Origin of the sequence: Stenotrophomonas sp. B1-1, from assembly GCF_010894375.1 — a bacterium.
Lineage (GTDB): Bacteria > Pseudomonadota > Gammaproteobacteria > Xanthomonadales > Xanthomonadaceae > Stenotrophomonas.
In genome coordinates this window covers 1-55943 of record NZ_JAAIUZ010000013.1, presented here as the reverse complement: position 1 = coordinate 55943, position 55943 = coordinate 1, and the positions used below count along the sequence as shown (strand labels likewise).

Annotated in this window: 54 protein-coding genes (1 of these 54 running past the window's edge); 21 read left to right on the top strand and 33 right to left on the bottom strand. The window is 68.5% G+C overall.

The features are described from left to right. From G4G00_RS11900 to G4G00_RS11880, 5 genes are all read right to left on the bottom strand, one after another. On the bottom strand, nt 1-2340 hold the 5' portion of the coding sequence (locus G4G00_RS11900) for a TonB-dependent receptor (protein WP_108755157.1). 486 nt of this gene lie to the left of the window's left edge; 2340 of the gene's 2826 nt are visible here — the first part of the coding sequence; it begins with the start codon at nt 2338-2340; the stop codon falls past the left edge of the window. Between the two features lie 414 nt (nt 2341-2754). Continuing rightward, on the bottom strand, nt 2755-4071 hold the full coding sequence (locus G4G00_RS11895) for an ABC transporter permease (protein WP_108751890.1): 1317 nt from the start codon (nt 4069-4071) through the stop codon (nt 2755-2757). Between the two features lie 12 nt (nt 4072-4083). After that, on the bottom strand, nt 4084-5241 hold the full coding sequence (locus tag G4G00_RS11890; RefSeq protein WP_108748177.1) for an ABC transporter permease: 1158 nt from the start codon (nt 5239-5241) through the stop codon (nt 4084-4086). 14 nt (nt 5242-5255) lie between these two features. Next, nucleotides 5256-5945: an ABC transporter ATP-binding protein gene (locus tag G4G00_RS11885; protein WP_004153799.1), complete on the bottom strand. Its 690-nt coding sequence runs from the start codon at nt 5943-5945 to the stop codon at nt 5256-5258. Between the two features lie 104 nt (nt 5946-6049). Further along, nucleotides 6050-7297, bottom strand: coding sequence for an efflux RND transporter periplasmic adaptor subunit (locus G4G00_RS11880; RefSeq protein WP_164273731.1), 1248 nt, complete (start codon nt 7295-7297; stop codon nt 6050-6052). A gap of 203 nt (nt 7298-7500) precedes the next feature. Between G4G00_RS11880 and G4G00_RS11875 the strand changes: the two genes are divergently transcribed. Genes G4G00_RS11875 through G4G00_RS11860 form a run of 4 tightly spaced genes read left to right on the top strand, consistent with a single transcriptional unit; the run spans nt 7501 to nt 10990 of the window. Then, nucleotides 7501-8397, top strand: coding sequence for an ABC transporter ATP-binding protein (locus tag G4G00_RS11875; protein WP_164273728.1), 897 nt, complete (start codon nt 7501-7503; stop codon nt 8395-8397). Further along, entirely contained in the window at nt 8394-9170 is a 777-nt protein-coding gene (locus G4G00_RS11870) for an ABC transporter permease (RefSeq protein ID WP_164273725.1), read from the top strand. The genes G4G00_RS11875 and G4G00_RS11870 overlap by 4 nt, the downstream gene beginning before the upstream one ends. Before the next feature lie 6 nt (nt 9171-9176). After that, complete coding sequence (locus tag G4G00_RS11865; RefSeq protein ID WP_108755161.1) at nt 9177-10391, top strand: sensor histidine kinase; 1215 nt, start codon at nt 9177-9179, stop codon at nt 10389-10391. Then, the gene (locus G4G00_RS11860; RefSeq protein WP_164273722.1) at nt 10388-10990 is read left to right on the top strand and encodes a response regulator transcription factor; all 603 of its coding nucleotides are present in this window, start codon (nt 10388-10390) and stop codon (nt 10988-10990) included. Before G4G00_RS11865 ends, G4G00_RS11860 begins: the two co-directional genes overlap by 4 nt. Before the next feature lie 139 nt (nt 10991-11129). Here the strand turns inward: G4G00_RS11860 and G4G00_RS11855 are convergent, their stop codons facing one another. The 9 genes from G4G00_RS11855 to G4G00_RS11815 all read right to left on the bottom strand — a co-directional run bounded on the left by G4G00_RS11855 (nt 11130) and on the right by G4G00_RS11815 (nt 19034). Further along, on the bottom strand, nt 11130-11666 hold the full coding sequence (locus G4G00_RS11855) for a cytochrome b (RefSeq protein WP_164273719.1): 537 nt from the start codon (nt 11664-11666) through the stop codon (nt 11130-11132). Beyond that, a complete protein-coding gene (locus G4G00_RS11850) occupies nt 11663-12766 on the bottom strand; it encodes a catalase family peroxidase (protein ID WP_164273716.1) in 1104 nt (367 codons plus the stop codon). Before G4G00_RS11850 ends, G4G00_RS11855 begins: the two co-directional genes overlap by 4 nt. A 138-nt stretch (nt 12767-12904) precedes the next feature. Beyond that, entirely contained in the window at nt 12905-14272 is a 1368-nt protein-coding gene (locus tag G4G00_RS11845) for a M17 family metallopeptidase (protein ID WP_108751898.1), read from the bottom strand. 3 nt (nt 14273-14275) lie between these two features. Then, a complete protein-coding gene (locus G4G00_RS11840) occupies nt 14276-14995 on the bottom strand; it encodes an HAD family hydrolase (protein ID WP_108751899.1) in 720 nt (239 codons plus the stop codon). Between the two features lie 31 nt (nt 14996-15026). Then, entirely contained in the window at nt 15027-16133 is a 1107-nt protein-coding gene (locus tag G4G00_RS11835; protein WP_164273713.1) for an AI-2E family transporter, read from the bottom strand. A 67-nt stretch (nt 16134-16200) separates the two neighbouring features. Next, nucleotides 16201-16662 (bottom strand): protein sip-5, encoded by a 462-nt coding sequence (locus tag G4G00_RS11830; protein WP_164273710.1) that lies wholly within the window; start codon nt 16660-16662, stop codon nt 16201-16203. Then, the gene (locus G4G00_RS11825) at nt 16659-17129 is read right to left on the bottom strand and encodes a phage holin family protein (protein ID WP_108751902.1); all 471 of its coding nucleotides are present in this window, start codon (nt 17127-17129) and stop codon (nt 16659-16661) included. The genes G4G00_RS11830 and G4G00_RS11825 overlap by 4 nt, the downstream gene beginning before the upstream one ends. An 8-nt stretch (nt 17130-17137) precedes the next feature. Next, nucleotides 17138-17500, bottom strand: coding sequence for a hypothetical protein (locus G4G00_RS11820; RefSeq protein ID WP_108748190.1), 363 nt, complete (start codon nt 17498-17500; stop codon nt 17138-17140). A 100-nt stretch (nt 17501-17600) separates the two neighbouring features. Further along, nucleotides 17601-19034 carry a Do family serine endopeptidase gene (locus G4G00_RS11815; RefSeq protein WP_108748191.1) on the bottom strand — a complete coding sequence of 478 codons (1434 nt, stop codon included), beginning with the start codon at nt 19032-19034 and terminating at the stop codon, nt 17601-17603. Nucleotides 19035-19491: 457 nt separating this feature from the next. Here G4G00_RS11815 and G4G00_RS11810 point away from each other — a divergent pair, with 457 nt between their 5' ends. Further along, complete coding sequence (locus G4G00_RS11810) at nt 19492-20397, top strand: histone (protein WP_108751904.1); 906 nt, start codon at nt 19492-19494, stop codon at nt 20395-20397. A gap of 60 nt (nt 20398-20457) precedes the next feature. Here the strand turns inward: G4G00_RS11810 and G4G00_RS11805 are convergent, their stop codons facing one another. The 5 genes from G4G00_RS11805 to G4G00_RS11785 all read right to left on the bottom strand — a co-directional run bounded on the left by G4G00_RS11805 (nt 20458) and on the right by G4G00_RS11785 (nt 25728). Beyond that, nucleotides 20458-21648: an MFS transporter gene (locus G4G00_RS11805; protein ID WP_108751905.1), complete on the bottom strand. Its 1191-nt coding sequence runs from the start codon at nt 21646-21648 to the stop codon at nt 20458-20460. Nucleotides 21649-21708: 60 nt separating this feature from the next. After that, a complete protein-coding gene (locus tag G4G00_RS11800; protein WP_164273705.1) occupies nt 21709-22545 on the bottom strand; it encodes an alpha/beta hydrolase in 837 nt (278 codons plus the stop codon). A gap of 66 nt (nt 22546-22611) precedes the next feature. Then, on the bottom strand, nt 22612-23019 hold the full coding sequence (locus tag G4G00_RS11795; protein WP_108751907.1) for a response regulator: 408 nt from the start codon (nt 23017-23019) through the stop codon (nt 22612-22614). Nucleotides 23020-23144: 125 nt separating this feature from the next. Next, on the bottom strand, nt 23145-23780 hold the full coding sequence (locus tag G4G00_RS11790; protein ID WP_108748196.1) for a response regulator transcription factor: 636 nt from the start codon (nt 23778-23780) through the stop codon (nt 23145-23147). A gap of 1 nt (nt 23781) precedes the next feature. Next, complete coding sequence (locus G4G00_RS11785) at nt 23782-25728, bottom strand: ATP-binding protein (RefSeq protein WP_199911401.1); 1947 nt, start codon at nt 25726-25728, stop codon at nt 23782-23784. Between the two features lie 225 nt (nt 25729-25953). Here G4G00_RS11785 and G4G00_RS11780 point away from each other — a divergent pair, with 225 nt between their 5' ends. From G4G00_RS11780 to G4G00_RS11765, 4 genes are all read left to right on the top strand, one after another. Beyond that, complete coding sequence (locus tag G4G00_RS11780; protein ID WP_108751908.1) at nt 25954-26457, top strand: DNA starvation/stationary phase protection protein; 504 nt, start codon at nt 25954-25956, stop codon at nt 26455-26457. A 93-nt stretch (nt 26458-26550) separates the two neighbouring features. Beyond that, nucleotides 26551-27210 carry an ATP-binding protein gene (locus G4G00_RS11775; protein WP_164273703.1) on the top strand — a complete coding sequence of 220 codons (660 nt, stop codon included), beginning with the start codon at nt 26551-26553 and terminating at the stop codon, nt 27208-27210. A gap of 17 nt (nt 27211-27227) precedes the next feature. Beyond that, nucleotides 27228-28277: a cupin domain-containing protein gene (locus tag G4G00_RS11770; protein ID WP_164273700.1), complete on the top strand. Its 1050-nt coding sequence runs from the start codon at nt 27228-27230 to the stop codon at nt 28275-28277. Nucleotides 28278-28316: 39 nt separating this feature from the next. After that, the gene (locus G4G00_RS11765; RefSeq protein ID WP_164273698.1) at nt 28317-29009 is read left to right on the top strand and encodes a hypothetical protein; all 693 of its coding nucleotides are present in this window, start codon (nt 28317-28319) and stop codon (nt 29007-29009) included. A 20-nt stretch (nt 29010-29029) separates the two neighbouring features. Here G4G00_RS11765 and G4G00_RS11760 read toward each other — a convergent pair whose 3' ends face one another. Further along, entirely contained in the window at nt 29030-29389 is a 360-nt protein-coding gene (locus tag G4G00_RS11760; RefSeq protein ID WP_108751912.1) for a DUF1428 domain-containing protein, read from the bottom strand. A gap of 276 nt (nt 29390-29665) precedes the next feature. On the opposite strand from G4G00_RS11760, the gene G4G00_RS11755 reads away from it, so the two are divergent. Next, nucleotides 29666-30238 carry an Ax21 family protein gene (locus G4G00_RS11755; protein WP_108748202.1) on the top strand — a complete coding sequence of 191 codons (573 nt, stop codon included), beginning with the start codon at nt 29666-29668 and terminating at the stop codon, nt 30236-30238. Nucleotides 30239-30428: 190 nt separating this feature from the next. Then, nucleotides 30429-31103 (top strand): response regulator transcription factor, encoded by a 675-nt coding sequence (locus G4G00_RS11750; RefSeq protein WP_108751913.1) that lies wholly within the window; start codon nt 30429-30431, stop codon nt 31101-31103. Nucleotides 31104-31110: 7 nt separating this feature from the next. Here the strand turns inward: G4G00_RS11750 and G4G00_RS11745 are convergent, their stop codons facing one another. Both G4G00_RS11745 and G4G00_RS11740 read right to left on the bottom strand, forming a co-directional pair. After that, a complete protein-coding gene (locus G4G00_RS11745) occupies nt 31111-31500 on the bottom strand; it encodes a DUF6165 family protein (protein ID WP_108748204.1) in 390 nt (129 codons plus the stop codon). A gap of 62 nt (nt 31501-31562) precedes the next feature. After that, entirely contained in the window at nt 31563-32702 is a 1140-nt protein-coding gene (locus G4G00_RS11740) for an MFS transporter (RefSeq protein ID WP_343125593.1), read from the bottom strand. A gap of 144 nt (nt 32703-32846) precedes the next feature. On the opposite strand from G4G00_RS11740, the gene G4G00_RS11735 reads away from it, so the two are divergent. Beyond that, on the top strand, nt 32847-33734 hold the full coding sequence (locus G4G00_RS11735) for a LysR family transcriptional regulator (protein WP_108751915.1): 888 nt from the start codon (nt 32847-32849) through the stop codon (nt 33732-33734). On the opposite strand, the gene G4G00_RS11730 is transcribed toward G4G00_RS11735, so the two are convergent. After that, nucleotides 33703-34170, bottom strand: coding sequence for a DUF1456 family protein (locus tag G4G00_RS11730; RefSeq protein WP_108748207.1), 468 nt, complete (start codon nt 34168-34170; stop codon nt 33703-33705). The two genes, G4G00_RS11735 and G4G00_RS11730, sit on opposite strands and share 32 nt — an antisense overlap. An 84-nt stretch (nt 34171-34254) precedes the next feature. On the opposite strand from G4G00_RS11730, the gene G4G00_RS11725 reads away from it, so the two are divergent. Together G4G00_RS11725 and G4G00_RS11720 are read left to right on the top strand one after the other, a co-directional pair. Then, on the top strand, nt 34255-34731 hold the full coding sequence (locus G4G00_RS11725) for a hypothetical protein (RefSeq protein WP_108751916.1): 477 nt from the start codon (nt 34255-34257) through the stop codon (nt 34729-34731). A 149-nt stretch (nt 34732-34880) separates the two neighbouring features. Continuing rightward, nucleotides 34881-35633, top strand: a complete 753-nt coding sequence (locus tag G4G00_RS11720) for an SDR family NAD(P)-dependent oxidoreductase (RefSeq protein ID WP_108751917.1) — start codon at nt 34881-34883, stop codon at nt 35631-35633. Nucleotides 35634-35722: 89 nt separating this feature from the next. Here the strand turns inward: G4G00_RS11720 and G4G00_RS11715 are convergent, their stop codons facing one another. The 4 genes from G4G00_RS11715 to G4G00_RS11700 all read right to left on the bottom strand — a co-directional run bounded on the left by G4G00_RS11715 (nt 35723) and on the right by G4G00_RS11700 (nt 39815). Next, the gene (locus G4G00_RS11715) at nt 35723-36601 is read right to left on the bottom strand and encodes an SPOR domain-containing protein (RefSeq protein WP_164273695.1); all 879 of its coding nucleotides are present in this window, start codon (nt 36599-36601) and stop codon (nt 35723-35725) included. A gap of 21 nt (nt 36602-36622) precedes the next feature. After that, complete coding sequence (gene argS / locus G4G00_RS11710) at nt 36623-38311, bottom strand: arginine--tRNA ligase (RefSeq protein WP_164273692.1); 1689 nt, start codon at nt 38309-38311, stop codon at nt 36623-36625. Nucleotides 38312-38414: 103 nt separating this feature from the next. Next, entirely contained in the window at nt 38415-39119 is a 705-nt protein-coding gene (gene radC / locus G4G00_RS11705; RefSeq protein WP_108751920.1) for a DNA repair protein RadC, read from the bottom strand. Nucleotides 39120-39188: 69 nt separating this feature from the next. After that, the gene (locus G4G00_RS11700) at nt 39189-39815 is read right to left on the bottom strand and encodes a response regulator transcription factor (RefSeq protein WP_164273689.1); all 627 of its coding nucleotides are present in this window, start codon (nt 39813-39815) and stop codon (nt 39189-39191) included. 227 nt (nt 39816-40042) lie between these two features. Between G4G00_RS11700 and coaBC the strand changes: the two genes are divergently transcribed. Genes coaBC through G4G00_RS11685 form a run of 3 tightly spaced genes read left to right on the top strand, consistent with a single transcriptional unit; the run spans nt 40043 to nt 44130 of the window. Continuing rightward, complete coding sequence (gene coaBC / locus G4G00_RS11695) at nt 40043-41305, top strand: bifunctional phosphopantothenoylcysteine decarboxylase/phosphopantothenate--cysteine ligase CoaBC (RefSeq protein WP_164273686.1); 1263 nt, start codon at nt 40043-40045, stop codon at nt 41303-41305. Further along, the gene (gene dut, locus G4G00_RS11690) at nt 41302-41775 is read left to right on the top strand and encodes a dUTP diphosphatase (protein ID WP_164273683.1); all 474 of its coding nucleotides are present in this window, start codon (nt 41302-41304) and stop codon (nt 41773-41775) included. The genes coaBC and dut overlap by 4 nt, the downstream gene beginning before the upstream one ends. Nucleotides 41776-41787: 12 nt before the next feature. Continuing rightward, nucleotides 41788-44130 (top strand): phosphomannomutase/phosphoglucomutase, encoded by a 2343-nt coding sequence (locus tag G4G00_RS11685; protein ID WP_164273680.1) that lies wholly within the window; start codon nt 41788-41790, stop codon nt 44128-44130. A gap of 72 nt (nt 44131-44202) precedes the next feature. On the opposite strand, the gene G4G00_RS11680 is transcribed toward G4G00_RS11685, so the two are convergent. The 4 genes from G4G00_RS11680 to pyrE are packed head-to-tail and all read right to left on the bottom strand — an operon-like array spanning nt 44203 to nt 48931. Further along, entirely contained in the window at nt 44203-44907 is a 705-nt protein-coding gene (locus G4G00_RS11680) for a response regulator transcription factor (RefSeq protein ID WP_205515553.1), read from the bottom strand. Beyond that, the gene (locus tag G4G00_RS11675) at nt 44897-47566 is read right to left on the bottom strand and encodes a sensor histidine kinase KdpD (protein WP_164273674.1); all 2670 of its coding nucleotides are present in this window, start codon (nt 47564-47566) and stop codon (nt 44897-44899) included. Before G4G00_RS11675 ends, G4G00_RS11680 begins: the two co-directional genes overlap by 11 nt. A gap of 41 nt (nt 47567-47607) precedes the next feature. Further along, entirely contained in the window at nt 47608-48255 is a 648-nt protein-coding gene (locus G4G00_RS11670) for a hypothetical protein (protein ID WP_108751924.1), read from the bottom strand. Between the two features lie 16 nt (nt 48256-48271). Next, a complete protein-coding gene (gene pyrE, locus G4G00_RS11665; RefSeq protein ID WP_108748219.1) occupies nt 48272-48931 on the bottom strand; it encodes an orotate phosphoribosyltransferase in 660 nt (219 codons plus the stop codon). Nucleotides 48932-49094: 163 nt separating this feature from the next. Here pyrE and G4G00_RS11660 point away from each other — a divergent pair, with 163 nt between their 5' ends. The 3 genes from G4G00_RS11660 (at nt 49095) to G4G00_RS11650 (ending at nt 51502) form a co-directional block, all read left to right on the top strand. Next, the gene (locus tag G4G00_RS11660; RefSeq protein ID WP_164273671.1) at nt 49095-49895 is read left to right on the top strand and encodes an exodeoxyribonuclease III; all 801 of its coding nucleotides are present in this window, start codon (nt 49095-49097) and stop codon (nt 49893-49895) included. Next, nucleotides 49892-51196 carry an MFS transporter gene (locus G4G00_RS11655; protein ID WP_108748221.1) on the top strand — a complete coding sequence of 435 codons (1305 nt, stop codon included), beginning with the start codon at nt 49892-49894 and terminating at the stop codon, nt 51194-51196. The genes G4G00_RS11660 and G4G00_RS11655 overlap by 4 nt, the downstream gene beginning before the upstream one ends. Before the next feature lie 75 nt (nt 51197-51271). Next, the gene (locus G4G00_RS11650; RefSeq protein WP_164273668.1) at nt 51272-51502 is read left to right on the top strand and encodes a hypothetical protein; all 231 of its coding nucleotides are present in this window, start codon (nt 51272-51274) and stop codon (nt 51500-51502) included. Between the two features lie 55 nt (nt 51503-51557). Here the strand turns inward: G4G00_RS11650 and G4G00_RS11645 are convergent, their stop codons facing one another. After that, complete coding sequence (locus G4G00_RS11645; protein ID WP_164273665.1) at nt 51558-52685, bottom strand: anhydro-N-acetylmuramic acid kinase; 1128 nt, start codon at nt 52683-52685, stop codon at nt 51558-51560. A 65-nt stretch (nt 52686-52750) separates the two neighbouring features. After that, nucleotides 52751-54223 carry a peptidoglycan DD-metalloendopeptidase family protein gene (locus G4G00_RS11640; RefSeq protein ID WP_164273662.1) on the bottom strand — a complete coding sequence of 491 codons (1473 nt, stop codon included), beginning with the start codon at nt 54221-54223 and terminating at the stop codon, nt 52751-52753. Between the two features lie 168 nt (nt 54224-54391). Here G4G00_RS11640 and tyrS point away from each other — a divergent pair, with 168 nt between their 5' ends. Further along, the gene (gene tyrS / locus G4G00_RS11635; RefSeq protein WP_108751927.1) at nt 54392-55603 is read left to right on the top strand and encodes a tyrosine--tRNA ligase; all 1212 of its coding nucleotides are present in this window, start codon (nt 54392-54394) and stop codon (nt 55601-55603) included. Nucleotides 55604-55943: the final 340 nt, after the last annotated feature.

The following is a 55943-nucleotide window of genomic DNA, read 5'->3' as shown; positions in this document are numbered from 1 at the left end:
GCGGTAGCGCGCGCTGATGTCATAGCCGGCGGTTTCGCGGTAGCCGGCGTTGACCAGCGAACGGTCCAGCGCATTGACCTGGCCGTTGCTGCCGCGGGTGAAGCGGCCGCACGCGGCGTCCGAACCCTGCACGTAGCACTGTTCCAGGATGTTGGTGGCCGACTCGCCAACGATGGCGTTGTCGATGCGGATCTTCCACCAGTCCAGGCTCAGGTCCAGGCCCTGCACGAAGTCGGGGCTGTAGACCAGGCCGACGGTCCAGGTCTTGGCGGTTTCCGGCTTCAGGTTCGGGTTGGAACCCGAATTGAAATCGGTGGTGGCCTGCTGGCCCGGCTTGCTGGCCACGCTGCCATCGCTGTTGAGCTGGCGGAAGTTGGCCGGCACGTTCAGGGCCTTGCAGCGGGCCGCCACGGTGGCGCTGGTGGCGGCGGTGCCGAAGGAGGTATCGCACGGATCGGTGAACGAATCGCGGCTGCTGACGGTGCCGCCGTACAGGTCGTCAACGGTGGGCGCACGGAAGCCGGTGCCGTAGGTGGCGCGCACCAGCAGGCTGTCGATCGGCTTCCACTTCAGGCCGAACTTGCTGTTGGTGGTGGAACCGAAGTTGTTGTAGTCCGAATAGCGACCGGCCACGTCCAGCGACAGTTCACGGGCGAAGGCCATGTCGGCCAGCAGCGGCACCTGCAGTTCCAGGTAGACCTCGTTGAGCGAGTAGTCGCCCTGGGTCGGCTGGCCGCTGGTGCCGGCAATCTGGCCGTTCTGCACCATCAGGTCCGGGGTGTAGCGCGCTTCTTCGGTGCGGTGCTCGAAGCCCATGGCGGCCATGATGTCACCGGCCGGCAGCGAGAACAGCGAACCGGAGATGTTGGCGCTGGCCACCTTGGTGGTGGTCTGGCTCTTGTCCACGAAGCGGGCGAACAGGTAGTCCTGCACGTCCTGGTTGCTCAGCGAGCCCGGGCCGGTGTAGCCCATCGGCGCGGCCGGGTTCCACGGCACGCAGCCGGCGATCACCGCATCGCGGGTGCCGCAGTAGGCAACGCCGTTTTCGATGAACGACGGGCCCACGGCCAGGTTCACGTTCGGCTGGTACATGCTGCCGGTGCCGACGCGCTCGCCTTCATTGCGGTTGTAGGTGTAGCTGACGTTCCAGTCCCAGTAACGCGAACCGGTTTCGAAGCTGCCTTCCAGGCCCAGGCTGCCGCGCTTGGTTTCCAGGGTGTTTTCGGTGCCGCGCAGCATCTCTTCGGTGCGGTGCGAGAACAGCACGTCCTGGCCCCACAGGTTGAACGCGCTGTCCTTGGACAGGGCGGCACGGGTGCCATTGCGCGACTGCGCGGCGGTGACCGAGTACGGGTAGCCGGCCAGGTGCTTGGTCGATTCGCGCTTGCTGTACATCGCATCGGCAACCAGGCGCAGGTTGTCGGTGAACGAGAAGCCACCGTTGGCGAACACCGAGGTGCGCTCCAGGCCGGTCAGCAGGCTCATGTTGGTCTTGGTGTTGGCACCATCGGCCGGGTTCGGCGTATGGAAGTTCGCCGCATCGGTCGGGTCACCGCCCGGGCCGACGGTCAGTGCCTTGCCACCCACGGTGACGCTGCCCCACGGCGTGGTGCCGTTCAGGCCGTCATTGGGGTGGCGCGGGCCGTTGACGTAGCGGCTGAACTCGCGCGCGCCGCCCATCACTTCGTCTTCCTTGGTGCGCTCGGCACCCACGCTGAACCAGCCGCGGTCGAAGGTCTTGCCGAAGGTAGCGCTGTAGGAGCGCTTCTGGCCGTCGCCTTCACCGTACTGGCCGACGTAGACGCTGGCTTCGCCACCGTCGAAGTTCTTGCGGGTGATGATGTTGACCACACCGGCGATGGCGTCCGAGCCGTACAGCGCCGAAGCGCCGTCGGTCAGCACTTCCACGCGCTCGACGATGGCCGAAGGAATGGAGGCCAGATCCGAATAACCGCCGGCGCTGACGCCCATGCGGCGGCCGTCGATCAGCACCAGGCTGCGTTCCGGGCCCAGGTTGCGCAGGCTGACATACATGCCGCCGAAGTCGCGCGAGGAGGTCAGCGAGGAGGCGCGGCTCATGCTCGGCGAACCGGCAGCGGTCACGTCCTGCAGGATGTCGGCAACGTTGACGTAGCCCTTCTTCTCGATCTCGGCGCGGTTCAGCGCAACCACCGGCTGGGCGGTTTCGACACTGGCCTGGCGGATGCGCGAGCCGGTGATCTCGATGCGGTCGAGGTTGGTGGTGTTGTCGCCTGCATCCTGTGCGAAGGCGGGGGTGGTGCAGCTGGCGGCCAGCGCGAGGGTGATCGCGTTGCGCAGCGGGGTGGTCTTCAGGAACATCCGTGAAATCTCGTGTTTCAGAAAAAAACATGCGCCCGTTCTGTGGGCGCGGAGGGTGCTGCAAACCAACGTGGGGGGCGCGATTCTAGAGTGTTTTCATTCGTAACTGTTTGTCCCGGCGTGTCACCTGCGCGCGAAAATGAATCGCAACCAACAATCCACAGGCTGGATGTGCGCAGCATCACGCGCGCGCTGTTTTGCATGCGCAGAGGCATCGATAGCGGCAGGTATTGAGTGATCTGTAATGCGCGTGGTGTGCGGTGGTTCATGCACGCATGGCGTGGATCTACTGCATGGCGCCCGCGCAATGACGGCCGGTGGATCCACGCCATGCGTGGATGGCGCGCCAAAAAAAACGGGCGAAGCCTTCGCTTCGCCCGCTCACGTCCATCACTACCTACACCCGTGCGTTGATCAGGTCTCGCGCAACGCCGTAGTGATCGGCAACCGCGCCGCACGCAGCGCCGGGAACAAGCCGCCGACCAGGCCGATGCCCAGCGCCCACTTCAAGCCGGTCCACAGCAGTTCCGGCGACACATGGAACTTGAACACCACCGCGCTGAAGTTGCTGCCGATCGTGGACACGCTGTAGCCATTGAACACCAGCCACGCCACGGCGCAGCCCAGCAGGCCGCCCAGCAGCGCCAGCAGCATGGTTTCCAGCATTACCGCGGTCACCACCGGCAGGCTGCGGAAGCCGATCGCGCGCATGGTGGCGATCTCGCGCGCACGCGTGGCCACTGCCGCATACATGGTGTTGAGCGCGCCGAACACCGCGCCCACCGCCATGATGGTGCCGATCACCTTGCCAAGGATGTCGATCAGCTTGGTCAGGCCACCGCCCTGCTTGCTGTAGTACGCACGGGTGGTTTCCACGTCCAGCTTCAGGCGCGGATCGGCGGCAACGGCGGCCTTGAACTGCTCGAAGCCGGGCTTGCCTTCGGTCCGCACGCTGATCGACTGCCAGGCACTGCGCTGGTAGGTGGTGGCCAGGGTATCGGCGTCGGTCCACAGTTCCGAATCGTGCGCATCGCCGGTGGCGAATACACCCACCACGGTCCAGCTCTGGTTGCCCAGGGTGAGGGTCTTGCCCACTTCCATATCGCGGAACTGGCCCTGCGCACCCTGGCCGACCACGATCTCGCGCAGGCCGGCGCTGAACTTGCGACCCTGCACGATCTTCACCTTGTCATGCACGGCCCAGGCCTGCGGGCCAACGCCGCGGAACTGTGCGTTGACGTCGGTGCCGTCGGCGCGCGAAACCAGGTTCACCACCTGCGACAGTTCCGGCGACAGCAGCGGGCGGCCTTCGCCATCGCGCGCCACGCCGGGCAGGGTGGACAGAGTGGGCACCTGTTCGCGGGTGATGACCGAGTTGGTTTCCGCCTGCGAACCGCCGCGCAGCACGATGGCGGTGGTGTCATCGCCGGTGTTGCTGAGCGTGGCCTGGAAGCCTTCGCCCATGGCCAGCATGGCCACCAGCACGCCGACCACGCCGGCAATGCCGACCACGATCACCGAGGACGCGCCCCAGCGCTGCGGCAGGCTGGCCACGCCGATGCGGGTGGCGGCCAGTGCCAGCCGCCCACCGCGGGTCAGCAGCAGCCACAGCGCCACCAGCAGCGCCACGGCAAGCACGCCAAACCAGGGCAGGCCGATCCACAGCACCAGGCCCACCGCCAGCAGCAATACGGTGAAGGCGTTGCCGAACCACTTCTTGAGCTTGTTCATGGGGTGTCCTCCTCAGCGGCCGGCCAGTGCGTCGACGATCTTCAGGCGCTTAGCGCGCAACGCCGGCAGCAGGCCGACGATGATGCCGATCACCACGATCAGGCCCAGCCCCACCAGCCAGGTGGGCGTGGGGACGTGGGGCGGCAGCATGCCCATGCTCTTCGGGCCGATGGCTGGCAGGATCAGCGCGGCCAGGCCCATGCCGATCAGGCCGCCCAGGCCGATCAGCAGCACCGATTCCACCATTACCAGCGCCAGCACGGTGCTGTCCTTGAAGCCGAGGGTCTTCAGCGTGGCCAGTTCTGGCACGCGTTCGCGCACCGCCTGGGCCATGGTGTTGCCGGTCAGCAGCAGCAGGGTGAAGAACACCGCGCCCATGATCGAGGTCACGATCATGCCGATGTCAGCAAACTGCTTGACGAAGGCTTGCTGGAACGCCGATTCGGTCTGGGTCTTGGTCTCGTGGTCGGAATTGGCCGAGATCGCATCGATGGCCTGGGCCACACGCGAGGCGTGGTCCGGGTTGTCCAGGGTGACCGTGTACCAGCTCACCTGGTTCTTGATGTAGTCGTTGGATTCATCGAAGTACTTCCAGTTCATCATCAACTGGCGTTCTTCGTTGCCGGCCTGTGCGCGGTCCTTGGAACGGTAGATACCCTTCAGTTCCAGCGGCCAGTCGTTGCTGCCGCCGCGCGGGAAGATGGTGGCCTGCAGCGGAATGGTGTCGCCGATCTTCCAGCCGAACTGATTGGCCAGCGTTTCGCCCACGATGGCGCCGGTGCGCGTCTGCTTCCAGTCTTCCAGCTGTGCCGGGTCGATCTGCAGTTCGCGGTACACATCGAAGTAGTTGGGCGACACCGAGAAGTTGGGGAAGAAGTTCTTCGGGTCCTGGTAGATGCCGCCGAACCACATGCCATAGGCCACGTCGCGCACGCCGGCCACCTGCCGCACCTGGGTTTCCAGGCGGATCGGCAGCGACTGGGTGATGGACAGGCGCGAGGCGACGATCAGGCGGTTGGCACCTTCCACGCTGCCACCGGAATTGAAGGCCACGCGCACCGAATCGAGCATGCCGAACAGCAGGAACGCGGCCACCACCGACAGCAGGGTCAGCAGGGTGCGGGTACGGCTGCGGAAAAGCTGCGCCCACACCAGGGAGAAGTATTTCATCGCCGCAGCCTCCGTCAGTGGGCCAGCGGGGCGTCGGCCAGCTCGCCCTTGTCCAGGTGCACCGTGTGGGTGGCGTACTCGGCGGCCTTCGGGTCATGGGTGACCATGATGATGGTCTTGCCGTGTTCGCGGTTGAGCTGCTGCAGCAGGCCCAGGATCTCCTCGGCCGACTGCCGGTCCAGATCGCCGGTGGGTTCGTCGCAGATCAGGAAGGTGGGATCGGAAACGATGGCGCGGGCGATCGCCACGCGCTGCTGCTGGCCACCGGACAGTTCGTTGGGGCGATGGCTGCGGCGGTCGGCCAGGCCGACCAGGGTCAGCGCGATTTCGGCATTGCGCTTGCGCTGGGCCGCGCTGAGGTGGGTCAGCAGCAGCGGCAGTTCCACGTTCTTCTGCGCGGTCAGCATCGGCATCAGGTTGTAGAACTGGAACACGAAGCCGACGTGGTGGCTGCGCCAGGTGGACAGCTGGCCGCCGCTCATCTGGTCGATGCGTTCGCCCTCGATGCTGATCTCGCCGCCGCTGGGGTTGTCCAGCCCGCCGATCAGGTTCAGCAGGGTGGTCTTGCCCGAACCGGACGGGCCCATCAGGGCAACGAAGTCACCGCGGGCGATGTCCAGGTCGATGCCGTGCAGCACCTGCACCTTTTCCGGGCCGCGTTGGTAGGTCTTGGTGATGTTGCGCAGTGAAACCAGGGTCGACATCGGGAATTCTCCACAGAGGCGGGAAACGGGAATGCGCGCCGGCTGCAGGCCGGAGGGCAGGCGTCGAGCGGTGTTGCCGGCGGCGCCACGCGGGCGCCAGGCCGTTACTGCGCTTGTTTCTGCTGCACCTTGCTGCCGTCGTGCAGGGCGTCGGGCGGGCTCAGCACCACCGCTTCACCGGCGCTCACGCCCTTCAGCAGCTGGCGGTCCTTGCCCATGGCCTGGCCGGCCTGCACGCTGCGCTGCTGCACGCGGTTGTCATCGCCCAGCACGAACGCCACCGACGCGCCGTCGCGCTGCACCACGGCGTTGTCCGGCACGCGCACGCCCTGCGCCGTGCTGGCGGCGGCCTGCGGCTGCGCCTGTTCCAGGAAGCTGACCCGCACGCCCATCTCCGGAACGATGCGCGGGTCCTTCACCTTCAGCGCCACCCGCACCTTCACCGTGGCCTTGCCGCGGTCGGCGGTGGGAATGATGGCGATCACCTCGCCCGGAATCTTCCATTCCGGGTAGGCATTGAGTGTGGCTTCCACCGGCATCTTCGGCTGCACGCGGCCAATGAAGGCCTCGCCCACTTCCACTTCGATTTCCAGCGAGTCCATGTCGACGATGGTGCCGATGCCGGTGCGGGTGAAGCCGCCGCCCGCCGACAGCGGCGAGACGATTTCGCCCGGCTGCGCGGCCTTGGCGGTCACCACGCCGGAAAACGGCGCGCGCACGATGTTGTTGTCCACGCCCAGATCGGCAATGGCCAACTGGTCGCTGGCGACCTTGACGTTGCGCTGGGCCGTTTCCAGCTGCGCGCGCAGGCTGTCACGCTGGGCCACGGCCTGGTCGTACTGCGAACGCGAGACCAGCTGCTGGCCCACCAGGGCCTGCAGGCGGCTGGCTTCGGCGGCGGCCTGGCGCTGCTGCGCCTCAAGCCCGGCCACCTGCGCACGTGCCGCCTGCACCTGCGACGCCGACAGGCTGCGCTGTGCATCGGCATCGATCGGGTCCAGGGTGGCCATGATCTGCCCGGCCTCCACCCGCATGCCTTCTTCGATCATGACTTCGCGGACCTTGCCGGTGATCTTGGCCGACACCGTGGCCATGCGACGGGCGACCACGTAGCCGCTGGCATCGAGCACCGAACTGCTGGCATTGCCCTGCTGGATGGCCACGGCCGGGGCAGTGCTGACTTCCACCGCCGGTTCGCGCCCGAACAGCAGGAAGGCCGCGCCCCCGAGCAGCAGCACCAGCAGCGCCAGCACGATCCACAGCCAGCGGCGCGAACCGCCGCTACCGCGCGGGGGCGGCGGCGCGCCGCGGTCGATACGGAGTTCTTTCAACAATTCGGCAGAAGCGTTCATTGCGTTCCATCACAGGCGTTCGGGCGGGTGTGACCGGAAGCGCGGACAGCGGCGGTTCCGGCGGTGGAGCGTGCGGCACAGCATGACGGCAGGCACGGCGGCAGGGGCAGTGACAGCTGTCATTGGAAGTTCCTGACGGCGGCAACTGCCGGATGTGACCACGGCGGCACAGGATGGCAACGTCCCCGCTACCGGCACTGCCCATGGATCCGATTCCCCCGTCGCTGGCCCGCCTGCAGCAGGTGCAGGTGCACTACGGCAACCACACCGCGCTGCACGGTATCGACCTGCAGGTGCGCGCTGGCCAGGTGCTGGCGCTGCTGGGCCGCAACGGTGCCGGCAAGAGTACCGCGATCAGCGTGCTGTTGGGCCTGCGTCGCGCCGACGCCGGCCAGGTGGAGCTGCTGGGCGGTGATCCGCAGCAGCGCGCCAGCCGCCTTGGCCTGGGGCTGATGCTGCAGAGCACCAACCTGCCGCCGATGCTGCGCGTGGACGAACTGGTGCAGCAGGCCCGCGCCTGCTATCCCGACCCATGGCCGTTGCCCGAAGTGCTGCAGCGCGCTGGCCTGCAGGACGTGGCACGGCGCCGCTATGGCCAGTTGTCCGGCGGCCAGCAGCGCCGCGTGCAGTTCGCCATTGCCATCTGCGGCCGGCCGCGCGTGCTGTTCCTGGACGAACCCACCACTGGCCTGGATATCCAGGCCCGGCAGAGCATGTGGCAGGCGGTGCGGCAGTTGGTGGCCGAAGGCTGCGGCGTGCTGCTTACGACACACTATCTGGAAGAGGCCGAGGCGCTGGCGCAGCGCGTGGTGGCGCTGGAAGGCGGCCGGGTACTGGCCGACGCACCCTTGGCCGAGCTGCGCCTGGCCGACCGGCCGCGCCGCATCCGCTGCCGCAGCGCGCTGGCTGTCGAGGACGTGCAGCACTGGGCAGGCGTGCAGCAGGTGCAGCGCGATGGCGCGCATCTGCAGGTGCTGGCCAGCCCGGCTGAGCCGGTGGTGGCACGCCTGCTGGCCGCCGATGCGCAACTGCAGGAACTGGAAGTGCAGGGCGCCGCCCTGGCCGACGCGTTCCTTGACCTGACCCGGGAGGCTGCATGAACACCCTCATCCACCGTGAAACCAGCAGCGCCGGCCGTTGCCGTGCCGCGCTGCGCCCCTATGCCGCCGAACTGCTGGCCGAGCTGCGCCGCGCCTGGCGGACGCCGGCCTTCGTGCTGCCGTCGCTGTTGTTCCCGGTGCTGTTCTACCTGCTGTTTGGCGTGCTGCTGGGGCGCGGCCATGCGCCGCTGTACCTGCTGGCCACCTACTGCGTGTTTGGTGCGATGGCGCCGGCCCTGTTCGGCTTCGGTGTGCAGCTGGCGCTGGACCGCGAAGGCGGCCTGCTGACCCTCAAGCGCGCGCTGCCGCTGCCATCGGCGGCGCCGTTGCTGGCGCGGCTGGTGATGGCGGTGCTGTTTGCCACGCTGATTGCCGCGCTGCTGGTTGCCGTGGCGCATGCCTTCGGTGGCGTGCGCCTGCAGCCGCTGCAGAGCCTGCAGCTGCTGGCCGTGGCGGCGCTGGCCGCGGTGCCGCTGGGGGCCATCGGTCTGCTGATCGGCAGCCACGTGGGCGCCAGCGCGGCGCCGGCGGTGGTGAACCTGGTGTACCTGCCGCTGGCCCTGCTGTCCGGCCTGTGGCTGCCGTTGGCGGCCCTGCCGAAGGTGTTTTCCACGGTGGCGCCGTTGTGGCCGACCTGGCACCTGGCGCAGCTGGCGCTGCCGGTGGTGGGGCAGCCCGCGGCCGGCAGTACGCTGGGCCATCTGCTGGCGCTGCTGCTGGTGGCTGCTGCAGCCTTGCTGCTGGCACGCCGCCGCCTGCGTCGGATCGGCTGAACTGGCATGATCGACAGCGATCATCCCCGCCTGGATTCCCCCGTGCCATCGAACTGGCTTGCGTCGCTGCTGCGCCCTGCGCCGGATTCATCGGTGGCCGATCTGCTGCGGCGTGGCAAGTCGCCGTGGAGCGGCGCCATCCACCTGCTGTGGTCGGTGTGGATCTTCCTAACCCCGGTGCTGGGCAATGGCTTCACCCTGCGCTGGCTGTTCATCACCCTGGCCAGCTATCCGCTGTTCCTGCTGCTGTACGCACGGGTGATGCTGGCGCCGCGCCACCACGCCTGGCGCTACGCGCTGGCCATGATCGCCATGGCACTGGTGCTGCTGCCCTGGTATCCCTCGGGCCTGAGCTACTTCGTGTTCGGCTGCGTGCTGCTGCGCATGAGCGGGCGCGGCGGCTGGTGGGTGTACCTGCTGCAGCTGACCGGCTTGAACCTGTTGTTCGGCGCGGTGGCGCTGTACTTCGGCTACCCGTGGCAGGCGCTGGTGTGGATGCCGGCGGTCTCTTTCATCGTCGGCCTGGTGGTGAACGTGGAATCGCTCAGCCACCAGCGCGACGTGGCGCTGCAGCTTTCCCAGGACGAAGTACGGCGGCTGGCCACCACCGCCGAGCGCGAGCGCATCGGCCGCGACCTGCACGATCTGCTGGGCCACACCCTTTCGCTGATCACGCTGAAGCTGGAACTGGCGCGCAAGCTGTACGACCGCCAGGACGAACGTGCGCGGCAGGAAATCGGCGAGGCCGAGGCGATTGCCCGCGAAGCGCTGGCACAGGTGCGCAGCGCGGTGACCGGTATCCGCGCCAGTGACCTGGCCGGTGAGCTGGCCTCGGCGCGCTTGCTGCTGGAATGCCAGCAGGTGCATCTGCAGTACAGCGTGCCGCCGCCGATGCCGGTGGAGGTGGAACGCGGCCTGGCGCTGGTACTGCGCGAAGCGGCCACCAATATCGTGCGCCATGCGCAGGCCACGCAGGCGCAGGTGGACTTCATGCTGGAAGGACGACAACTGGTGATGCAGATACGCGATGACGGCCGCGGCGGGGTGCAGGCCGAAGGCAATGGCTTGTGCGGCATGCGCGAACGGGTGGCCGCGCTGGCCGGTGCGCTGGCCGTGCAGTCGCCGCGTGGCGAGGGCACCGTGCTGACCGTGCGCGTGCCGCTGGCGGCGGCCACGGTGGCGGTGGCCCCGGCTTCCCTGCCGCAGGAGGGCGCCGCATGATCCGCATCCTGCTGGCCGAAGACCAGGCCATGGTGCGCGGCGCCTTGTCGGCGCTGCTGGGCCTGGAACCGGATATCGAGGTGCTGGGCAGTGCGGCCGATGGTGAAACCGCGTGGCGGATGCTGCAGCAGCTGCAGCCGGACATCCTGGTGACCGACATCGAGATGCCGGGCCTGACCGGCCTGGAACTGGCCCAGCGCATCGCGCGGCAGGAGCTGCCGATCAGGGTGGTGATCGTAACCACCTTCGCCCGTGCCGGATTCCTGCGCCGCGCGCTGGAGGCGGGCGTGCTGGGCTACCTGTTGAAGGACGCGCCGGCGGAGAACCTGGCCGAGGCCCTGCGCAAGGTGCAGCAGGGCGTTCGTGCAATCGACCCGCAACTGGCGCTGGATGCCTGGTCGCAGGCCGACCCGCTGACCGACCGCGAGCGCCGCGTGCTGCGCCTGGCTGGCGAAGGTCGCAGCGCCAGCGAGATTGCCGAACAGCTGGGCCTGTCGCACGGCACGGTGCGCAACTACCTTTCCGAATGCATCGGCAAGCTGGGCGTGGCCAACCGCATCGAAGCGTACCGGCTGGCGCGGCAGAAGGGCTGGCTGTAGGCAGCGGTAGCGCCGGACCATGGCCGGCGGGCGGTTTCTGCGGGGGCGCGCGCGCTTTCTGTAGAGCCGAGCCATGCTCGGCTGCTGGTCGTGTGCAGGCGCGGAAACGATCCGCCGGGCATGGCCCGGCACTATCCCTTCAGTCCTTGCCGCGGGCCATGGCCTGGAACACGCCGTCGCGGCGCACCCACAGGTGGAACAGCGCTGCGCCCACGTGCATCAGCACCGTGGCGAACAGCACGTAGGCCAGCAGGCTGTGCGCATTGCGCAGGGCGGCATACAGCGCCGGGTTGTGCGGCACCAAGGCCGGCAGGTGCACGCCAGCCCACAGGGTGATCGGATAACCACCGGCCGACAGCATCGCCCAGCCGATCAGCGGCATCGCCAGCATCAGCCCGTACAGCAGCCAGTGCGACGCCGTGGCGGCCAGCACCTGCCAGGCCGGCAGATCGGCCGGTAGCGGGGGCGGCCGGTGGCGCAGGCGGTTGTACAGGCGCAGCAGCACCAGCACGAAGATCGCCACGCCCAGCGGCCGGTGCAGGTCGATCAGCATCGGCCGCAGGTGCAACGAAGCGACCATGGTCACACCGATGAACAGCATGGCCACGATCATCACCGCCATGGTCCAGTGCAGCACCCGCGCCAGCAGGTTGAAGTGGCCGTTGCCGGTGGTCATCGTGCGGCCTCCTTCGGTTGTTCGACGTTGCCGGCGGCGCGTTCGCGTTCGCGGCGGTTGAAGGACTGTGAGTACACCGCCGAACGGGCGGCCAGGATCGGATCATCGCTGCCACGCACGCCGCTGGGCAGGATCAGCGGATCGAAGTTGATCTGCCCGCAGGCGCCTTCTTCCTGCGATTGCATGCGGTCCAGGCTGAGCACGCCGGCCACTACCTGTTCGCGGGATTCGGGCCACGGCACCGACGGGTCGTCGATGGCATCGCCGGCGGCGGCGGTGCTGACCACCAGGTTCCAGCGCACCGGGCCGTTGGCCAGGCGCTGGCGCAGTTCCTGGCTGAGGAAATCGACGCTGGCCTGCTTGCGCGCCTCGGCATCCATGACCACTACCGGCGCCTGCGGCTGCCAGCGCCAGCGCACCGCGCGCTTCTGGCCCTGGGCGTTGGTGAACCAGAAGCTGTTCACGCTGTTATAGGTGGTGTCGGCCCAGCTGCTGGTCCACGGCGCGGTCTTGGCCCACTGCTGGAACGCCTGCGCGCTGGGGTATTTCGCCAGCACGGCGGCCATCTTCGCCGGGTCGGGCTTGCCGGTAGCCGGGTCGGGAATGCCGGCGCGGGTCTGTTCGAAGAAGGCCTCGGCGGTGGGTACGGCGAAGAACGGGAAGCTGTTCATCGCCATCCGCCATTCCTGGCCGTCATCGCTCACCATCTGCACGGCCAGGCTGCGCACCCGCGCGGTGTTGTCGGCGCCATAGGGATCGCCACCGCCGATCGACAGGCGGCCCATCACCGGCACGCGCGGCTGCGAGAACACCCGTGCGCTGGACAGGGGGCGGGCCTGTGCGCTGGGTTCGAACCAGCCGCTCACGCAGATGCCCTTGCTGTGCGCACGGCGGAAGCCGGGATGGGCCGGGCCGGTGGCTTCGATGGTGTCGGTGAAGCGCTGCGCGGTAAGGCGGTCGCCGATCCAGCCGGCCAGCCAGGCGAACACGAGCGCAACGCCGCCCAGTATCAGCGCGATCAGGGCGATCCAGGGCAGGGGCGTGTGCGGGCGGGGCGAGCGCGGCCCCTGGCCGGCGCGGGTAAAGCGGAACAAGGGCATGGTCGGGTTCCTGCCTTCACTGGACGTGTGGGTGGTCGACCCGCACATCCTCGCAGAACCCTTCCAGGCCCGGTATTCAATTTTTCGTCAGATTTGCCGACCGGTTCCGGTAGCGCCGGGCCATGCCCGGCGGCATCTTCAGGCGTAACGCGCCTTCAGCATCGCCCAGGCCGAACGCAGCGCCAGCGCTTCGCCACCGGCCGGGCGGCCCGGGCGTTCGCCGTCGTTCCAGGCGTACACATCCAGGTGCGCCCAGCGCTGGCCCTCGGCCAGGAAGCGTTCCAGATACAGCGCGGCGGTGACCGAACCGGCCATGCGCGAACCGGCGTTGGCCAGGTCGGCCACGCCACTGGACAGATAGCGCAGGTACGGGCGCCACAGCGGCATGCGCCACACCGGGTCACGGGTTGCATCGCCGGCCTGCAGCCACTGCTGGGCCACGCTGTCGTCGTTGCTGAACAGCGCCGGCAGATCCGGGCCCAGCGCGATGCGCGCCGCACCGGTCAGGGTGGCGAAATCCAGCACCAGGTCCGGTTGCTGCTCGCTGGCGAAGGTCAGTGCATCGCACAGGATCACCCGGCCTTCGGCATCGGTGTTGTCGATTTCCACGCTCAGGCCCTTGCGGGTGGCGATGACTTCGCCGGGGCGGAACGCATCGGGGCCGATCGCGTTTTCCACCGCCGGCACCAGCAGGGTCAGCCGCACCGGCAGCTGCTGCGCCATCACCAGACCGGCCAGGGCCAGGGCGTGGGCGGCGCCGCCCATGTCCTTCTTCATGTTGCGCATGCCATCGGCGGGCTTGATGTCCAGGCCGCCAGTGTCGAAGCACACGCCCTTGCCGACCACCACCAGCGCCGGGTCGCTTTCCTTGCCCCAGCGCAGCACCACCAGGCGCGGTGCGCGGTGCGAGGCACGGCCGACGGCGTGGATGGCCGGGAAGTTCTGCTGCAGCAGCGCATCGCCGGTGATCGCTTCAACCTGCGCACCGTGGGCGTCGGCCAACGCGCGCGCGGCGTCTTCCAGCTGCTGCGGGCCCATGTCTTCGGTGGGGGTGTTCACCCAGTCGCGCACGCGCAGGCTGGCGGCGATCAGGTCGGCCACTTCACCCTGCGGCGCGGCCACCAGCTGTGCCGGTGCGCGGTTGCGCTTGCGGTAGCGGTCGAAGCGGTAGCTGCCCAGGCCCCAGCCCAGTTCCAGCAGGGCCTGTTCGTCGGCGCTCAGTTCGCTGGCCAGCTGCCACACGCTGCCTTCGGGCAGGGCGTGCGGGGCATGGGCATAGCTGTAGGCATCGGCACGGTCGCCCACGCCGATCACCGCACCGGCCAGGCCATCGCTGCCCGGCAGCAGGGCCACGCTGTGCGCGGCGGCGTTGAAGCCCTGTGCGCTCAGCCAGGCCTGGGTGGCCGCCGGCTGGGTCGCCTTCCACGCCTCGAACTGGCTGCGGTCGAGCACGTACAGCGGCAGGGCGGTGGCGGTGGAAGCGGTGAAACCAGTGATCTCGCTCATGCGTCAGCTACTCCGGGGTGCGGCGGCGTCGAGGTTGGCATCCAGCCAATCGGCCAGGCCGGTAAGGGTGTCGAACTGCAGGTCAGGCTGCAGCTGCGGATGATTCCAGGTGGCCGCTTCGCGGTTGATCCAGCAACCGCGCAGGCCTGCGGCGATCGCGCCGGCCACGTCCATTTCAATGTGGTCGCCCACGTGCAGCACCTGCGCCGGGGCCACGCCCAGGCGTTCGCAGGCGGCATGGAAGATGCTCGGTTCCGGCTTGGCGGCGCCGTGTTCGCGGGCACCCAGCTGGAAGGCGAAGTGATGGGCCAGGCCGATGCGCTCAAGGTCGGCGTTGCCGTTGCTGAGTGCGGCCACCGGTACGCGCGCGGCAATGCGGGCCAGTGCATCCAGCGCGTCCGGATAGCACTCCACCTGGTTGCGCGCGGCGTAGAACGCCTCGTAGGCCGGCTCCAGCAGGTCCAGGCTGGCGCCACTGTTCTGCAGCGCCTCCTGCAGGGTCAGCCGGCGCAGCGCGCTCAGGTCGAAATGCAGCTGTGGGTTGTCGCGGAACGCGCGCTCGCGCAGTTCGCGCATGGCCGCCACCGGATACATCGCGGCGGTGGCGGGGCTGTGTTCACGCATCCAGTCGTACAGGACCTGGTCGATGCGGGCGCCGATGGGAGCAAACGGCCACAGCGTGTCGTCGAGGTCGAGGGTGATGGCAAGGACAGGGAAGTTCACCCCGCCATTCTACGCCCGCGCGGCCGGGCTTTCATTCCAGCAGCCGCGCCCAGCCCTGCATGCCTTCCAGCCGTGCCAGCACCAGCTTGATGCAGACCAGCAGCGGCACCGCCAGCAGCAGGCCGATCATGCCCCAGGCCCAGCCGAACACCATCAGCGCCAGGATCAGCACCAGCGGCGACAGCTTCATGCGCCGGCCCAGCACGATAGGGGTCACCAGCTGGCCTTCCAGCGTATGCAGGGCCAGGTAGGCGGCGGCCGGCAGCAGCGCCTGCAGCGGATCGCGGAATTCCACAAAGCCCATCAGCAGCATCAGCGCCACGCCGATCAGCGGGCCCACGTAGGGCGCGAAATTCAGCAGCGCCGCCACCGTGCCCCACAGCAGCGCTTCCTGCAGGCCGATGCCCAGCAGCATCAGCACGCCGGCAAACAGCAGGCCGACCAGGGTGTTGATGACGGTGATCGTCAGCACGTAGCGCGATACTTCGCGTTCGATCGAACGCAGGATGTCACTGGTGAAGCGTTGCTGCTGGCGGTTGGGGAACAAGGCGATGGCCGCGCGCTGCAGGCTCTGCCCGTAGATCATGAAGAACAGGGTGAGCAGCACCACCGCCAGTACCGAAGCGGCCAGGCGCGGGGCGCGGGTCAGCATGCGGTAGGGATCGTCCAGCTGGGTGCGGATGACCTGCACGCGGCGGCTGCTCTCGCCGCCGGCCACGCGGGCGAAATTTTCCGCGGCCTGGTTGGCCTGCTGCACCGGCTTGGTCAGGTCCTGCACCTGGCGCGCCACTTTGCGCAGCTGCTGCGGTGCTTCCTGCGCCCAGTCCATGGCCGGGCCCACCAGCTGCACCGCCAGCGCGGTGGTCACCCCCAGCCCGGCGCCCAGGATCAACAGCGCGCCCAGTGCGCGCGGAATCCACAGTTTCTGCAGCAGGCGCAGGATCGGGTTGCCCACCAGGGCGAAGAACATGGCCAGCAGGATGGGCAGGAAGATGTCCTGCGCCGCCCACAGCGTGTACGCCACGGCCAGGGTGGCCAGGATCACCAGCGACATCGGCCCGCGCGGGCGCGACGGCGGCGGCAGCGGCGCGTCGGGCGCGGGCGCGGGCGAAGAGGGGGACAACAGGGGCTCGCTCATCGGCGCACCGACCGGGAAGGGAAGCGCATTATCGTCCCGCCGCGATCAACGCGGCGGGTTCACGGTGTCAACGTTCAGAGACGTCGGTAGCGGCCTCGGCCGGCTGCGGTACGCGCAGCTCGTCGGCCGCACGCGGGGCCGCAGGCGCAGATGCCGGTGGCGGCGTGGCCTGCCCGGTGGCCGTATCCGCAGCGGTGTCGGCGGCGGCATCCGCGGTCTCGGCAGCCTCGTCGGCGGTATCGGCGGCATGGGCCGCCATCGCCGCGGCGAACGCCGCCTGGCCACTGGCCATCAGGTTGGACACCGAGCCGATCATCTGCAGCCAGCGCGCGCCATTCACCTTTCCAGGCACTTCCAGCTTGCCGGCCACGAAGCCGCCGGCCAGGCCGACCACCACGATGCGCAGCGGCGACCAGCCGCGGCGCCAGACCTGGCTGAGCACGCCCCAGTTGTCCTGGGTTTCGGCCATGCGCACGGCCACCACCTGTTCGCAGCGCTTCACCCGCCGCTGCAGTGCGCCGAATTTCATGGCTTGCCCTCCGGAATCTGCACATCGGCGTCCGGGTCATCCTCGCTGGGCTCATCGAACAGGCCCAGGCGTGACAACTGACGCCGGGTGGCATGCATCCCGGTGTGGTGGAAGAAGTAGGACACCCGCCAAATCGCGTAGCCGGTAACGGCCAGGCTGAGCAGGGAGGTGATCAGCAGCGCCTGCAGCCAGCTCAGGCCCCAGCTCTGCAGCAGGGCGATGAGGGTGGCCGCCATCAGCAGCCAGGCCGAGGCGCCGAACACGATGCCGACCCCGGCCCACGCCAGCGCACGGCCGAACGCACTGCGGGCCAGGGCGAAGTCGGCCGAGGCCAGGCGCCGCAGCGAACGCAGCGAGTGCTTGGCCGAATCGGCGGCGGCTTTGCCGGCCGCGCCGACCTGGCGGATGCTCTCGTCCAGCGGCGGGGTCGCCGCCGGATCGGGAGCCTGCGTGGTGTCTTCGCTCACGCCGCGGCTTACTTGTTGTTGCTGCTGGCCAGCTTGGCAATCAGCCAGCCGGCGGCGAAGGCAACGCCGAACGAGGCCAGCGGACGTTCACGGATCAGCTCGGCTGCGCTGTCCACCAGATCCTTGCCCTTGTCCATCAGCGCATCGACCTGTTCCTTGGCGGCGGCACCGCCGAACTCGGCAGCGGCCAGGCCGGACAGCGCGCTGTCGGACAGTTCGGCCTTGACGTTGGCCTTGCCGATGCGCAGTTCGTCACCGGCGGCGCCGGTTGCACCCTTGATCGCACCGCCGGCAGCGCTGGCGGCCTGCTTCAGGTGGGAACCGGCTTCACCCAGGTGTTCCTTCAGGTTCTCGGTATTGGTGGGGCTCATCGAATCACTCCTGTTGCGATGGGGGGACGAACGGATGTTCGGCCGATGGGACGGGTAGCAATAGCATCGGCCGGGTATAGGGGGTGTTACGGCGGGGCGATCAGCGCATCACCAACTGGCCCTGCTGCTGGCCATTGTTGCGCAGGATGCGCAGCACCAGGGTGGGCGGGCGCTGCTGGAAATTGGCGCGCCAACTGGCCAGGTCGGCGAATTCACCCACCGTGGCCTCGGCGATGATGTCGCCCTGCTGCAGGCCGTTGCTGGCCGCGCGGCTGCCACGCTTGACCTCGCTGACCAGCACGCCGCCCACGCCGGACTGGCGCAGCGATTCGGGCAGATCGACGAAGGTGGCCCCGCCCAGGCGCGGGTCCAGGCTGTCACCGGTCACCGCACGCGCCTGCTCTTTCAGCGTGGCCTTGATCTGCAGCGGCTTGCCTTCGCGGCGCACATCCAGGGTCAGCACGCTGCCCACCGCGGCCAGGCCTTCCACGTTGTGCAGCGCTTCGGCACTGTCCACCCGCTGGCCATTGGCCGACACCACCACATCGCCCGGCTTCAGGCCCGCGCTGGCGCCGGCCGAACCGGCCAGCACGCGGGTGACCAGCGCGCCGCGCGTTTCGCCCAGACCCAGGCCCTGGGCGATCTGCGCACTCAGGTTCTGGCTTTCGATGCCCAGCGTGCCGCGCACCACCACGCCATGCTTCACCAGCTGGTCCACCACGCTGCGGGCCAGGTTGGATGGAATGGCCAGGCCCAGGCCGATGTTGCCGGCCATGCTGCCCTGCGGGTTGTAGCTGGCGGTGTTGATGCCCACCAGCTGGCCCTGCAGGTTGACCAGCGCGCCACCGGAATTGCCGGGGTTGATGGACGCATCGGTCTGGATGAAGTTCTGGTAGCCCAGCCCGCGGATGCCGCTGCGGCCGACCGCCGAGACGATGCCCGAAGTGACCGTCTGGCTGAAACCGAACGGGTTGCCGATGGCCACCACGAAGTCACCCACGCGCAGCTGGTTGCTGTCGGCCAGCTTGATGTCGGTCAGGTTCTGCGCCGGAATGCGGATCAGGGCGATATCGGTGTCGCGGTCCGAGCCGAGGAATTCGGCCTTCACCGTGCGCCCGTCGGCCAGGGTGACCTGCACGTCGTCGGCGTTGTCGATCACGTGGTGGTTGGTCAGCACCAGCCCCTCGCTGGCATCGATGATCACGCCCGAGCCCAGCGATTCGTTGATGCGTTCCTGCGGAATATCCGGGAACAGGCGGCGGAAGAACGGGTCGTTGAAGAAGGGGTTGCGTACGCGCACCACCTGCTTGGTGTTGACGCTGACCACCGCCGGCATGGCCTTTTCCAGCATCGGCGCCAGCGAGGGCACCGCCTGTCCGGCCACCGATGCCGGCAGCGCCGCGGTGGTGGGCAGTGCGGCCGGCAACGGTGCTGCGTCGGCACGGTTGTCCAGGTGCGCGTTGAGGCCGGTGGCAACGAAGCCGCCGAAGGCTGCGGCAATGGCGAGCGTGAGCAGGGTGGGTAGCGGTCGCATGGCAGTCAAATTGTTGGCGTGGGTGGGGGCCGTAGGCCTATACGGTAGAACAAGCTGAATGAGTGTGTCGCGATCCGGATAAATGGCCCATGAAAAAGCCAGGGCGCTGGCGGCGTCCACGCGACCCGCGCCGGTACGCATGCAGGCAGCGGGCGACAGTTGGACACAGCGCGATACTTGCGCAGTTCCGCGCATATGGGCAGCACGATGCCGCTTGGCCGCAATTGCCGCAACGCGCGGCCAGCGCACGTTCCAGCGCATGCAGCTGCGTGCCCGCAATGTTCGCGCACCGCTGAAAAAAAGGGGTTTGCCGGATCCTGCACGGCGTAACGACCCGGTCCGCTTACCTTAGTACCGTCGCACAGGATGCGATTGCAGAAGCGTGACCCGTTCCACGATGGCGATTGTCGGTATAGCATCGCCCCGTTTTGACAATCCAGGCCCCCAGGAGGGCAACATGAGCAACGGTAATGGTGTGTCGGTCGTGACCGACGCCGTCGAGAACGTGAAAGAAACCGCCACCAACGTCGGCGAGACCATCGCCCACGCCGCCGAAGACGCCGTGAAGTCGGTCAAGAAGACCGTCAAGCGCGCCACCAAGGCTGCCGGTACCCGCGTTGCCAAGGCCAAGAAGGCCGTGGCCAAGGTCGAAAAGACCGTTGCCAAGAAGGCCGAGAAGGCTGCCAAGTCGGTTGGCAAGACCGTTGCCAAGGCGAAGAAGAAGCTGGAAACCGCCAAGAAGAATGCCAAGGCCGAAGCCGCTGCCCTGAAGAAGGAAGTGGCCAAGAAGAAGGCGGCTGCCGGCAAGGCCGTGACCAAGAAGGCCGCCGCTGCCAAGAAGACCACCAAGGCTGCCACCAAGGCTGCCGGCAAGAAGGTCGCCACCGTGAAGAAGGCCGCCACCAAGAAGGCTGCCGTGGCCAAGAAGACCGTGGCCAAGAAGACCGCCGCTGCCAAGAAGGTTGTCGGCAAGAAGGTCGCGACCGCCAAGAAGGCTGTGGCCAAGAAGACCGTTGCTGCCAAGAAGGTTGCCGGCAAGAAGGCCGTGGCTGCGAAGAAGGTTGTCGGCAAGAAGGTTGCGGCCGGCAAGAAGGTCGCCACCAAGAAGACCGCCGTGGCCAAGAAGGCCGTCGGCAAGAAGGTTGCCGCCACCAAGAAGGTCGCCACCAAGAAGACTGCGGCCGCCAAGAAGGTTGTCGGCAAGAAGGTCGCCGCCACCCGCAAGACCGTGGCCAAGAAGGCTGCACCGCTGAAGAAGGTCGCGGCCAAGAAGGTCGCTGCCAAGAAGGCACCGGCCAAGAAGGTTGTCGCCAAGAAGGCGCCGGCCAAGAAGGTCGTGCGCAAGGCTGCCAAGCGCAAGTAATCCGCGCCGGCGCCATCGACCCTTCCGCCCGGTCCGGGCGGAAGGGTTTTTTTTTGCCTGTCAGTGGCGCGCCAGCTGCACCGTCGGCCGCCACTGCAGCACCGCCAGCGCGACCAGCGGCAAGGCACCGCCGAACATCGCCACGCCGGTCCAGCCGAAGTGATGCCAGGCCAGCGCGCCGGCCCACGAGCCGAACGCCCCGCCCAGGAACATGCCCGTCATGAAGACGGTGTTGAGCCGGCTCTTGAACTCCGGGTGCAGGCCGTACACCTGGTGCTGGTGGCTGACCAGCGCTACCTGCACGCCGAAGTCGAGCACCACCACGCCCAGCACCAGGCCGGCCAGGCCTGGCCACAGGCCCAGCAGCAGCCACGATGCCAGCGTGGCCAGCACACCCAACCGTACCACCGGTGCCGGCCCACGGCGGTCGGCCAAGCGCCCGGCCATCGGTGCGATCGCTACGCCCACCACGCCGATGATGCCGAACAGCCCGGCCGTGGCAGCACCCAGCTGCAGCGGCGGCGCGGCCAGGTGCAGTGACAGCGTGGTCCAGAACACCGAGAACGAAGCGAACAGCAGCGCCTGCGCCCAGGTGGCCCGGCGCAGCAGCGGATGGTCGCGCCACAGCGTGCGCAACGATCCCAGCAGTGCACCGTAACCGGGCGGGTGGCCCGGCGGTGCATGCCGTGGCAGAGAACGCGCCATCAGCAGGGCCGCGCCCAGCGCCAGCGGCACCCCCAGCCAGAACATGGCGCGCCAACTGCTGGCGCTCGACACCAGTCCGGCCAGCGTACGGCTGAGCAGGATGCCGGCCAGCAGGCCGCTCATCACCGTGCCGATGGCTGCACCGCGGCGCTCCGGCGCCACCAGCAGCGCAGTGAACGGCACGATCTGCTGGGCGACGGTGGCGGCCGCCCCCAGCAGGATCGCGCCGATCGCCAAGGTGGCCAGCCCCGGCGCCAGCGCCGACACCACCAGGGCCAGCGCCACCGCCAGGAACTGCAGCACGATCAGCCGCCGCCGTTCGTGGCGGTCGCCCAGCGGCAGCAGCAGGAGCAGGCCGGCGGCGTAGCCGAGCTGGGTCAGCGCGGGTATCCAGCTGCTTACCCGCACATCGCCCAGGTCATGGGCCATGGCCGCCAGCATCGGCTGGTTGTAGTAGATGTTGGCCACGCCCAGGCCGGCGGCCACGGCCATGGCGAACAACGGTGCGGCGCGCGTGGCGCCGACCGCAGTGGGGGAGGAAGACATGACACGGCTCCTGACGGAAAAACGCGCGGGCGTGCTGCAGTGCCCGCGCGCGGGCAGACCTCAGCCTTGCACGAAGGCCAGCAGGTCCGGATTGATCACGTCGGCGTGGGTGGTCAGCATGCCGTGCGGATACCCCGGGTAGACCTTCAGCGTGCCGTTGGCCAGCAGCTTGATCGACTCACGTGCGGCCGCATCGATCGGCACGATCTGGTCGTCGTCACCATGCAGCACCAGGGTCGGCACGGTAATCGCCTTCAGATCGTCGGTGAAGTCGGTTTCGGAGAAGGCCTTGATGCCTTCGTAATGGGCCTTGGCGCTGCCGGCCATGCCCTGCCGCCACCAGTTCTGGATGGCACCGGGAACGACCTGTACGCCTTCGCGGTTGAAGCCGTAGAACGGGCCGCCGGGCAGGTCCAGGAAGAACTGCGAACGGTTGGCCGCCAGTGCTGCACGCAGGCCGTCGAACACATCGATCGGCAGGCCCTTGGGGTAGGCCGCGGTGCGCAGCATGATCGGCGGCACCGCGCTGACCAGCACGGCCTTGGCCACGCGGCCCTGCGGCTGGCCGTAGCGGGCCACGTAGCGCGCCACTTCGCCACCGCCGGTGGAATGGCCGATATGCACCGCGTTGCGCAGGTCCAGGTGCTGCATGACCACCGCGGCATCGGCGGCGTAGTGGTCCACGTCGTGGCCTTCGCTCACCTGCGCCGAACGGCCGTGGCCGCGGCGGTCATGGGCGATCACGCGGAAGCCCTTGGCCAGGAAGAACAGCATCTGCGTGTCCCAGTCATCGCTGGACAGCGGCCAGCCATGGTGGAAGACGATCGGCTGGGCCTCCTTCGGGCCCCAGTCCTTGTAGAAGATCTCGACGCCATCGGGGGTGGTGACAGTGCTCATCCGGGTAACTCCTCAGGGGTGGGTGGGAACGAGGTCCACGCTACGCCTGGGAGGCTCGGCGCAACATCACACGCTCGGTTCGCCGGGGCATACCTTGGTGTGATCGCCTGCTTCGAACAGCCGCTGCAGGCAGTCGGCCAGCGCATCGGCGTCCACCGGCTTGCGCAGGAACGCGACAGCGCCGGACGCACGCACGCGCTGTTCCACGGCCGCGGTGGGGAAGGCAGTCAGGAAGATCATCGGCGGCACCGCACCGCGCGCGCGCAGGCGTGCCTGCAGTTGTTCACCATCGAGTACGGGCATCTGCACATCGCTGATGATGCAGGCCGGCGCGGGCAGTGTGCTGTCATCCAGCAGCGCCTGGCCGTGGGCGTAGGCACGCACGGCATAGCCCAGCGCGCGCATCAGGCTGGACAGCGACGCGCGGACGCCGGCATCGTCGTCCACGATCGCGATGAGGGGGGGCGGAAACATGTGGGACTCCTTCATGCCACCCCGGACGCAACGGGTCCGGGCTTGGCTGGTGTCCTTTATGCCGCAGTCGCGCGGCCGCCACCATCATACGCAGGTGTGGGTAGCGGCCCGGGCGCGGGCTGTGCTCAGTGGCCGATACCCAGGGCTTCGGCCTGGCGCACCAGCTCGGCCAGCGAGCGCACGCCCATCTTGCGCATCACGTTGCCGCGGTGGATCTTCACCGTGATCTCGCTCAACTGCAGTTCGGCGGCCACCTGCTTGTTCATCAGGCCCGACACCACCAGCGCCATCACTTCGCGCTCGCGGCTGGTCAGGGTGGCGTAGTGCGCGCGCACGCCGTCCAGCGCGCCATCGCTCTGGCGGCGCTGGCGGTCGCGCTCGATGGCTGCGGTCACCGCATCCAGCATGTCCTGGTCGCGGAAGGGCTTGGCCAGGAAATCCACCGCGCCGGCCTTCATCGCCTTCACCGTCATCGGAATGTCGCCATGGCCGGTCATGAACACCACCGGCAGGGCCACGCCCTGGGCGGCCAGCTGGGCCTGCACATCCAGACCGCTCACGCCCTGCAGGCGCACGTCCAGCACGATGCAGCCGGGCACATCGGGCAGCGGCTGCGCGCCCAGTTCGCCAGGGGCCGCGTACAAGCGCGTCTGCAGCCCGACCGAGCGCAGCAGGCTGTCCAGCGAGGTGCGCACGGACGGATCGTCATCCACGATCACCACCAACGGCGGCGCAGCGGGTGGGGGCGCGGAACGATGCATGTCAGGCGGTCTCCGGTGCAGTGGCCAGCAGCAGGGTAAAGCAGGTGCCGGTGCCGGGCGTGCTGCGCACCTGCAGCTGGCCGCCGTGGGCTTCCACGGTGGTGCGGCAGATCGGCAGGCCCATGCCCATGCCCTGCGGCTTGGTGGTGAAGAAGGGCTCGAACAGGCGCGCCACGTGTTCGGCGGCGATGCCCGGGCCGGTGTCGCTCACGTCGATGCGCACGTGGCCGTCGATCGCCTGCAGTTCGATGTGCAGGGCGCGCACGCCGGGCTGCCCGCTCATGGCCTGGCAGGCATTCAACAGCAGGTTCACCAGCACTTGCTGCAGCTGGATGCGCTGGCCCGGCACGTCCGGCAGCGCGGCCACCTGGTCCACCTGCACCTGCACCTGCTCGCGCTGCAGCTCGTGCTGCAGCAGGCGCAGGGCATCGTCCACCAGCACGGCCGGGGCCAGCACTTCGTGCGCGGGCGGCGTCTTGCCCAGGAAGTCGCGCACGTTCTTGACGATGCCGCTGGCACGGCGCCCTTCGGCAATGGTGCGTTCGATCGCCAGTTCCACTTCGTGCAGTTCTGGCTGCGGTCGGCGCAGCCAGCGCAGCCCCGCCTCGCCATTGGTCACCACTGCCATCAGCGGCTGGTTCACCTCGTGCGCCAGCGACGCGGTCAGTTCACCCAGGGTGGCCACGCGGCTGGCATGGGCCAGTTCGGCCTGCGCGGCCAAGGCACGGGCCTCGGCCTGCTTGCGCTCGTGGATGTCGACCACGAACACCAGCACCGTGCCATCGCCTTCGCGGCGGTCGGGGAAGGTGATGGTGAACAGCACCGGCACCGTGCTGCCGTCGGCGCGCACGATGGATGTCTCGCCTTCGCAGTGCGGCGCGCCGGCAACGAAGGCGGCCAGCGATGCGGCGAAGGTGCGGTCGTCGTCGGCCAGCACCGCATCGACCGTCGCCGGTGGTGCACCTTCGCCGATCAGGCGGCGGAAGGCCGGGTTCAGGCCCACCAGGCGCGCCCGTTGCCGGAAGCGGGTGAGCGCCTGCGGAGAGGCCTGCAGATAGGCCTGCAGCTGCGCACGATCGCCCACCCCATGCCGCGACAGTTCGGCCTGCACCTCGCTCCAGTCCTGTTCCACCACGCCGATGCGGCTGCCGTCGAACATGCGCCGGTAGCGCTGTTCGCTGCGCACCAGCGCGGCGTGTGCGGCCTGCCGTTCGCTTACATCGGTATGCGTTTCCAGCACCCGCAGCGGCCGCCCTTGGCGATCGCGCTGCAACACCCAGCGGCTTTCCAGCCACAGGGTGCGGCCGTCACGGGTGCGCTGCGCCAGCAGGCCTTCCCAGCGGTCGTGCTGCAGCAGGTCCGCTTCAATCTGCGAGCGCGGCGCCGGGTAGCGGGTCTGCAGCAGGCGGTCGGCGGGTTGGCCGGCAGCTTCTTCGCGGCTCCAGCCGTATACCTGCTCGGCGGTCAGGTTCCAGAACCCGATCACCCCGGCCGGGTCGCGCACGAAGATCATGTCGTGCGACAGGTCCAGCAGCACGGCCTGGTCGGCCAGGGTGCGCATGGAACGCTGGTTCTGCAGGGCCAGCACGGCAGCGATCGCGATCGCCACCAGGCTGACCAGTGCGCGCACGGTCTGCGGCCCCACGTGGTCGATGCCGTGCGTATCCAGGTAGGCGCACAGGGTCAGCCCGGCGCCGGCCACGGCCACGGCGATGATGTCGCCGCGGCGGCCGGTGCGCGCCACCAGCAGCACCGGCAGCACGTACAGCACCGCCACCGCGCCTTCCAGCGTGGACAGCGTGTCGAACAGGGCGATGGCCAGCACCACCACGCAGGCCACCGCACGCAGTGCCATGGCAGGAATGATCCGGTGCGGGAACACCACGTCGCCGCCGCCACTGGGGTGCGGTGCCGGGGTCCAGGGGGATGGGGTGCGCGGCGTTGGCATCGGGCCTCCTGTGCCAGGGTGGGGCGCCGCCTGTCGGCCACGCCGAAAGACCGCTGCTACGGTCCCTTGCCCGCCCATGCTGGGCAAGGACCCGGCCCGGCGTCTTGCACGGATGTGCGCAGCCGGCCGGGCAAACCAAGGTATGCCCCGCACGATACCCAGGTGCAATGGGCGCCGGCCCGCGCGCTGCCTACGCTGGATCCGTCCCCTACTGGAACCGCCGTCATGACCGCTCCCACCTTTTCCAGCGCCCTGCGCGTACGCAACGACCTGGGCGCGCAGGCCGCCGCCGATCTGGCCCCGGCGCTGACCGCGCTGCTGGCCGACATGTTCGCGCTGTACCTGAAGACCAAGAACTTCCATTGGCACATGAGCGGTCCGCACTTCCGCGATTACCACCTGATGCTGGACGAACAGTCTGCGCAGGTGCTGGCCACCACCGATGCCATTGCCGAGCGTGCGCGCAAGGTCGGCGGCACCACCCTGCGTTCGATCGGCCACATCCAGCGCATCCAGCGCCTGCTGGATAACGATGCCGACTATGTCACCGCGCAGGACATGCTGGCCGAACTGGCCGACGACAACCGCCGCCTGGTCGGCTTCCTGCGTGCCACCCATGGCGTGTGCAGCGAGTACGGCGACGTGGCCAGCACCAGCCTGATCGAAACCTGGATCGACGAGGCCGAACGCCGCAGCTGGTTCCTGGGCGCCTGCCGCGAAACCCGCTGATCACTCGACCCGTCCGCATTGCAAGGAGAGCGGTAATGCACACCCCATTGGCAGTGGCTCCCCGCCGAGCCGTCCCCCGCCAGCCGCCTGGCCATGCTGGGCCATGATCTGAACAACGTGCTGCAGGCGGCCGCCGCCGCGATCGGGCTGGCACTGCAGGGCGGCCGCCTGGGCCCGGCCGACAGCGCGCTGCTGGACGTGGCCGGGCAGGCCCTGCAGCAGGGCGCCGGCATGGCCCGGCTGTTCCTGGGCCAGGACATTCCGCGTCCGTGCAGCAGTGACGGCGTGGATCTGGCCGAGCTGGTGCAGGAAATGGCGCCGCTGCTGCGGCATGCCGTCGCCCCGGCCCTGCAGCTGGAACTGGATGCCTGCGCGCTGTCCGGACGCGTGCAGGTGGACCGCAGTGCCCTGCAGCGTGCGCTGGTGAACCTGGCCCTGAACGCGCGCGAAGCCTGCGCGCCGGGCGCGCGGCTGCGCATCAGCACCGACACCTGCACCCTGGTGGTGGCCCGCCCCGGCCGCATACCGGGCCGCTACGGCATCGTGCGGGTGGCCGACAACGGGCCGGGCATCGACCCGGCCGTTGCCGCGCGCGTGTTCGAGCCCGGCGCCAGCAGCCGCGGCCCGGGGCGCGGCCTCGGCCTGGCCCAGGTGCGCGCCGCGGTGGAAGCCAGCGGTGGCTTCGTGGATGTGCAGTCCTCGCCACGCCGCGGCACCTGCTTCCTGCTGGCCCTGCCCAGCACGATCGCCTGATTCCTACGGAGAACGTCATGTCTGTTTCTGCCATGCCCCTGTCCCGTCACGTCCGTTCGCTGGCCCACGCAGAACTGGCCCATGCCAGTGCGCTGGGCGAAGTCCGCCGCCTGGATGGCACGGCGTTCCCGCTGCTGCAGGGGCTGTCGATCAAGCGCCTGCGGCTGGAAGCCGACGCCATGCGCGAAGCGCACTGGCATGCCAATGCCGATGAACTGGCCTACGTCTGCCAGGGCCAGGTGCGCGTGCAGGTGATCGACAACGGTGACCAGGTCACTGCGTTTGTCGTGTCAGAAGGGCAGATGTTCCACATTCCCAGCGGTGCACTGCATTTGATTGAAAACCTGGGCCCCGGCCGCGCCGAACTGATCATCGCCTTCAGCCATGCGCACCCGCAGGATTTCTCGCTGCAGGCGGCCTTCGGTGCGATGAGCGACGCGGTGCTGGGCAATACCTTCGATCTGCCCGCCAGCGCCTTTGCGGCGCTGCCACGCGATACCGGCACCCGCTACCTGGTACCGCGCCCGCGGGGTCTGCCGCCTGCGTCGCCCGATCATGCGCAGCCGCTGCGCTTCGATGTGGAAGCGCAGTCGGCGCCGGTGACGTTCCCGTATGGCCACGCACGGGTCGCCCGCAGCCAGTTCTGGCCCGCCCTGCGCCATCTGGCCATGTACTCGCTGCAGATCGGCGAAGACGGCATGCGCGAACCGCACTGGCACCCCGATACCGCCGAAATGGGCTACGTGCACCGCGGCCATGCGCGCATGACCGTGCTCGACCCCGACGGCAGCACCGACACCTACCTGTTGTCACCAGGCGATGTGTACTTCATTCCCCCGGCCTACCCGCACCAGATCGAGGCACTGGGGCAGGACATCCATTTCCTGGTGTTCTTCGACCGGCCGATGCCGGCCGATATCGGCTACCGCCTGTGTGGCGCGGCGCTGCCACCGGCCACCCTGGCAGCGACCTTCGGCGTGCCGGTGGAGCGCATGCCGGTGCTGCCGGCCACCGCCCGCGACCCGCTGATCGTGGCCCGCGGCAATCCTCTCGATCCCTGCACCTGAAGTAGGCCACCATGCAGGTCTTCCCGGGGAGGCCTGCGCATGCGCGGTATCGACTTCAGTTCCTGGCAGGGGGTGCTGTCCACGCTGGCTGGGCTGGCATTGATCACCCTGCTGGGCGTGGGCATCCGCCTGTTGGTGATGCAGACCCTGCAGCAGCGCCGCGAGCGTGAGAACCGGCAGATCAACGAGCGCCTGCGCACGCTGATGGCCGCCTACAAGACATTGGGCGGCTCGTTCACCGGCGATCTGGGCGTGGACCCCACCCATCTGCGCGAACTGCGCCAGCGCGCCCACGAAAGCGGCAGCACCGAGCCGGGCTCGGAGCGTGCACGGCGCATCCGCGATGCAGTGGAGGCGGCGTTGTCGGACATCCTGCTGCTGGGCACCGACGAACAGGTGCGGCTGGCCGCGCGCGCCGCCACCGAACTGGCGCAGGGCCGGCCGGTGCATACCCACGACCTGGTGGTATCGCTGCGTGATTTCGTGCGCCAGGCACTGGACCTGGCCCCGGTGCCGACCGACCTGCAGATTCCACCGCAGGGCCCGACCCGTCCGGCCAGTGGCGGCGCCGGCGGCAACAAAGCGCGAGGCGGCGAGGGCGAGGCCAAGGGCGGTCGCGGCGGTGGGGGCGGTGGCGGTGGAGCGGGCGCCGGCATGGGCGGCCTCGGCCTGGGGGCCGGCGCCGCGTTGGGCGCCGGCCATGCCAGCGAAGACGACCCCAGCGCGCGCTGAGTCGCTTCGCGTCGGGTCGGTCAGGGCAACAGATCGAGGATCGGCACGAAGCCGCCATAGATCATCCGCGCGCCATCGAAGGGCATCGGGTTCTTCGACGGATCCATGCGCGGGTCCTCCATCATCTTCTGCATGCCCGCATCGCGGGTGGCCTTGTCGGGCCATTCAATCCAGGAAAACACCACCGTCTCATCCGGCGTGGCCTTCACCGCGCCGAAAAAGTCGGTGGTCTTGCCCGGCGGCACATCGTCGCCCCAGCACTCGACCACGCGCAGCGCACCGTATTCGATGAACACGACGTCGCCCATGCGGGCGTGGGCCAGGAATTTTTCCTTGTTGGCGGTGGGCACCGCCAGGACGAAACCATCGATGTAGCTCATCACTTGCCTCCGTGGTGGACCGTGGCGGATGCACGGCCTTGCTGGTTCGACGAATGTGGGCGCGTGCAATCGACACGCCTGTGCCCATTGGAATGCAGTGCATGTGCACGCAGCGCGCGCGTATGCCAGAAAGTGCCTGAATCAAGCCAAAAAATTCAGCAATGCGAAGACCGCAGTTTTCAGGGAGCGTTGTGTCGAATAACGGAGAATTTACATTCCCGATGCGATGGCGCCTTGGCGCTGCTGCACACCATAAGAAAGTAAAGGTGTACCCCCATGAAGAATTCGCTGATTGCCCTGGCTCTGGCCGCTGCCCTGCCGTTCACCGCTTCGGCCGCTGAAAACCTGTCCTACAACTACGCCGAGGCGGACTACGCCAAGACCGACGTTGATGGCGTGAAGGCCGACGGTTACGGCGTCAAGGGTTCCTACGGCTTCCTGCCGAACTTCCATGCCTTCGGTGAGTACAGCCGCCAGGAAGTGGACCACACCAACATCAAGGTCGACCAGTGGAAGGTCGGTGCCGGTTACAACGTTGAAATCGCACCGTCCAGCGACTTCGTCGCCCGCGTGGCCTACCAGAAGTTCGACCAGAAGCACGGCCTGGATTTCAACGGCTACAGCGCTGAAGCCGGTATCCGCACTGCCTTCGGCGCCCACGCCGAAGTCTATGGCCTGGTCGGCTACGAAGATTATTCGAAGAAGCACGGCGTGGACATCGACGGCCAGTGGTACGGCCGCCTGGGTGGCCAGGTGAAGCTGAACCAGAACTGGGGCGTGAACGGCGAGCTGAAGATGAACCGCCACGGCGACAAGGAATACACCGTCGGCCCGCGCTTCAGCTGGTAATCGCTGCGCCGCGCGCCGTGCGCGCAGGCAACGCACGAACAGGCCCGGTCTTGACCGGGCCTGTTCTGTTTCAGCTATCGAAACCGCGCATGACCATTGGTCGGCGCCCGTGCTGCATTGCAACGAATTGGATTCCGCAGCGCGCGACGGCGGCCTACGGTGGCATTCCCGAAATGCCGGATATGCAGCGATGCCCGTCCTTCCGCCCCTGCTACCCGACCGGCCGCGCCGGCTGGCACTGTTGGATCCGCACCCGGTACTGCGGCTGGGCGTGGAAGTGCTGCTGCGGCAGCACAGCGGTGTGGAAGTGTGTGGCAGCTACGCCGATGAGGGCGAACTGCTGCAGCAGCTGCGCCGCGAGCCCGGCGGTATCGATCTGCTGTTGATCGATGCACTGCCACTGGGCGACCTGGGCGATGGCATGGCGCTGCTGCGCCGGTTGTCCCGCCAGTGGCCGCAGCTGCCGGTGCTGGTGTTGTCGGCGCACTGCAACGCCAGCACGGTCACCACGGCCATGCAGGCCGGTGCACGCGGTTTCCTGTCCAAGGCCACCGCGCCCGACGTGCTGCTGCGCGCGGTGGATGTGGTATCGCGCGGCGGCCGCTTCGTGCCCCCCGACCTGCGCGCCCAGCTCAGCCGCTCGCGCACGCTGCGCGCGGTGGCGCCCACTCTGGCGCCGCTCAGCCGACGCGAACGCGAAGTGCTGCGGCTGGTGCTGCAGGGCTGCAGCACCGGCGAAATGGCCCTGCGCTTCCAGCGTGCGGCCAGCACCATCAGTACCCAGAAGAAAACCGCCTACCAGAAGCTGGGCATCCGCAGCGATGGCGAACTGTTCCGCATCCGCCACCTGCTGGAATGCAGCTGAGCCCGGCTTACTGGCCCTGGTACTGCTTTTCTTCCACCAGCGCCGAACCGGCCACGCGGTTGATCTCGTTCTTCACCACGATGCGTTCGCCGTTGGTGCCGTACACGCCGCGTGCCAACTGCACGAAGGCATCGTCGAACACCTGCGCCGCTTCCTTGTCGCGCAGCTGGTCCTGGATGTCCCACATGCGCTCGTTGATCTCCTTCAGCTGCACCTTCAGCGCCTGCAGCGCGGGCTGCGCCTGCAGCTGCTGCTGCAGCAGCGGCAGCAGGCCGTCCAGTTCGGTGCGCACGTTGGCGACCTTGGCCGCATCGGTGATGCGTTCGGCCTTGATCTCGAGAATGGTGATCTTGTCGATCAGCTCGCCGATCGATACCGGGGTGAGAATGGCGTCCACGCGACTACTTCCTGGAAACAGGCGGCCATGATAACGCGCCTGTTCCCTGCCATCGCCGACGCTCAGGCATCTGCGCGGGCTCCGACAGCGCCAGGCAGCCACAGCAGCAGGGCCAGCACTGCCACGCTGGCACCGGCCACGCACACGCCGGTCCAGCCGAAGTGCTGGTAGACCTGCGCCGACAGCAGCGAACCCAGCGAGCCACCGATGAAATAGCCGGTCATGTAGCCGGCGTTGAGGCGATTGCGCGCTTGCGGCTGCAGGGCGTAGATCAGATTCTGGTTGCTGACATGCAGCAGCTGTGCGGCCAGGTCCAGTACCACCACGCCCACCAGCAGCGCCAGCAGCGAGTGCGCCGACAGCCCCAGCGGCAGCCAGGACAGCAGCAGCATCAGCAGCGCGATGGCGGTTGCGCGGCCGGCTTGGCCGCGGTCGGCCATACGCCCGGCCAGGCCCGCGGCCAGCGTGCCGGCAGCGCCGACCAGGCCGAACAGACCGATGGTAGCGTCGCTGTAGGCGTAGGGCGGCTGCGCCAGCAGGAACGCCAGCGGTGTCCAGAAGATGGCGAACATGGCAAAGCTGCAGGCCCCCAGCAGGGTGCGCTGGCGCAGCACCGGTTCCTGCACGAACAGCGTGCCGATCGAACGCAGCAGGGCGAAATAGCCCAGCCCGGCCGAGTGATGGAAGCGTGGCAGGCCGCGCTGCAGCGCCGCGGCGGTCAGCACCAGCACGCCAGCGGCGATGGCATAGACCAGGCGCCAGTCGCCCAGGCTGGACAGCAGCCCGGCCACCGTGCGCGCCAGCAGGATGCCCAGCAGCAGGCCGCTCATCAGCGTACCCACCACGCGACCGCGGTGTTCCGGCGCGGCCAGGGTGGCCGCGAAGGGCACCAGCACCTGCGCCACCACCGAGAACAGACCGGTGATGGCCGTGCCCACCAGCAGCCAGGTCAGGCTGGGCGCGCAGGCGCTGATCACCAGACCGCCGGCCGACAGCAGGCTCATCACCACGATCAGGCGCCGCCGCTCGAACAGATCGCCCAGCGGCACCAGCAGGATCAGGCCGGCGGCATAGCTCAGCTGCGCGGCGGTCACCACCATGCCCACCTGCCCGAACGGCACGCCGAAGGCATCGGCGATGGTATGCAGCAGCGGCTGGGCGTAATAGTTGCTGGCCACCGCTACGCCGGTTGCCACCGACATCAGCAGCACCTGCCAGCGGTGCAGGGGGGGAAGGGCAGGGCTCACGCGTTGTTCCGTAGTGCAGGGGCGCACAGTGTCCGCCTGCTGCGCCCATGATGGAAATGAATCATCATCATCCCTGTCATCTGAAAATGAGATACATGGGTGAACCTGAAGCAGCTTGAATTTGCCGTGGCCCTGGCCGAAGAAGGCAATTTCACCCGTGCCGCCGCGCGCTGCCACGTGGTGCAGTCGGCGCTCAGCCACCAGATCGCGCATCTGGAACAGGAACTGGGCACGCCGCTGTTCGAGCGCCTGCCGCGCCAGGTGCGCACCACCGCGGCCGGTGAAGCGCTGCTGGTGCATGCGCGGCAGGTGCTGGCCAGCCTGCGCCATCTGCGCGCCGACGTGGCGGCGGTCAGCGGTGAAGTCCGCGGCATGCTGGCCATCGGCCAGATCTCCTCACTCACCGACATCGACGTGGTCGCGCTGCTGGCCGCGTTCCAGCAGGCGCACCCGCAGGTGGAATTCCAGCTGCGGGTGGACAAGAGCGAGACCTTGATCGAGCAGGTGCAGGCGCGCGTGCTGGACGTGGCCCTGGTGGGGTTGGCGCCGTCGGCGCAGCTGGATGGGGTGTGCCAGCAGGTGCTGCTGGAAGAGGACCTGGTGGCGGTGCTGGCGCCAGGCCATCGGCTGGCAGGCCGGCGGCGGTTGGCCCTGGCCGATCTGCAGGACGAAGCGCTGGTGGATTTCCCGCGCGGCACCGGTGCGCGGCGCCAGACCGACGATGCCTTCGCTGCGGCCGGGCTGCCGCATGCGGTGCGCTTCGAGGTCAACCTGATGGAACTGGTGGAACGCTTCGTGCGCCAGGGCCTGGCGATCGGCATCGTGCCGGTGTCGATTGCCGCCGGCTTCCAGCACGTGCAGCAGGTGCCGCTGCAGCCCACGCCCACGCGCCGCGTGCACCTGGTCTGGCAGCGCCTGCCGACCCCGGCCGCGCGTGCCTTCGTGCAGGCCGTGCTCAGCCGCGCAGGCGCAGGCTCAGGCCCTTGAGGAAGTTGCGCAGCATCTGGTCCAGGCAGCGCCGGTAGTTGGTGTGGCCGGGCTGGCGGAACAGCGCGCCCACTTCCGACTTGGACACACGGAAGCCGGCACTGGCGAAGATCTCCATCAGGTCCACATCGCGCAGCTGGAAGGCCACGCGCAGCTTCTTCAGCACCAGGTTGTTGTCGATGCGGGTTTCCACCGGGCGCAGCGGCTGGCTTTCGTCGCGGCCGCGCAGGTGCACGATCAGGCCATCCAGGAAATGCGCCAGGGCACTGTCGCTCATCGCCTGGAAGCCGGGCTCGTCCTCGCGCAGCAGCCAGGCTTTCACCTGCTCGTTATCCACGGCGAACGCCGGGTCGGCCATCTGGCACAGGGTCACCACGTGGTGGTCGCCCAGATCCAGGGAATAGCGCACGCTGCGCAGGACATCGTTGTTGATCATGGCCCATTGTACCGGCCCGGCCGCTGTCACCGGACTGTCACCGGATTGCAGCATCGTGGGCGCTCTCCCGCACAGGTCCTCGCGATGCGCCGGTTCGTTCTCTCTGCCCTGCTGCTGGCAAGCAGCTTCAGCGCCAGCGCGCAGGCCCCGTACGTACCGCTGGAACAGCGGCTGAGCGCGGCGCAGCTGGCCGAGATCGGGCTCAGCCCGGCACAGCTGCAGGCGCTGAACCGCGCGCTGCGCCAGGCCGAAGGGCCGGGGCCGGAAACCCGCACCGCCGCCGCGCCGGTGCCGGCGGGCGTCCCCGCGCCGGCCGCCATGCACCTGGGGCTGGAAGAGGGCCCGGTGAGCGCGCGGCTGGTGGGCGAGGTGGCCGGCTGGGCGCCGGGCACCGTGTTCACTCTGGACAACGGCCAGCAATGGCAGGTCATGAAGGGCCAGATGAAGTTGCGCGCGCCGCTGCAGGCGCCGCAGATCGAAGTGATACCGGGCATTGCCGGGCGCTGGTTCCTGCAGGTCGATGAAGACCTGCCCAAGGCGCGGGTGTTCCGCCTGCGCTGAGCGATGCCGGGGTCGGATCCCGGTGCCACGGGCACCGGGCGCTGACCCCAACCCGTGCACCCCGGCGGGCACCCCGGCCCGATATGGCAAACGCAGGCGGCGGCCGACGGTGCCAGAATGGGGGTCTGGTTCCCCACGGAGTTGTCTGCATGACCCGCACCGTCCTGATTACCGGCGCCACGTCCGGCTTCGGCGCCGCCGCCGTCCATCGCTTCGCCCAGGCCGGGTGGAAGGTGATCGCCACCGGCCGCCGAGGTGAGCGCCTGCAGCCGCTGGTCGACCGCTACGGCAAGGACGTGGTGCACGCGGCGGTGTTCGACGTGCGCGATCCGGTGGCGATGGAGGCCGCGCTGCTGGCCCTGCCGCCGGCCTTTGGCGATATCGATCTGCTGGTGAACAACGCCGGCCTCGCCCAGGGCACGGCGCCCGCGCAGAGCGCCAGTCTGAAGGACTGGACCACCATGATCGATACCAATATCACCGCGCTGGTCACGCTCACCCACCGCCTGCTGCCGCAGCTGGTGGAGCGCAAGGGCGCGATCATCAACATTTCTTCAGTGGCCGGGGTCTACCCGTACCCGGGCGGCAACGCCTACGGCGGCACCAAGGCCTTCGTCAGCCAGTTCTCGCTGGGCCTGCGTTCGGACCTGCACGGCACCGGCGTGCGCGTGACCACCATCGAGCCGGGCATGGCCGAAACCGAGTTCACCGTGGTGCGTACCCATGGCGACCAGGCCGCCTCGGACAAGCTGTATACCGGTGCCAACCCGATGACCGCCGAAGACATCGCCGAACAGATCTTCTGGGTGGCCACGCTGCCACCGCACCTGAACATCAATCGGCTGGAGCTGATGCCGGTCAGTCAGTCGTTCGCCGGCTTCCAGGTCGCCCGCGGGTTGTAGAGTCGAGCTTGCTCGACTGATTTCAACGGCAGTCGAGCATGGCTCGACTCTACGAAAGCAAAAAGCCGGGCATTGCCCGGCTTTTCAACTTACTGCGCCTTGATCGCCATCGCCTGCAGCCCGGTGCCATCCAGCTTCTGCTTGGCTTCGGCCAGCTCGCCGGCGCTGCCGTACGGCCCCATGCGCACGCGGTACACGGTCTTGCCGTTGATCTGCGCCGATTCCACGCGTGCGGCCAGGCCCATCATGGCCAGCTTGGCCTTGGTCGCCTCCGCATCGCCAGACGCACCGAAGGCGCCGGCCTGCAGGATGTAGCGCGTGTTGTCAGCGGCGGCCACCGGTGCCGCAGCCGCAGCCGGCGGCTGCGCCGCGGTTTCGGTGCGTACCGGTGCGGTGGCCGGCGGGGTCGCCGCTGCCGCCGCGGGGCGTTCACTCAACGGCGCCGGCAACGGGCGTTCGCTGGCGGTAACCGCAGCGGTGCTGGCCACGCTGGCCGTTGCCACCGGCGCGGCAGCCGGTGCCGCCGCAGGCGCAGCCGGAACCGGCTTGCCTTCCAATGCCGCCTGCGCGCGCTGCGCCTCGGCCTTGGCCCGGCGCAGTTCCTCGGCCCGCGCGCTGGCGGCCAGTTCGGCGTCGGACATCTCCACTTCCTTGCCCGGCAGCAGGGTATAGAAGTCGTACTGGGTGGCGGCCGGCTTTTCCGGTTCAGCCGGCTTGGCGGCAGCGGCCGGCGTGGCCGGCTGGCTGCCGACATCGGCATCGGCGTCGGCCACCGGGGCCGGCTGCGCGTTCGGGTTCGGCTGCGGCCCGGCACGCAGGAAACCATCGCCTTCGCCCTTGAACAGATTGGGCGCCGCCAAAAACACCACGGCGGCAATGGCCACACCGGCCACCAGCCACACCCATCCGGGCGTGCCCTGGCTGCTGCTGTTGCGCCTGGCCTGTGTTTTGCCGCGTCGTGCTGCCATGTCTACTGCTTCTCCGGGGAATTACATTTTTTCCGGGGCGCTGACGCCCAGGAGGTCGAGGCCGTTGGCCAGCACCTGCCGTGCCGCATTGGCCAGGGCCAGGCGTGCATCCAGCTCGGACTGATCCAGTTCGAGGATCTTCTTGCTCTGATACCACGTGTGGAAGGCGTGTGCCAGTTCGCGCAGGTACTGCGCCACCAGGTGCGGTTCCATCAGCGTGCCGGCCGATTCCACCACTTCCGGGTAGCGCGACATTTCCACCATCAGCCACAGCGAAGCTTCGTCGTCCAGCGTGGTCAGACCGGTCAGGCCGGCGCTGGGCGAATGGGTGATGCCCTTTTCCTGAGCCTGGCGCAGCAGGCTGCACACGCGTGCATGCGCGTACTGCACGTAGAACACCGGGTTGTCGTTGCTCTGCTGGCGGGCCAGGTCGATGTCGAAGGTCAGCTGCGAATCGGGCTTGCGCGCGATCAGGAACCAACGGGTGGCATCACGGCCGGCTTCGTCGATCAGGTCGCGCAGGGTGAAGTAGCTGCCGGCACGCTTGGACAGCTTCACTTCTTCGCCGCCACGCATCACCGTCACCATCTGGTGCAGCACATACTCAGGCCAGCCCTGCGGAATACCCACTTCCATGGCCTGCAGGCCGGCGCGCACGCGTGCCAGCGAACCGTGGTGGTCGGCACCCAGTTCAGTGATCGCGCGCTCGTAGCCACGCTGCCACTTGGACAGGTGGTAGGCCACGTCCGGCACGAAGTAGGTGAAGGTGCCGTCGGACTTGCGCATCACGCGGTCCTTGTCGTCACCGAAGTCGGTGCTGCGCAGCCACAGTGCGCCGCCTTCCTCGTAGGTGTGGCCCGAGGCCTGCAGCTTGGCCACCGCTTCGGCCACCTTGCCGTCGGCGTACAGCGAGCTTTCCAGGAAGTAGATGTCGAAATCCACGCCGAACGCGGCCAGGTCCAGGTTCTGCTCGTTGCGCAGGTAGGCCACGGCAAAGCGACGGATGGCCTGCAGGTCGTCCGGGTCCTTGGCGCCGACCACGGTGGTGCCTTCCAGGTCCACGCTGGCGCCGGCCATGTAGGCACGGCCCACATCGGCAATGTATTCGCCGCGGTAGCCGCCTTCGGGCCAACCGTCCTGGTCGGGGGCGATGCCCTTCACGCGGGCCTGGGTGGACAGCGCCAGGTTCTCGATCTGCACGCCGGCGTCGTTGTAATAGAACTCGCGCTTGGCGTTCCAGCCGTTGGCATCCAGCACGCGGGCAATGCAGTCACCGATGGCCGCCGCGCGGCCGTGGCCGACATGCAGCGGGCCGGTCGGATTGGCCGACACATACTCCACGCCCACCGTGCGGCCATTGCCGGACAGGTTGCGGCCGTAGTCGTGGGCTTCCTTCAGCACCAGCGCGGCTTCGCGCTGGTAGGCGGCCGGGGCCAGGTGGAAATTGATGAAGCCCGGGCCGGCGATCTCGACCTTGCTGACGTCCTCGCTGCGCGGCAGTGCGTCCACCAGGGCCTGCGCCACGGCGCGCGGGTTGCTGCGCGCGGCCTTGGCCAGCAGCATGGCGGCGTTGGTGGCGAAGTCGCCATGCTCGCGGGTCTTCGGGCGTTCGACCACGAAGTCCGGCGTCAGGGTGTCGGCGGGCAGGGTGCCATTGGCGCGCAAGGCTTCGATGCCTTGGTTGATCAGGGCGCGGAGGAGATTTTTCACGAGGCCTGCTGTGAGAATGAGCGGCGGAATCGCCCATTTTAGCGCAGATACCGGTCAACCCGCTGACCGGGCGCCTGCGGCCGGGGCTGCCGCCGTGGCCGGTTCAGCCGGGCAGGCGGGCGTTCACCTTTGGCAGAAGACCCCGTTCAGCAAACGACACCGGGCGCCCTTCGCCCACCACGAAGTGGTCCAGCAGGCGCACATCCACCATGGCCAGGGCCTGCTGCAGTTCGCGGGTGATGCGGGTATCGGCGGCCGACGGTTCAGGATCGCCGGAGGGGTGGTTGTGGCTGAGAATGACCGCCGCGGCGTTGTGCAGCAGGGCCCGGCGCACCACTTCGCGCGGGTAGACCGGGGCGGCATTGATCGTGCCCTGGAACAGTTCCTCGCAGGCCAGCAGGCGGTGGCGGTTGTCCAGGAACAGGGCCATGAAGATTTCCCGGGGCTGGCCGCGCAGCCGGTGCTGCAGGTAGCGGCCCACGGCGCTGGGGTTCTCGCCCACGCACTCGCCCTGCTGCAGCTCGGCGGCCAGGTAGCGCTGGGCCAGCTCCAGACCCGCGGCCAGGGTGCAACTGCGCGCCGGGCCCAGCCCGGGCAGGCGGGTCAGTTCGGCGGGCGGTCGGTCCAGCAGCACCCGTAACGGGCCGTGGGCCTGCAGCAGGTCGCGTGCGGTCTGCACGGCGTCGCGCCCGCCGAAGCCCGAGCCCAGGAACAGGGCGAGCAGTTCGGCATCGGACAGTGCGGCCGGACCGCGGGCCAGCAGCTTTTCGCGGGGGCGTTCGTTCTCGGGCCAGTCGAGGATGGTCATGGCCCATCGTGGCCGCCGGCGATCGTCGCGGGCATCGGCGCTTGCCGCGCCCTGGGGTGGGGCAAGCCCTCAATCGCGCTGGCGCTTCAGGTACTCGTACAGTTCCTGGTTGCTGTGCAGGCCCAGCTTGCGCTTGGCTTCGGCCTTCTGCCGGCTGATGGTCTTGGCGCTGCGGCCGCTGTGGTCGGCAATGGCGTTCACGCTCAGACCCTCGGCCAGCAGCTGCATCACTTCCTGCTCGCGCGCCCACAGCGGCGAGGGCTCGCGCTGGAACATCAGGTCACGTGACTGCAGGTGCCGGCGCAGCTGCTGGGAAACGAACACCTGCCCGCCCATGGCCGCATGCAGCGCCTGCGGCAGCTCGGCAAAGTCGGCGGCCTTGTCGACCAGGCCATGCACGCCATCACGCAGCAGCCCATCCAGCAGGCCGGGATGGCGCGCGCCGGTCAGTACCACCACGGGCAGCTGTGGGTGCCGCTCGCGCAGGGCGGCCACCAGTTCCGGGCCGTCCGGACCGGGGCCGGGCATGGTCAGGTCGGTCAGCACGGCATGGCAGCGGCGTTCATCCACCAGCTGCAGCAGGCCGGCGCCATCGCAGGCGGCGCCGGCCACATGCAGCCGGTGGCGTTCGAGCACGATGCGGATGCCGTGCAGGACCACCGGGTGGTCGTCGGCAATGATGATGCGCGGGTGCACGGCATGCTCCTGGGAAAACAAGCGGCACACGCGGTGTGGCCGCCCATGATTCTGCAAAACAGCGCGGTCGCACAGGTATAGGAAAGTTCCGAATCGAACAACGGTCGAAGCGGAACTTCATGTGGTCATAACCCTATGTGCTGATAGCGGCCCGCTATGTGCGCCATGCACCGGGACGCCACCGCCCTTCGGGTAAGCTAGCGCCCTCGTTTGCACAGGAATTCCAGGTGGCTGATTCTCCCAACGCCTCCCCCGCGCCGGCCCGCGCGCTGGCCGGCCAGAAACTGCTGTTGTGCGTAGGCGGTGGCATCGCCGCGTACAAGGCCCTGGAACTGGTGCGGCGCCTGCGTGATGCCGGCGCCCTGGTGCAGGTGGCGATGACCGCCGGTGCGCAGCAGTTCGTCACCCCGCTCAGCTTCCAGGCGCTGTCTGGCCAGCCGACCCGCACCACGCTGTGGGACAGCGCGGCCGAGCAGGCCATGGGCCATATCGAACTGGCGCGCTGGGCCGACCGTATCGTGGTCGCCCCCGGCACCGCCGATCTGCTGGCCCGCCTGGCCCACGGCCACGCCGACGACCTGGTCAGCACGCTGTGCCTGGCCAGCACCGCGCCGCTGACCGTGTGCCCGGCCATGAACCACCGCATGTGGCTGCACCCGGCCACCCAGGCCAACATCGCCCTGCTGCGCCAGCGCGGTGCGCAGGTGATCGGCCCGGTGGACGGCCCGCTGGCCGAAGGCGAATCGGGCCCCGGCCGGCTGGCCGAACCGGGCGACATCGTGGCCGCGCTGGCCGCCGTGGGTGCCCCGCCGGTGGCCGAGGCCGCGCCGGAAACCCGCGCGCTGCAGGGCCTGCGCCTGCTCATCAGTGCCGGCCCGACCTATGAAGACATCGACCCGGTGCGCTACGTCGGCAACCGCAGCAGCGGCAAGATGGGCTTCGCCCTGGCCGCAGCGGCCGCCACGATGGGCGCGCAGGTGGTGCTGGTCAGCGGCCCGGTGCAGCTGCTCACGCCGGCCGGCGTGCAGCGGGTGGATGTGCGCTCGGCCGCGCAGATGCGCCAGGCCGTGCTGGACGCGTTGCCGGCAGACATCTACATCGGTGCCGCCGCCGTGTCCGACTACACCCCACGCCAGGTGGCCGCGCAGAAGTTGAAGAAGACCGCCGACAGCCAGTCGCTGGTGATCGAGCTGGTGCGCACCCCGGACATTCTGGCCGAGGTGGCCGCGCAGACCCAGGCCCTGAAGCTGGTGGTCGGCTTCGCCGCCGAAACCCACGATGTGGAGAAGTACGCGCGCGGCAAGCTGGTCGACAAGCGCCTGGACCTGGTGATCGCCAACCAGGTGGGCATCAGCGGCGGCGGCTTCGAAAGCGACAACAATGCCGCCACTGCCTTCTGGCAGGACGGCGAACAGGTATTCCCGGCCACCAGCAAGCGCGAACTGGCCGAACAACTGCTGGCGCTGATCGCGCGGAGGCTTACGGCATGACCCAGACGTTTTCCCCGCAGCCGCTGCAGGTGAAGCTGCTTGACCCGCGTTTCGGCGACAGCTGGCCGTTGCCGGCCTACGCCACCGAAGCCAGCGCCGGCATGGACCTGCGCGCGGCGCTGGAAACCGCATTGACCCTGCAGCCCGGCGATACCGCGCTGGTGCCCAGCGGCCTGGCCATCCACATTGCCGATCCCGGCCTGTGCGCGGTCATCCTGCCCCGCTCGGGCCTGGGCCACCGCCACGGCATCGTGCTGGGCAACGGCACCGGCCTCATCGATGCCGATTACCAGGGCCCGCTGCTGATCAGCGTCTGGAACCGCGGCCGCGAAGTCTTCACTATCGAACCGGGCGATCGCATCGCCCAGCTGGTCGTCGTTCCGATTGCCCGCGTCAGCCTGCAGGTGGTGGATACTTTCACCGACAGCGTGCGGGGAACGGGTGGATTCGGCCATACCGGGGTGCGTTGACGGGGGAGATCAATGAGCGGCAACGGGGAAGCGAAGCAGGCGAAGTCGTTGGGTCGGGGGGCACCGCTGCTGGGTGTGCTGCTGGTACTGCTGGCCGGGTGGTTCGGCTGGAGCGCAGTGCAGCAGTGGCGACAGGCGGCCAACGGCGAGGCACTGGAAGCAGCTCGCGACCAGGCCGTGCAAGGGCTTCAGCAGGCCGCTGCCGGCCAGTTGCAGCAGTTGCAGAAGCATCTGCAGAGCGATCGCGTGCAGCAGGCGCTGCGTGCCGGCGATGCCGCCGCCGCGGCCCTGGCCCTGCGTGAAAGCTGGACCGGCGTGGAGCAGGTGGACGTGCTGGATGCCGACCTTGCCGCCGCCTATGCCGACATGCCGGCGTTCGGTTACTCGCGGCTGGCCCTGCTGGAATCGGCGCTGGCAGACGGTAAGCCGGCCCTGCGCGTGGTGCGCGATGCGGGCGGCAACCGCCTGGGCCTGGCCGCCGCCGTCGAGCTGGGCAGCGCCGGCCCGGCCGTGGCCTATGTGCGCCAGCCGCTGCTGCGCCTGACCGCGCCGCTGGACCAGGTGCGTACCCCTGCCGACGGCTTCCTGGCCCTGCGCCAGGGCGGCCATGACATCGTGGCGCAGGGCGATGCCGGCCTGCGCGAGAGCGCCGAAGCGCTGGCGCGCCCGGTGGCCGGTACCCCCCTGCGGCTGGCCGCGGCGGTACCCAACATCGAGGCCGGCCCACTGGGCCTGGGCGCGCTGGGCAGCGCCATCGTCGCGCTGCTGCTGCTGTTCATCGCCGTATTGCTGGTGGTCGGTCGCAACCGCCTGCCGAAATCGCTGCCGCTGCGCCGCACCGCCGCCAGCGAGGGCGACCAGGGCCCGACCCTGCGCGAGAGCCTGCAGATGTCCACCCCGCCGCCGTTGCTGGCCAGCGGCGATGACGGTGACGCCGTGGCGCCGCCGCCGGTCCCGCCGGTGGCGCTGGCCCCGGGCATCTTCCGCGCCTACGACATCCGTGGCGTGGTCGGCAGCGAACTGAACCCGAAGACCGCGGCCCTGATCGGCCAGGCCATCGGTACCGTGGCGCTGGAACAGGGCCTGCGCGAGGTGGTGATCGGCCGGGATGGGCGCCTGTCCGGTCCGGAACTGGCCGCCGCCCTGGCCGAGGGCCTGCGCCGCGCTGGCTGCTCGGTCATCGATATCGGCCTGGCCGCCACGCCGGTGGTCTACTTCGCCGCCTTCCACCTGCGCACCGGCACCTGCGTGGCCGTGACCGGCAGCCACAACCCGCCCGAGTACAACGGCTTCAAGGTCGTCATCGGCGGTGAAACCCTCTCCGGCGATGCGATCACCGATCTCTACCAGCGCATCAGCGAAGGCCGCCTGCAGCAGGCCGCCACCCCGGGCGACTACCAGCAGCGCGACGTGGCGGCCGACTACATCCAGCGCATCGCCGACGACGTGCAGCTGGACCGCCCGCTGAAGGTCGTCGCCGATGCCGGCAACGGCGTGGCCGGTGCGTTCGCCCCGCAGTTGCTGGAAGCCATCGGCGCCGAGGTCATTCCGCTGTACTGCGATGTCGATGGCACCTTCCCCAACCATCACCCCGATCCGAGCGAGCCGGCCAACCTGGAAGACCTGGTGCAGACGGTCAAGCGCTTCGGTGCCGACCTGGGCGTGGCCTTCGATGGCGATGGCGACCGCCTGGGCGTGGTCACCGGCGAAGGCCGCATCATCTACGCCGACCGCCTGTTGATGCTGTTTGCCGCCGATGTGCTGATGCGCAACCCAGGCGCGATGGTCATCTACGACGTGAAATGCACCGGCAAGCTGTCCGATCACGTGCTGCGCAATGGCGGCAGCCCGTTGATGTGGAAGACCGGGCATTCGCTGATGAAGGCCAAGATGCGCGAGACCGACGCCGAACTGGCCGGCGAAATGAGCGGTCACTTCTTCTTCAAGGAACGCTGGTTCGGTTTCGACGATGGCCTGTACGCCGCCGCGCGCCTGCTGGAAATCCTGGCCCAGCGCGAGGAAACCCCGGACGAAGTGCTGGCCGAGCTGCCCGAAACCGTGGCCACGCCGGAACTGAAGGTGCCGGTGGCCGATGGCACGCCGCACGCACTGGTGGCGATGCTGGTCGATGCGGCGCAGTCGGCGGAGTCGCCGTATACGGGCGGGCGCCTGTCGACCATCGATGGCCTGCGCGTGGACTTCCCCGACGGCTGGGGCCTGGTACGGGCATCCAACACCACCCCGGTGCTGGTGCTGCGCTTTGAAGGCAACGACGAAGCCGCGCTGGAACGCATCCAGGCGCTGTTCCGCAGCCAGCTGCAGACGGTTCTGGGCGACACCCCGCTGGGGTTCTGATCGCTCCTGGGGGCCGGCCCATCCACGCATGGCGTGGATCTACTGGTAGGTGCCGACCTTGGTCGGCACGCTTCACCCCTTGAACCTCAACCCCACGCCGGGTTCGGTGAACAGGTAACGCGAATCCAGCGCCGAATCGCCCAGCTTGTGCCGCAGCTTGCCCACCAGGATGCGCAGGTAGTGGGTGTCGTGCTGGTGCGTCGGGCCCCAGATCTCCTGCAGGATCTGCGGCTGGGTCACCACCCGCCCGGCATTGCGCAGCAGCAGCGACAGCAGCGCGTACTCCTTGCGGGTCAAGGCCACCGGCTCGCCGTCCAGCGCCACTTCGCGGCGCACCAGGTCCACATGCAGGTGGCCATCGTCGAACACCGGCGGCGCGCCATCGCTGGGCACGCTGCGCGTGCGCAGCAGCGCGCGGACCCGCGCCATCAGTTCCTGGGTGCCGAACGGCTTGGTCACGTAGTCGTTGGCGCCGTTGTCCAGCGCCCGCACCTTCTCGGCTTCGCCGGCGCGCACGGTCAGCATGATCACCGGCACCTGGCTCCACTGCCGCAGCTGCTGCAGCACCTCGTGCCCTTCCATGTCCGGCAGGCCGATATCCAGGATCACCAGGTCCATGTCCTCGCTGGCCGCCAGTTGCAGGCCTTCCTGGCCGCTGGCGGCCTGCCGTACCTGGTAGCCCTGCGCGCGCAGGCTGATGTCCAGGAAACGGCGGATCTGGGTTTCATCATCGATTACCAGCACGCGTGCGGCCGGCACGCTGGCGTCAGTCGGCATCGGGCTCATCGTGGTCAGCAGGTTTCAGCAAGGGCAGGGTGATGCGGATCAGGGTACCGCGGCCGTCGCGCCCGGGCAGCGCCTGCACGCTGCCGCCGTGGGCACCGATCATGCCCTGGCAGATGGTCAGGCCCAGGCCGGTGCCATGGCGGCCGCGGTCGCCGCGTTCCACGCTGTAGAACATGTCGAAGATGCGCGTGCGTTCGTCATCGGGAATGCCCGGGCCGGCATCGATCACATCGATCTGCAGCTGGCCGTCGGCCAACCGCGCCTGCACCTGCACGGCGGCGCCGGGGGGCGAGAACTTCGCCGCGTTCTCCATCACGTTGAACACGGCCTGTTCCACCAGCGCCGGGTGCACCCAGATCGGCGCCAGCGTGGCCGGAATGTCCAGCTGCAGGCGCACCTGCGGCTGGTAGCGCTGCAGGCGCCGCGCCGCCGAACCGACCAGCTCGTCCACGCCGATCCAGTCGCGGTTGATCTGCAGCCCGTCATGGCCCAGGCGGGTCATGTCCAACAGGTTCTGGATGTAGCGGTCCAGCCGTTCGCCCTCCACCTGGATGGTGTCCAGCAGGGCCCGCCGGTCGGCGCCGTCCATCGCATCGCCATAGCTGGCCAGGCTGTCGGCCGAGCCGATCATCGCCGCCAGCGGCGAGCGCAGGTCGTGCGATACCGAAGACAACAGGGCGGAGCGCAGGCGTTCGGTCTCGTTGCTCACGTGGGCCTGTTCCAGCTCGGCCACCAGGCGTATGCGCAGCACGGCCTGGGCGATGTCATCCACCATGGCTTCGGCCAGTTGCCGCTGCTCGGGCAACAGCCGGGCGTCGGGCAGGTACAGGCCGGCCACGCCAAGGGCGCGGGCATCGCCATCCAGCAGCGGCAGGAACCACCACTGCGCACCGGCCAGCGTATCGGTGAAGCGGCCACCGGGCTGGCCGTGGCGCTGCGCCCAGTCGGCCGCCGCCAGGTCGGTGTCGCCGGGCAGCACGCGGCCGCCGGTGGCCGTGTCGGTGCCGATGCGCAGCCATGCCGGCACATCCAGGGCCTGCTGCAGGGCCTGGCGCCCGGCCTGCGCCACCTCGCCCGGCCCGGCCGCGCTGGCCAGCTGCCGGCCCAGCTGCTGGCGCGCGCGCGCATGGCGGTTGGCCGCGCGCAGGGCAATCACCTGCATGCGCAGCCGCGATGCCAGGCGCCCGGCCACCAGCGCTGCGGCCAGGAACAGGAAGACGGTGATTACCCCTTGCCGCGCGCTGATGGCGAAGGTGAAGCGCGGCGCGATGAACAGGAAGTTGTAGGCCAGGAAGCACAGGATCGCGGCCAACGCGGCCACGCTGGCGCGGGTACGCGCGGCCACCAGCACCACCGCCACGATGAACACCATCGACAGGTCGGCCATGCCCACCCAGCGTTCACCCAGCCACGCCACCGCGCAGGCCAACGCGGTGGCAACCAGCGCCTGCACCGGCTCGTAGCTGATGCCGCGCATCGGCGGCAGCAGGCCCTCGCGGCGCGCACGGGCGCGCGCCTGCGGCGTGCTGATGATGGTGATCTCGTAATGCGCCCCGCGCTGGATCAGCTGCTGGGTCAGGGTGCGGTTGAACATGCGGGCCAAGGGACGTTCGCGGGTACGGCCCAGCACCAGCGTCGAAATGCCGTTGTGCGCGGCATGGTCCAGCAGGGCATCGGCAATGCTGGACCCGTGCAGCAGCTCGGCCTCGCCACCCAGGCGCCGTGCCAGCGCGAACGCCGCATCGATCTCGCGGCGGGTGGCCTCGTCCTGGCGCCGGCCCTGCACGGTCACCACCGTCCACGGTGCGTCGCGGCGTTCGGCAATGCGCCGCGCCACCCGCACCAGGTATTCGCTCTGGCCACCGCCATCGATGGCCACCAGCACGCCGCGGCGCAACGGCAGGTTCGCCTCGCCGCGCGCGGTCCGGGTCTCGCGCAGGCTGCTGTCCACGCGATCGGCAGCTTCCTGCATGGCCAGTTCGCGCAGCGCGGTCAGGTTGGCCGGCGAAAAGAATGCCTGCAGTGCCTGCGCGGCCTGCTCGGGTACGTACACCTTGCCCTGCTGCAGGCGCGCGATCAGTTCGCGCGGCGGCAGGTCCACCAGCACGATGTCGTGCAGGCGGTCCAGTACCACATCGGGCACGGTCTCGCTCACCCGCACGCCGGTGATCCGCATCACCACATCGTTCAGGCTTTCCAGGTGCTGGATGTTCACCGTGGTCCAGACGTCGATGCCGGCATCCAGCAGTTCCATCACATCCTGCCAGCGCCGTTCGTGGCGGCTGCCGGGCACGTTGCGGTGGGCCAGTTCATCCACCAGCGCCAGCGCCGGCCGGCGTGCCAGCAGCGCATCCAGGTCCATCTCGTGCAAGGCGTGGCCGCGGTAGTCCACGTCCTTCAGTGGCAGCTGCGGCAGGCCGTCCAGCAGGGCCTGGGTTTCGGCGCGGCCGTGGGTTTCCACCAGCCCCACCAGCAGGTCCACGCCACGGCGGCGCTGTTCCTGTGCACGGGCCAGCATGGCGTAGGTCTTGCCCACGCCCGGCGCTGCGCCGAGGAAAACGGTCAGCTTCCCGCCGGCTTCGCGCTGCAGGCCATGCACCAGTGCATCGGCCTGGCGGGTACGCGCATCAGGGGTTCGGGCCGCTGTCATGGTCACCGGTGGGCGCGCGGCCGTCGGGGCCGCACCGCGCTTCAGCCTGCGGGCGCCAGCCCTTTCAGTTCACGGTAGCGCTGCAGAATGGTTTCGATCTCGGCCTTCAGTGCCACCTGCTGCTGCTCGAAACTGGCCTGCAGGCGCTGCTGCGAGCGCAGCTGCGCATGCCGCTGGCGGATCAGGTCGGCCTGTTTGTCGGCCACCGCGGCGCCGGCCAGTTCGCGATCACCGGCCGCGCCCAACAGCGCCACCAGCGAATCACGCAGGCTGGCCACGTTGTAGCGGGCGGTCTTGAGGTTGTTGTCCAGCACTTCCTGGCGTTCGCTGAACACGCGCCGCAGCGCATCTTCGTCGGAATAGGTCACCAGCATGGCCTGCTCGGTGCGCTGGCGGGTCAGCTCGGCCATCTTGTCCAGCTGGGTCTGCGCCGCCGCCGTGGAAGCGGCGGCACGTTCCTCATCGTTCAACGCGCGCTCGATCTGGGCATTGCGCAGGCCGCTGTTCACGTTGAATTCCTCACGCGCGTTGTTCACCGCGTCGGCCGGCAGCGCATCGCTGCAGATCCGTTCCTTGCCCTGGTTCCAGCAGTACAGCTTCTTTTCCGCCTTGCCGCTGGACTGCGCCAGGGCGGTAGCCGGAACCACCAGCAGCAGGCTGGCGGCAACAATGGCAGGAACTCGGAACATGCGACCTTCCCCTGGGTCAGCGTGCGGAGCGGACGCCGTACTGGGCCCGATAGGCTTCCAGCGGCTGCCGGTAGCCCACAAGTTCCGGGTTTCCGGAGGCGAAATCAAGCAGATCGGCCAGGGTGGCCACCGCGATCACCGGAATGCCGGCTTCCTCGGCCACGGCCTGTGCAGCCGAACGGTGGTCGGCTTCCGAGGCAATCTCCTGGCGGTCCAGGGCCACAACGATGCCGGCCGGGGTGCCGCCGGCGGCGCGGATGATGGCCATGGCTTCGCGGATCGCGGTGCCGGCGGTGATCACATCGTCCACGATCAGGACGCGCTTGCCGGTCAGGTCGGCGCCGATCAGCTGGCCGCCTTCACCGTGGTCCTTCACTTCCTTGCGGTTGAACGACAGCGGCAGGTCGCGGCCGCGCTGGGCCAGTTCGCAGGCCATCGCGGTGGCCAGCGGAATGCCCTTGTAGGCCGGGCCGAAGACCACGTCGTACTTGATCCCGCTGGCGTCGATGGCATCGGCGTAGCAGGCGCCCAGCTGGGCCAGCAGCGAACCGGAATCGAACCGGCCGGCATTGAAGAAATAGGGGCTCAGGCGGCCGGACTTCAGGGTGAACTGGCCGAAGCGCAGGGCGTCGGCGGTCAGGGCCAGCTGCAGGAAACGGTGGCGATGGTCGCTCATCAAAACTCTGTTCATCATCATTTGGAGCATAAATCCTAATCCAGCTGGGCCTTTCGCGCTCGTCCGGCCCGCCGTGAAGGCCCGCCCGGGGGCCGTCGGCAGACTGCGCAGCCCCACGGGCAACCGGTATGCTTGCCCGGTTTCCCGCCGTAGGTTCTTCTGCATGCGCATCATCAGCTTCAACGCCAATGGCATCCGCTCGGCCGCCACCAAGGGCTTCCTCGACTGGTTCCGCGCCCAGGACGCCGACGTTCTGTGCATCCAGGAAACCAAGGCGCAGGAAGACCAGCTGACCGATCCGATGTTCCGCCCCGATGTCCACCACTGCTTCTACCGCGATGCCATCACCAAGAAGGGCTACAGCGGCGTGGCCATCTACAGCAAGCGCGAGCCCGACCAGGTCATCACCTCGCTGGGCTGGGCCCCGTTCGACGACGAAGGCCGCTACATCGAGGCCCGCTTCGGCAATCTCAGCGTGGTCTCCTTCTATATTCCCTCCGGCAGCTCGGGCGACCTGCGCCAGGGCTTCAAGTTCGAAGTGATGGAGTGGCTGCGGCCGATCCTGGAAGAGTGGGCGCGCAGTGGCCGCGACTACGTGCTGTGTGGTGACTGGAACATTGTCCGTTCGGCACTGGACATCAAGAACTGGAAATCCAACCAGAAGAATTCCGGCTGCCTGCCCGAGGAGCGCGACTGGCTGAACGCCCTGTGCGCCGACCATGGCCAGGCCACCGATGTCGCTTCCGGCCGCGGCTGGGCCGATGCCTACCGCCTGCTCAACCCCACCGGCGAGGATTACACCTGGTGGAGCAACCGCGGCGCGGCCCGCGCCAACAACGTCGGTTGGCGCATCGATTACCAGTTCATCACCCCGGGCCTGCGTGACCGCCTGCGCAGCTGCTCGATCTACCGCGACGAGCGCTTCTCAGACCACGCGCCGTTCACCGTGGACTACGACCTGTGACCGAGGCCGCTGCGGCGCCCAGCTACAAGGGTTGGGCCGGCATCAAGCGCGCCTTCGGCACGCCGTCGGCGCTGACCATGGCCCTGCTGGGCTTCGGCAGCGGCCTGCCGTTCCTGCTGATCGCCTCGCAGACCCTGTCCACCCGCCTGCGCGATGTCGGCCTGGACCTGGGCAGCATCGGCCTGATCAGCCTGGCCAGCTTCTTCTACCTGCTGAAGTTCGTGTGGGCACCGCTGCTGGACCGGTACGCCTTCCCGCTGCTGGGTCGGCTCGGTCGCCGCCGCTCCTGGCTGCTGGTGTCGCAGGTGGCGGTGCTGGTCGGCCTGGTGGCGCTGGCCTTCGTGCGCCCCGAACAGGGCGTGTGGCCCCTGGTGGGCTGGGTGCTGGCCGCATCCTTCGCCGGCGCCACCCAGGATTCGGTGGTCGATGCCTACCGCATCGAGATCGCCCCGCAGACCGCACAGGCGGCCCTGGCGGCCACCTATACGCTGGGCTACCGCATCGGTCTGATCCTGGCCGGCGCCGGTGCGCTGTACCTGGCCCAGTTCGAAGGCTGGATCGTGGCCTACCTGGCCATGGCCGCGCTGATGCTGCTGCCGATCCTGGCCACCCTGTTCTGCCGCGAGCCCGATCGCCCGGCCAACGCGGTGCAGCGCCGCATCGACGTGGCCGAAGCCTTTGTACAGCCGATCACCAGCTTCTTCAGCCGTAACGGCATCGCCCTGGCACTGGGGCTGCTGGCCTTCGTCGGCCTGTTCAAGTTCCCCGACCAGGTGATCGGGGTCATGGCCGGCCCGTTCTATCTGGATTCGGGCTTCGACAAGGCCGACATCGCCACTGTGTCCAAGCTGTTCGGTGTGTGGATGGGCATTGGCGGCGCCTTCCTCGGCGGTATCGCGGTGGCCGCGTTCGGTTTCCGTCGCATGCTGCTGGTCGCCGCGCTGGGCGTGGCCCTGTCCAACCTGGCCTTCCTGCTGATGGCGCACAATCCGGGCCAGCTGTGGGCGTTCTATGCCGCGCTCAGCGCCGACAACCTGTTCCAGGGCTTCGCCGGCACCGTGCTGGTGGCCTTCATGTCCTCGCTCACCGACCGCAATTTCACCGCCACCCAGTACGCGCTGCTGGTGTCGCTGGCCAACCTGCCGGGCAAGTTCGTCGGTGGCGTGTCCGGTTACATCGTCGAAGCCAGCTCGTACAGCACCTTCTTCATGCTCAGCGCGGTCACCGTGGTGCCGACCCTGCTGCTGCTGGCCTGGCTGTGGCCGCGCATCCTGGATCGCGGGCCGCCGGCCGCCCCCTGATTGCCTGCACGCCCCGGCTGCGGGATGATCGCCACGTGCGCCGGGGGGGCGGTGCCTTGCGAACGGGGAGTGAGCATGGCCGATATAGTGCTGCACGACGTCGATCCGCTGCTGCTGGAACGTATCCGGCGGGTGGCGGTCGCGCGCGGCTGGACCCACGAACAGACCTGCCAGGCGGTGCTGGAGCAGGGGCTGTTGAGCAGTGAACTGGAAGTGCGCTCGGGCTTTGGCGACCCCGAAGTGGATGCGCTGTCGGCGGCCATCGCCGCGCTGCAGGCCATGCCGGCCGGCCAGGGCTTTGATTAGGCCCTTGTAGCGTCGAGCCATGCTCGACTGCCGTCCCCGGCGGATGCCACCGACCTCACGCCAGGTGAATCGCCCCCAGGATCCGCGGACCCTGCGCGCCGGTCACCGCCGGCAGGTTGCCCGGCAACCCGTCCATCGTGCGCTGGGCCAGCCAGGCAAACCCCATTGCTTCCACGTACTCCGGGTCCAGCCCATGCCGCGCGCTGGATTCAACCTGCACGCCCGGCAGGCGCGCGGCCAACCGCCGCATCAGCTGTGCGTTGTGTACACCGCCACCGCAGACCAGCACCCGCCGCGTGCCCGGCTGCTGCGCCAGCAGCGCATCGGCCACGGTCATCGCCGTCAGCTCCAGCAGGGTGGCCTGCACATCGGCGGCACTGAACTGGCCCTCGCCCATGTGCGCTTCGGCCCAGGCCAGGTGGAACTGTTCGCGCCCGGTGCTCTTGGGCGGCGGCAGATCGAACCACGGGTCGGCCCGCCAGGCGGCCAGCAGGCTGTCATCCACCGCACCGCTGGCGGCAAACGCGCCATTGGCATCGAAGCTGCGGCCGGTGTGACGCTGGCACCACGCATCCATCAGTGCATTGGCCGGGCCGGTGTCGAAGCCGCGCACCGCCCCCTGCCGGGGAATCAGGGTCAGGTTGCCGATGCCGCCCAGGTTCAGCACCGCGCGGTCTTCATCGGCGGCGCCCAGCATGGCCAGGTGGAAGGCGGGCATCAGCGGCGCGCCATGGCCACCGGCGGCCACGTCGCGGCGGCGGAAATCGCACACGGTGGTGATGCCGGTCAGCTCGGCAATCCGGTTGCCATCGCCCAGCTGCACGGTGAAGGCCGGGTCGGCCAGCGGCCGGTGGCGCACGGTCTGCCCGTGCGAGCCGATCGCCCGCACCTGGGCGCGATCCACCCCGGCCTCGTCCAGCAGTTGGTTGGCCGCGCCGGCGAAGGCAATCGCGATCCGCGCATCCAATTCGCCCAGCTCTTCCAGCGACTGCAGCGCACCGCCTTCGCCCAGCGCGACCAGCCGGGCACGCAGCACCGGTTCCCAACGCGCGGTCAGCCCGTGCACGAAGTGGCAGCCGCCGGCAGCGGGGAACTGCACCAGGGCGGCGTCGATGCCATCGGCGCTGGTGCCCGACATCAGGCCAAGGTACAGGGGGGCGTTCGGGTCGGCAGCGGCGTTCATGGCGGGCATAAAAAAAGGACGTGGCAAGCTTGTGCTGCCACGTCCTTGTTCGTCAACGCAGGGGCTCAGCCGCGCTTGCGGGCCGGCGCCTTGGCGTCCTTGGCGCTGGCCACCTCGGTGGCATTGGCCTCGCGGCTGGCGGGGGCCGGGCTGGCCTCGGCGTAGATCAGCTTTTCCATGCCCTGGATACGCGCCATGGCCGGTGCGGTCTGCGCGCGGAAGGCCACCAGCTCGGCACCCTTCAGCGGTTCCGGCGGCGGCATGGTCACCGTCAGCGGGTTGCGGTGCTGGCCGTTCACGCGGAATTCGTAGTGCAGGTGCGGGCCGGTGGCCAGGCCGGTGGAGCCCACGTAGCCGATCACCGTGCCCTGGGCCACGCGCTGGCCGTTCTTGATGCCGGCAAAGCGCGACATGTGCCCGTACAGGGTGGTGTGGCCGCGGCCATGGTCCAGGATCACCACGTTGCCGTAGCCACGCTGCACGCCCACGAACTGCACGCGTGCATCACCGGCGGCCATGATCGGGGTGCCGGTGCGGGCGGCGTAGTCCACGCCCTTGTGCATGCGCATCTTGCCCAGCACCGGGTGCTTGCGCGCACCGAAGGTCGAGCTCAGGCGCGCGAAGGGAATCGGCATGCGGATGAAGCTCTTCTTCAGCGAACGGCCGTTGATGTCGTAGTACTCCGACTTGCCGTTGCGCTCGAAGCGGAAGCCCGAATAGGTCTTGCCGCCGGTGGTGAAGGTGGCCGCCAGGATCTTGCTGGTATCGACCTTCTCGCCTTCGCGCCAGGTCTCGTCCATCACCACGCTGAAGCGGTCGCCCGGCTGCAGGTCCTTCGAGAAATCGATGTCGTACTTGAAGATGTCGTCGGTCATCGTCGCGATCGCCGACGGCGACAGCCCGGCACGGCGTGCCGCGGCATACAGCGAACTGGTGATCTCGCCACTGGTGACCACCGTGCGCGTGGAGGTCTCGCGCTGGGTCACCTTTTCCTTGATGTCATTGCCGGTCAGGCTCAGCTCCACCCGGTGCTCGCCATCGCGGTCGAAGCGGATGCTGCGCAGGTCGCCCGACAGCGGCATGTCGAAGGCGATCTCGGCGCCCGGGCGCAGCTTGGTCAGCGAATCGCGCGCTCCGGGATGGTCCAGCACCCGGTGCAGGGTGCTGGCCGGAATGCCGGCTTGGTCGAACAGTTCGCTCAGGGTCTGGCCGCGCTGCACCCGCAACACCTGCCAGCTGTCGCCGGGGGTCTGCTGCTGGCGCGCCTGCGCAAGCGGCGGCAAGGGCAGGGCCAGGCTGGTGTGGCTGTCGGCGTAGGGCGCATCGATGGTGTGCGAGAAGCCGGGAACAATGGTGGCCACCAGCGCGCCGATGGTCGCGAACAGGCTCGCGTGCATCCAGTGGCGGCGGGTCCAGCGCTCGTTGAAAGCGGCGGGAAGGTGTTGCCTGAGCTTCCGGTGCAGGGCGTTGTCGTGCAGGACGTGGAGTCGTTCCTGGAAGCGCTGCTTGCGTGCGCGCCCTTGGTCGGAATTGTGCATCAGCGGTGTTTTCCTGGCTGGCCCGGGAGCGCGGGCCTGTTCGGCGGTTACCATAGACACCTGAGAAAACCGCGTCAAACCCTTGTGCCTATTGGCTTTTGTGAAGCCAATCGGGTTAACTTGGCGTTAACACCCCACATAAGAAACGGCACTGCCGGGAGTAGTCACGTGTCCTCGATTGAAGAAGCCCTTGCCCTGATCGGCCGCGGAGCCGACGAGATCCTGAAGCTCGAGGATCTGCGTGCGCGCCTGCAGGAAGGCCGCCCGCTGCGCGTGAAGGCAGGCTTCGACCCCACCGCCCCCGACCTGCACCTGGGTCATACCGTGCTGCTGAACAAGCTGCGCCAGTTCCAGGACCTCGGCCACCAGGTCATCTTCCTGATCGGTGACTTCACCGGCATGATCGGCGACCCGTCCGGCAAGAGCCTGACCCGCAAGCCGCTCAGCCGCGAGGACGTGCTGGCCAACGCCCGCACCTATGAAGAGCAGGTGTTCAAGGTGCTGGACCGGGAAAAGACCGAAGTCCGCTTCAATTCAGAGTGGTTCGGCAAGATGGGCGCGGCCGACATGATCCGCCTGGCCGGCCAGCACACCGTGGCCCGCATGCTCGAACGCGATGACTTCGCCAAGCGCTACGCGGCCCAGCAGTCCATCGCCATCCACGAGTTCCTGTACCCGCTGGTGCAGGGCTACGACTCGGTGGCGCTGGAAGCGGACGTCGAACTGGGCGGTACCGACCAGAAGTTCAACCTGCTGATGGGCCGTGGCCTGCAGGAGCACCATGGCCAGAAGCCGCAGGTGGTGCTGACCATGCCGTTGCTGGAAGGCCTGGACGGGGTCAACAAGATGTCCAAGTCGCTGGGCAACTACATTGGTATCAGCGAACCGGCCATCGACATCGTCACCAAGGCCATGAAGGTCGACGACGCCCTGATGTGGCGCTGGATCGAGCTGCTGTCCTTCGATATCAGCCAGGCCGAGGCCGTGTCGCTGCGTGAACAGGTCGCTGCCGGCACCCTGAACCCGCGCGTGGTGAAGCTGCGCCTGGCCCGTGAACTGGCCACCCGCTTCCACGACGCCGCTGCGGCCGAGCAGGCCATTGCTGGCTGGGAAGCCGCGGTGACCGGGCAGGGTGACATCACCCAGCTGCCGCTGCAGGACGTGGCCATTCCGGCCGAGGGCCTGCGGATTGCCGCGCTGCTGACCGCCGCCGGCCTGACCCCCAGCAACTCCGAAGCCAACCGCAAGCTCAAGGAGCGCGCGGTGAAGGTGGACGGTGAGGTGGTGGAAGATGGCCAGCAGGTGCTGCAGCCGGGCTTCGAAGGCCTGCTGCAGGTTGGCAAGCGCACCTTTGCCCGGGTGCGCCTGGTCGCGGCCTGATCGGGCGGCAGGGCCGGCGCCAGCCGGCCCTGCGTCCTGCTTCGGATGAACGAATGCAACATCCGTAAAAAAAAATTGCCACACCCCCTTCACAAATGCGGCGAACGGAGACATACTTTCCCTCCCCCGTCGCAGGGTTCGCCGCCAAGGCCTCCCAGCGACACCAGGGCGCCCACCACCGCCGAACGAGATGATCGAACGAAGGTGTTGACAGACTGAAAAAGTCTGACATAATGGGCGGCTCGCTACGAAGGAAACTTCGCAGCACGCGGGAACGGCGCTGAGGCCACTTCCCCTGATCTTTGAAAGTATGCGCAGGTATCTTGTGAAGGCGCCTGCA

Coding starts and splice junctions, on each gene's coding strand:
- radC (WP_108751920.1), bottom strand. CDS start 39,119: ATGACCATCCTCGACTGGCCCGAGAACGAACGCCCCCGCGAAAAGCTG.
- G4G00_RS11725 (WP_108751916.1), top strand. CDS start 34,255: ATGCGCCGGTTCGTTCTCTCTGCCCTGCTGCTGGCAAGCAGCTTCAGC.
- G4G00_RS11855 (WP_164273719.1), bottom strand. CDS start 11,666: ATGACCACCGGCAACGGCCACTTCAACCTGCTGGCGCGGGTGCTGCAC.
- G4G00_RS11885 (WP_004153799.1), bottom strand. CDS start 5,945: ATGTCGACCCTGGTTTCACTGCGCAACATCACCAAGACCTACCAACGC.
- G4G00_RS11765 (WP_164273698.1), top strand. CDS start 28,317: ATGCGCGGTATCGACTTCAGTTCCTGGCAGGGGGTGCTGTCCACGCTG.
- G4G00_RS11750 (WP_108751913.1), top strand. CDS start 30,429: ATGCCCGTCCTTCCGCCCCTGCTACCCGACCGGCCGCGCCGGCTGGCA.
- G4G00_RS11865 (WP_108755161.1), top strand. CDS start 9,177: ATGATCGACAGCGATCATCCCCGCCTGGATTCCCCCGTGCCATCGAAC.
- dut (WP_164273683.1), top strand. CDS start 41,302: ATGACCCAGACGTTTTCCCCGCAGCCGCTGCAGGTGAAGCTGCTTGAC.
- G4G00_RS11785 (WP_199911401.1), bottom strand. CDS start 25,728: ATGCCAACGCCGCGCACCCCATCCCCCTGGACCCCGGCACCGCACCCC.
- G4G00_RS11650 (WP_164273668.1), top strand. CDS start 51,272: ATGGCCGATATAGTGCTGCACGACGTCGATCCGCTGCTGCTGGAACGT.
- G4G00_RS11810 (WP_108751904.1), top strand. CDS start 19,492: ATGAGCAACGGTAATGGTGTGTCGGTCGTGACCGACGCCGTCGAGAAC.
- G4G00_RS11730 (WP_108748207.1), bottom strand. CDS start 34,170: ATGATCAACAACGATGTCCTGCGCAGCGTGCGCTATTCCCTGGATCTG.
- G4G00_RS11780 (WP_108751908.1), top strand. CDS start 25,954: ATGACCGCTCCCACCTTTTCCAGCGCCCTGCGCGTACGCAACGACCTG.
- G4G00_RS11685 (WP_164273680.1), top strand. CDS start 41,788: ATGAGCGGCAACGGGGAAGCGAAGCAGGCGAAGTCGTTGGGTCGGGGG.
- G4G00_RS11875 (WP_164273728.1), top strand. CDS start 7,501: ATGGATCCGATTCCCCCGTCGCTGGCCCGCCTGCAGCAGGTGCAGGTG.
- G4G00_RS11820 (WP_108748190.1), bottom strand. CDS start 17,500: ATGAGCCCCACCAATACCGAGAACCTGAAGGAACACCTGGGTGAAGCC.
- G4G00_RS11775 (WP_164273703.1), top strand. CDS start 26,551: ATGCTGGGCCATGATCTGAACAACGTGCTGCAGGCGGCCGCCGCCGCG.
- G4G00_RS11640 (WP_164273662.1), bottom strand. CDS start 54,223: ATGCACAATTCCGACCAAGGGCGCGCACGCAAGCAGCGCTTCCAGGAA.
- G4G00_RS11670 (WP_108751924.1), bottom strand. CDS start 48,255: ATGTTCCGAGTTCCTGCCATTGTTGCCGCCAGCCTGCTGCTGGTGGTT.
- G4G00_RS11795 (WP_108751907.1), bottom strand. CDS start 23,019: ATGTTTCCGCCCCCCCTCATCGCGATCGTGGACGACGATGCCGGCGTC.
- G4G00_RS11890 (WP_108748177.1), bottom strand. CDS start 5,241: ATGAAATACTTCTCCCTGGTGTGGGCGCAGCTTTTCCGCAGCCGTACC.
- G4G00_RS11800 (WP_164273705.1), bottom strand. CDS start 22,545: ATGAGCACTGTCACCACCCCCGATGGCGTCGAGATCTTCTACAAGGAC.
- G4G00_RS11830 (WP_164273710.1), bottom strand. CDS start 16,662: ATGAAATTCGGCGCACTGCAGCGGCGGGTGAAGCGCTGCGAACAGGTG.
- G4G00_RS11845 (WP_108751898.1), bottom strand. CDS start 14,272: ATGAGCGAGATCACTGGTTTCACCGCTTCCACCGCCACCGCCCTGCCG.
- G4G00_RS11645 (WP_164273665.1), bottom strand. CDS start 52,685: ATGAACGCCGCTGCCGACCCGAACGCCCCCCTGTACCTTGGCCTGATG.
- G4G00_RS11740 (WP_343125593.1), bottom strand. CDS start 32,702: ATGTCGGTGGCAACCGGCGTAGCGGTGGCCAGCAACTATTACGCCCAG.
- G4G00_RS11850 (WP_164273716.1), bottom strand. CDS start 12,766: ATGCCCTTGTTCCGCTTTACCCGCGCCGGCCAGGGGCCGCGCTCGCCC.
- G4G00_RS11675 (WP_164273674.1), bottom strand. CDS start 47,566: ATGACAGCGGCCCGAACCCCTGATGCGCGTACCCGCCAGGCCGATGCA.
- G4G00_RS11860 (WP_164273722.1), top strand. CDS start 10,388: ATGATCCGCATCCTGCTGGCCGAAGACCAGGCCATGGTGCGCGGCGCC.
- G4G00_RS11755 (WP_108748202.1), top strand. CDS start 29,666: ATGAAGAATTCGCTGATTGCCCTGGCTCTGGCCGCTGCCCTGCCGTTC.
- G4G00_RS11715 (WP_164273695.1), bottom strand. CDS start 36,601: ATGGCAGCACGACGCGGCAAAACACAGGCCAGGCGCAACAGCAGCAGC.
- G4G00_RS11790 (WP_108748196.1), bottom strand. CDS start 23,780: ATGCATCGTTCCGCGCCCCCACCCGCTGCGCCGCCGTTGGTGGTGATC.
- G4G00_RS11720 (WP_108751917.1), top strand. CDS start 34,881: ATGACCCGCACCGTCCTGATTACCGGCGCCACGTCCGGCTTCGGCGCC.
- G4G00_RS11895 (WP_108751890.1), bottom strand. CDS start 4,071: ATGAACAAGCTCAAGAAGTGGTTCGGCAACGCCTTCACCGTATTGCTG.
- G4G00_RS11660 (WP_164273671.1), top strand. CDS start 49,095: ATGCGCATCATCAGCTTCAACGCCAATGGCATCCGCTCGGCCGCCACC.
- pyrE (WP_108748219.1), bottom strand. CDS start 48,931: ATGAGCGACCATCGCCACCGTTTCCTGCAGCTGGCCCTGACCGCCGAC.
- G4G00_RS11760 (WP_108751912.1), bottom strand. CDS start 29,389: ATGAGCTACATCGATGGTTTCGTCCTGGCGGTGCCCACCGCCAACAAG.
- G4G00_RS11815 (WP_108748191.1), bottom strand. CDS start 19,034: ATGCGACCGCTACCCACCCTGCTCACGCTCGCCATTGCCGCAGCCTTC.
- G4G00_RS11680 (WP_205515553.1), bottom strand. CDS start 44,907: ATGCCGACTGACGCCAGCGTGCCGGCCGCACGCGTGCTGGTAATCGAT.
- G4G00_RS11770 (WP_164273700.1), top strand. CDS start 27,228: ATGTCTGTTTCTGCCATGCCCCTGTCCCGTCACGTCCGTTCGCTGGCC.
- G4G00_RS11870 (WP_164273725.1), top strand. CDS start 8,394: ATGAACACCCTCATCCACCGTGAAACCAGCAGCGCCGGCCGTTGCCGT.
- G4G00_RS11835 (WP_164273713.1), bottom strand. CDS start 16,133: ATGAGCGAGCCCCTGTTGTCCCCCTCTTCGCCCGCGCCCGCGCCCGAC.
- G4G00_RS11805 (WP_108751905.1), bottom strand. CDS start 21,648: ATGTCTTCCTCCCCCACTGCGGTCGGCGCCACGCGCGCCGCACCGTTG.
- G4G00_RS11880 (WP_164273731.1), bottom strand. CDS start 7,297: ATGAACGCTTCTGCCGAATTGTTGAAAGAACTCCGTATCGACCGCGGC.